At 40.6% G+C, this 57,671-nt stretch carries 56 protein-coding genes, 2 pseudogenes and 1 other annotated feature (1 of these 59 cut by a window edge); of the genes and pseudogenes, 18 read left to right on the top strand and 40 right to left on the bottom strand.

Features of this window, described 5'->3' with window-relative positions; genetic code table 11:
• The 10 genes from CKY02_RS07865 to CKY02_RS24455 all read right to left on the bottom strand — a co-directional run.
• Positions 1-1,032, bottom strand: the 5' portion of a protein-coding gene (locus tag CKY02_RS07865) for an MFS transporter (RefSeq protein ID WP_112894862.1). Its footprint begins 165 nt before the window's first position; 1,032 of the gene's 1,197 nt are visible here — the first part of the coding sequence; its start codon is at positions 1,030-1,032; the stop codon falls past the left edge of the window.
• Positions 1,008-1,820: a HesA/MoeB/ThiF family protein gene (locus tag CKY02_RS07860; RefSeq protein WP_238399170.1), complete on the bottom strand. Its 813-nt coding sequence runs from the start codon at positions 1,818-1,820 to the stop codon at positions 1,008-1,010. The genes CKY02_RS07865 and CKY02_RS07860 overlap by 25 nt, the downstream gene beginning before the upstream one ends.
• 73 nt (positions 1,821-1,893) lie before the next feature.
• Positions 1,894-2,091, bottom strand: coding sequence for a hypothetical protein (locus CKY02_RS25635; protein ID WP_240002024.1), 198 nt, complete (start codon positions 2,089-2,091; stop codon positions 1,894-1,896).
• Positions 2,092-2,375: 284 nt separating this feature from the next.
• On the bottom strand, positions 2,376-3,482 hold the full coding sequence (locus CKY02_RS07855; protein WP_112894861.1) for a lipase family protein: 1,107 nt from the start codon (positions 3,480-3,482) through the stop codon (positions 2,376-2,378).
• A 466-nt stretch (positions 3,483-3,948) separates the two neighbouring features.
• Complete coding sequence (locus CKY02_RS07850) at positions 3,949-5,028, bottom strand: lipase family protein (RefSeq protein ID WP_112894860.1); 1,080 nt, start codon at positions 5,026-5,028, stop codon at positions 3,949-3,951.
• A 356-nt stretch (positions 5,029-5,384) separates the two neighbouring features.
• Positions 5,385-6,503, bottom strand: a complete 1,119-nt coding sequence (locus tag CKY02_RS07845) for a lipase family protein (protein ID WP_112894859.1) — start codon at positions 6,501-6,503, stop codon at positions 5,385-5,387.
• 9 nt (positions 6,504-6,512) lie between these two features.
• The gene (locus CKY02_RS23710) at positions 6,513-6,767 is read right to left on the bottom strand and encodes a hypothetical protein (RefSeq protein WP_146747410.1); all 255 of its coding nucleotides are present in this window, start codon (positions 6,765-6,767) and stop codon (positions 6,513-6,515) included.
• A 330-nt stretch (positions 6,768-7,097) separates the two neighbouring features.
• Positions 7,098-8,222, bottom strand: coding sequence for a lipase family protein (locus CKY02_RS07835; RefSeq protein WP_112894857.1), 1,125 nt, complete (start codon positions 8,220-8,222; stop codon positions 7,098-7,100).
• Between the two features lie 493 nt (positions 8,223-8,715).
• A complete protein-coding gene (gene sseA / locus CKY02_RS07830; protein ID WP_112894856.1) occupies positions 8,716-9,552 on the bottom strand; it encodes a 3-mercaptopyruvate sulfurtransferase in 837 nt (278 codons plus the stop codon).
• A gap of 83 nt (positions 9,553-9,635) precedes the next feature.
• A complete protein-coding gene (locus CKY02_RS24455; protein WP_167405280.1) occupies positions 9,636-9,797 on the bottom strand; it encodes a hypothetical protein in 162 nt (53 codons plus the stop codon).
• A gap of 156 nt (positions 9,798-9,953) precedes the next feature.
• Here CKY02_RS24455 and dinG point away from each other — a divergent pair, with 156 nt between their 5' ends.
• A complete protein-coding gene (gene dinG, locus CKY02_RS07825) occupies positions 9,954-12,101 on the top strand; it encodes an ATP-dependent DNA helicase DinG (protein WP_112894855.1) in 2,148 nt (715 codons plus the stop codon).
• 221 nt (positions 12,102-12,322) lie between these two features.
• Here dinG and CKY02_RS07820 read toward each other — a convergent pair whose 3' ends face one another.
• From CKY02_RS07820 to rhtA, 3 genes and pseudogenes are all read right to left on the bottom strand, one after another.
• Entirely contained in the window at positions 12,323-12,634 is a 312-nt protein-coding gene (locus tag CKY02_RS07820; RefSeq protein WP_193493086.1) for an addiction module antidote protein, read from the bottom strand.
• A 2-nt stretch (positions 12,635-12,636) separates the two neighbouring features.
• Positions 12,637-12,901, bottom strand: a pseudogene (locus tag CKY02_RS07815) (type II toxin-antitoxin system RelE/ParE family toxin).
• A gap of 393 nt (positions 12,902-13,294) precedes the next feature.
• The gene (rhtA, locus tag CKY02_RS07810; RefSeq protein WP_112894854.1) at positions 13,295-14,188 is read right to left on the bottom strand and encodes a threonine/homoserine exporter RhtA; all 894 of its coding nucleotides are present in this window, start codon (positions 14,186-14,188) and stop codon (positions 13,295-13,297) included.
• Between the two features lie 364 nt (positions 14,189-14,552).
• On the opposite strand from rhtA, the gene CKY02_RS26230 reads away from it, so the two are divergent.
• On the top strand, positions 14,553-14,684 hold the full coding sequence (locus tag CKY02_RS26230) for a hypothetical protein (protein WP_275658208.1): 132 nt from the start codon (positions 14,553-14,555) through the stop codon (positions 14,682-14,684).
• 58 nt (positions 14,685-14,742) lie between these two features.
• Entirely contained in the window at positions 14,743-15,306 is a 564-nt protein-coding gene (locus tag CKY02_RS07805; RefSeq protein WP_112894853.1) for an LOG family protein, read from the top strand.
• A 217-nt stretch (positions 15,307-15,523) separates the two neighbouring features.
• On the opposite strand, the gene CKY02_RS07800 is transcribed toward CKY02_RS07805, so the two are convergent.
• On the bottom strand, positions 15,524-15,934 hold the full coding sequence (locus tag CKY02_RS07800; protein WP_112894852.1) for a toxin: 411 nt from the start codon (positions 15,932-15,934) through the stop codon (positions 15,524-15,526).
• A 1,235-nt stretch (positions 15,935-17,169) separates the two neighbouring features.
• Between CKY02_RS07800 and CKY02_RS07795 the strand changes: the two genes are divergently transcribed.
• Positions 17,170-18,765, top strand: a complete 1,596-nt coding sequence (locus CKY02_RS07795) for an ABC-F family ATPase (protein WP_112894851.1) — start codon at positions 17,170-17,172, stop codon at positions 18,763-18,765.
• A 98-nt stretch (positions 18,766-18,863) separates the two neighbouring features.
• On the opposite strand, the gene moeB is transcribed toward CKY02_RS07795, so the two are convergent.
• From moeB to CKY02_RS24450, 5 genes are all read right to left on the bottom strand, one after another.
• Positions 18,864-19,616, bottom strand: coding sequence for a molybdopterin-synthase adenylyltransferase MoeB (moeB, locus tag CKY02_RS07790; RefSeq protein ID WP_112894850.1), 753 nt, complete (start codon positions 19,614-19,616; stop codon positions 18,864-18,866).
• A complete protein-coding gene (gene moeA / locus CKY02_RS07785; protein WP_112894849.1) occupies positions 19,616-20,857 on the bottom strand; it encodes a molybdopterin molybdotransferase MoeA in 1,242 nt (413 codons plus the stop codon). The genes moeB and moeA overlap by 1 nt, the downstream gene beginning before the upstream one ends.
• A 46-nt stretch (positions 20,858-20,903) precedes the next feature.
• Positions 20,904-21,137, bottom strand: a complete 234-nt coding sequence (locus CKY02_RS23700; RefSeq protein ID WP_146747409.1) for a hypothetical protein — start codon at positions 21,135-21,137, stop codon at positions 20,904-20,906.
• 65 nt (positions 21,138-21,202) lie between these two features.
• A complete protein-coding gene (locus CKY02_RS07780) occupies positions 21,203-21,949 on the bottom strand; it encodes an SDR family NAD(P)-dependent oxidoreductase (RefSeq protein ID WP_112894848.1) in 747 nt (248 codons plus the stop codon).
• 197 nt (positions 21,950-22,146) lie between these two features.
• Positions 22,147-22,287: a hypothetical protein gene (locus tag CKY02_RS24450; RefSeq protein WP_162120427.1), complete on the bottom strand. Its 141-nt coding sequence runs from the start codon at positions 22,285-22,287 to the stop codon at positions 22,147-22,149.
• Positions 22,288-22,441: 154 nt separating this feature from the next.
• On the opposite strand from CKY02_RS24450, the gene CKY02_RS07775 reads away from it, so the two are divergent.
• The 4 genes from CKY02_RS07775 (at position 22,442) to yeiB (ending at position 25,749) form a co-directional block, all read left to right on the top strand.
• Positions 22,442-23,629, top strand: coding sequence for a YbfB/YjiJ family MFS transporter (locus CKY02_RS07775; protein ID WP_112894880.1), 1,188 nt, complete (start codon positions 22,442-22,444; stop codon positions 23,627-23,629).
• 44 nt (positions 23,630-23,673) lie between these two features.
• Positions 23,674-23,838: a hypothetical protein gene (locus CKY02_RS24445; RefSeq protein WP_167405278.1), complete on the top strand. Its 165-nt coding sequence runs from the start codon at positions 23,674-23,676 to the stop codon at positions 23,836-23,838.
• Positions 23,839-23,919: 81 nt separating this feature from the next.
• Positions 23,920-24,579 carry a GTP cyclohydrolase I FolE gene (folE, locus tag CKY02_RS07770; protein WP_112894847.1) on the top strand — a complete coding sequence of 220 codons (660 nt, stop codon included), beginning with the start codon at positions 23,920-23,922 and terminating at the stop codon, positions 24,577-24,579.
• A 21-nt stretch (positions 24,580-24,600) separates the two neighbouring features.
• On the top strand, positions 24,601-25,749 hold the full coding sequence (yeiB, locus tag CKY02_RS07765) for a DUF418 domain-containing protein YeiB (RefSeq protein ID WP_112894846.1): 1,149 nt from the start codon (positions 24,601-24,603) through the stop codon (positions 25,747-25,749).
• Here the strand turns inward: yeiB and sanA are convergent.
• The 6 genes from sanA to metG all read right to left on the bottom strand — a co-directional run bounded on the left by sanA (position 25,721) and on the right by metG (position 32,825).
• Entirely contained in the window at positions 25,721-26,461 is a 741-nt protein-coding gene (sanA, locus tag CKY02_RS07760; RefSeq protein WP_112894845.1) for an outer membrane permeability protein SanA, read from the bottom strand. The genes yeiB and sanA overlap by 29 nt on opposite strands.
• Positions 26,462-26,602: 141 nt before the next feature.
• Positions 26,603-28,300 (bottom strand): NAD-dependent malic enzyme, encoded by a 1,698-nt coding sequence (locus CKY02_RS07755; RefSeq protein ID WP_112894844.1) that lies wholly within the window; start codon positions 28,298-28,300, stop codon positions 26,603-26,605.
• Positions 28,301-28,512: 212 nt separating this feature from the next.
• Positions 28,513-29,397 (bottom strand): cytidine deaminase, encoded by an 885-nt coding sequence (gene cdd / locus CKY02_RS07750; protein WP_112894843.1) that lies wholly within the window; start codon positions 29,395-29,397, stop codon positions 28,513-28,515.
• 141 nt (positions 29,398-29,538) lie between these two features.
• Positions 29,539-30,234 (bottom strand): CidB/LrgB family autolysis modulator, encoded by a 696-nt coding sequence (locus CKY02_RS07745; protein WP_112894842.1) that lies wholly within the window; start codon positions 30,232-30,234, stop codon positions 29,539-29,541.
• A 2-nt stretch (positions 30,235-30,236) separates the two neighbouring features.
• Positions 30,237-30,665, bottom strand: coding sequence for a CidA/LrgA family protein (locus tag CKY02_RS07740; RefSeq protein ID WP_112894841.1), 429 nt, complete (start codon positions 30,663-30,665; stop codon positions 30,237-30,239).
• A 132-nt stretch (positions 30,666-30,797) separates the two neighbouring features.
• On the bottom strand, positions 30,798-32,825 hold the full coding sequence (gene metG / locus CKY02_RS07735) for a methionine--tRNA ligase (protein ID WP_112894840.1): 2,028 nt from the start codon (positions 32,823-32,825) through the stop codon (positions 30,798-30,800).
• 261 nt (positions 32,826-33,086) lie between these two features.
• Between metG and apbC the strand changes: the two genes are divergently transcribed.
• Positions 33,087-34,199 carry an iron-sulfur cluster carrier protein ApbC gene (gene apbC, locus CKY02_RS07730; protein WP_112876117.1) on the top strand — a complete coding sequence of 371 codons (1,113 nt, stop codon included), beginning with the start codon at positions 33,087-33,089 and terminating at the stop codon, positions 34,197-34,199.
• Positions 34,200-34,454: 255 nt separating this feature from the next.
• Positions 34,455-35,096: a uridine kinase gene (udk, locus tag CKY02_RS07725; protein WP_036777923.1), complete on the top strand. Its 642-nt coding sequence runs from the start codon at positions 34,455-34,457 to the stop codon at positions 35,094-35,096.
• Between the two features lie 15 nt (positions 35,097-35,111).
• Here udk and CKY02_RS26225 read toward each other — a convergent pair whose 3' ends face one another.
• Positions 35,112-35,240 carry a hypothetical protein gene (locus CKY02_RS26225; RefSeq protein WP_275658207.1) on the bottom strand — a complete coding sequence of 43 codons (129 nt, stop codon included), beginning with the start codon at positions 35,238-35,240 and terminating at the stop codon, positions 35,112-35,114.
• A 36-nt stretch (positions 35,241-35,276) separates the two neighbouring features.
• Between CKY02_RS26225 and dcd the strand changes: the two genes are divergently transcribed.
• Both dcd and asmA read left to right on the top strand, forming a co-directional pair.
• Entirely contained in the window at positions 35,277-35,858 is a 582-nt protein-coding gene (gene dcd / locus CKY02_RS07720) for a dCTP deaminase (protein ID WP_112894839.1), read from the top strand.
• Positions 35,859-35,916: 58 nt separating this feature from the next.
• The gene (gene asmA / locus CKY02_RS07715) at positions 35,917-37,749 is read left to right on the top strand and encodes an outer membrane assembly protein AsmA (RefSeq protein ID WP_112894838.1); all 1,833 of its coding nucleotides are present in this window, start codon (positions 35,917-35,919) and stop codon (positions 37,747-37,749) included.
• A gap of 402 nt (positions 37,750-38,151) precedes the next feature.
• Here asmA and CKY02_RS07710 read toward each other — a convergent pair whose 3' ends face one another.
• Positions 38,152-39,723, bottom strand: coding sequence for a TerC family protein (locus tag CKY02_RS07710; protein WP_112894837.1), 1,572 nt, complete (start codon positions 39,721-39,723; stop codon positions 38,152-38,154).
• 251 nt (positions 39,724-39,974) lie between these two features.
• Here CKY02_RS07710 and gndA point away from each other — a divergent pair, with 251 nt between their 5' ends.
• The gene (gene gndA, locus CKY02_RS07705; RefSeq protein WP_112894836.1) at positions 39,975-41,381 is read left to right on the top strand and encodes an NADP-dependent phosphogluconate dehydrogenase; all 1,407 of its coding nucleotides are present in this window, start codon (positions 39,975-39,977) and stop codon (positions 41,379-41,381) included.
• 182 nt (positions 41,382-41,563) lie between these two features.
• On the opposite strand, the gene CKY02_RS07700 is transcribed toward gndA, so the two are convergent.
• The 3 genes from CKY02_RS07700 to CKY02_RS07690 all read right to left on the bottom strand — a co-directional run bounded on the left by CKY02_RS07700 (position 41,564) and on the right by CKY02_RS07690 (position 44,894).
• Entirely contained in the window at positions 41,564-42,193 is a 630-nt protein-coding gene (locus CKY02_RS07700; protein ID WP_112894835.1) for a beta/gamma crystallin domain-containing protein, read from the bottom strand.
• Between the two features lie 1,095 nt (positions 42,194-43,288).
• Entirely contained in the window at positions 43,289-43,909 is a 621-nt protein-coding gene (locus CKY02_RS07695) for a beta/gamma crystallin domain-containing protein (protein ID WP_112894834.1), read from the bottom strand.
• A 493-nt stretch (positions 43,910-44,402) separates the two neighbouring features.
• A complete protein-coding gene (locus CKY02_RS07690; RefSeq protein ID WP_112894833.1) occupies positions 44,403-44,894 on the bottom strand; it encodes a YbaK/prolyl-tRNA synthetase associated domain-containing protein in 492 nt (163 codons plus the stop codon).
• 420 nt (positions 44,895-45,314) lie between these two features.
• On the opposite strand from CKY02_RS07690, the gene yiaY reads away from it, so the two are divergent.
• Both yiaY and CKY02_RS23685 read left to right on the top strand, forming a co-directional pair.
• A complete protein-coding gene (yiaY, locus tag CKY02_RS07685; RefSeq protein ID WP_112894832.1) occupies positions 45,315-46,466 on the top strand; it encodes an L-threonine dehydrogenase in 1,152 nt (383 codons plus the stop codon).
• Positions 46,467-46,750: 284 nt separating this feature from the next.
• On the top strand, positions 46,751-46,933 hold the full coding sequence (locus CKY02_RS23685; protein ID WP_146747408.1) for a hypothetical protein: 183 nt from the start codon (positions 46,751-46,753) through the stop codon (positions 46,931-46,933).
• On the opposite strand, the gene hisIE is transcribed toward CKY02_RS23685, so the two are convergent.
• The 9 genes and pseudogenes from hisIE to hisL form a co-directional block, all read right to left on the bottom strand.
• Positions 46,934-47,539, bottom strand: coding sequence for a bifunctional phosphoribosyl-AMP cyclohydrolase/phosphoribosyl-ATP diphosphatase HisIE (gene hisIE, locus CKY02_RS07680; RefSeq protein WP_112894831.1), 606 nt, complete (start codon positions 47,537-47,539; stop codon positions 46,934-46,936).
• Entirely contained in the window at positions 47,533-48,309 is a 777-nt protein-coding gene (gene hisF / locus CKY02_RS07675; protein ID WP_112894830.1) for an imidazole glycerol phosphate synthase subunit HisF, read from the bottom strand. Before hisF ends, hisIE begins: the two co-directional genes overlap by 7 nt.
• A complete protein-coding gene (gene hisA, locus CKY02_RS07670; RefSeq protein ID WP_112894829.1) occupies positions 48,291-49,028 on the bottom strand; it encodes a 1-(5-phosphoribosyl)-5-[(5-phosphoribosylamino)methylideneamino]imidazole-4-carboxamide isomerase in 738 nt (245 codons plus the stop codon). Before hisA ends, hisF begins: the two co-directional genes overlap by 19 nt.
• Positions 49,029-49,033: 5 nt before the next feature.
• Entirely contained in the window at positions 49,034-49,639 is a 606-nt protein-coding gene (hisH, locus tag CKY02_RS07665) for an imidazole glycerol phosphate synthase subunit HisH (RefSeq protein WP_112894828.1), read from the bottom strand.
• Positions 49,639-50,706 carry a bifunctional histidinol-phosphatase/imidazoleglycerol-phosphate dehydratase HisB gene (hisB, locus tag CKY02_RS07660; RefSeq protein ID WP_112894827.1) on the bottom strand — a complete coding sequence of 356 codons (1,068 nt, stop codon included), beginning with the start codon at positions 50,704-50,706 and terminating at the stop codon, positions 49,639-49,641. Before hisB ends, hisH begins: the two co-directional genes overlap by 1 nt.
• Positions 50,706-51,809: a histidinol-phosphate transaminase gene (hisC, locus tag CKY02_RS07655; protein WP_167405281.1), complete on the bottom strand. Its 1,104-nt coding sequence runs from the start codon at positions 51,807-51,809 to the stop codon at positions 50,706-50,708. The genes hisB and hisC overlap by 1 nt, the downstream gene beginning before the upstream one ends.
• Positions 51,810-53,129, bottom strand: a pseudogene (gene hisD, locus CKY02_RS07650) (histidinol dehydrogenase); the annotation flags it as partial.
• 6 nt (positions 53,130-53,135) lie between these two features.
• Positions 53,136-54,035, bottom strand: a complete 900-nt coding sequence (hisG, locus tag CKY02_RS07645) for an ATP phosphoribosyltransferase (RefSeq protein WP_112894826.1) — start codon at positions 54,033-54,035, stop codon at positions 53,136-53,138.
• Between the two features lie 26 nt (positions 54,036-54,061).
• Positions 54,062-54,185, bottom strand: a sequence feature (His leader region).
• Positions 54,161-54,208: a his operon leader peptide gene (hisL, locus tag CKY02_RS26675; protein ID WP_109791964.1), complete on the bottom strand. Its 48-nt coding sequence runs from the start codon at positions 54,206-54,208 to the stop codon at positions 54,161-54,163. (Overlaps the previous feature by 25 nt.)
• A 278-nt stretch (positions 54,209-54,486) precedes the next feature.
• Between hisL and CKY02_RS07635 the strand changes: the two genes are divergently transcribed.
• Entirely contained in the window at positions 54,487-55,314 is an 828-nt protein-coding gene (locus tag CKY02_RS07635; RefSeq protein WP_112894825.1) for an SDR family oxidoreductase, read from the top strand.
• 6 nt (positions 55,315-55,320) lie between these two features.
• Here the strand turns inward: CKY02_RS07635 and CKY02_RS07630 are convergent, their stop codons facing one another.
• Positions 55,321-55,941, bottom strand: coding sequence for a glutathione S-transferase family protein (locus CKY02_RS07630; protein ID WP_112894824.1), 621 nt, complete (start codon positions 55,939-55,941; stop codon positions 55,321-55,323).
• 301 nt (positions 55,942-56,242) lie between these two features.
• On the opposite strand from CKY02_RS07630, the gene CKY02_RS07625 reads away from it, so the two are divergent.
• Positions 56,243-57,448, top strand: coding sequence for a serine hydrolase (locus CKY02_RS07625; protein WP_167405277.1), 1,206 nt, complete (start codon positions 56,243-56,245; stop codon positions 57,446-57,448).
• A 21-nt stretch (positions 57,449-57,469) separates the two neighbouring features.
• The gene (locus CKY02_RS25305) at positions 57,470-57,640 is read left to right on the top strand and encodes a hypothetical protein (protein ID WP_162120418.1); all 171 of its coding nucleotides are present in this window, start codon (positions 57,470-57,472) and stop codon (positions 57,638-57,640) included.
• Positions 57,641-57,671: the final 31 nt, after the last annotated feature.

The following is a 57,671-nucleotide window of genomic DNA, read 5'->3' as shown; positions in this document are numbered from 1 at the left end:
TCTTGTAATTGTAGATATGAATGAGTCAAATGTTGATCTTAATTCTGACGGTATTATTTGGTGGTAGTTGGATCTTAATGATGTTGTCATTACTTGGTTTGCTCCAAACATAATAATCGTTGATATGGTGGTTATATGGTTCTTTTCATATACACCATAAATGCACGTTAAGCTACATGCTAATAGGATTACTATACTATAAAGATGGTTTTTGTTGTTGTCTTCATTTTTTGAGATTATCCATCCTGATATTGATTGAGATAATAAAATTGCAGAAAATACAATCCCGAAAAAGATACTGACACCAAGCTCTTCTATGATGTAATTTATTAATGGTTGCCAATATTGGAGGATGATTTGAAAATATAGCAGAGAGGATGATAGAGAAATAGATGTTATGAGAAGATAACTTTGATTATCTTTCAACATTGCTATTGATGTTTTTATTTCTTTAAGGAATGATAAGTTTTGTTGTCTATTTTTACTAATTGATTTTGGTAGGAACCATGAAAAGCTTACAGATAGAATAATGCATCCAGAGCCTGCTATTAGCCATACTAATCTGTCATCAAAATCAGTTATTAGAGATCCTATTATTGAGAATATAGCCATGAATAGAAATTGTAATTTATTGCTTTCTCCTAATATTTTGTGGGTGTCATTATCATTTAATGAATTATCTATTAGGTATGAATAGAAAACCCCTCCTAATATAGTTAAGGATATTGAGTTAAATATTTCTGCGATATAAAATAAATATTTTGAATCTGCAATGCCCGTTATTATTAGCCATACACCACCAAAAGTGGTCGATAAAATAATAGCGAATTTCCTACCAAACTTGTCAGCTAGATATGATGATGGAATATCAAATAAAAAATATATAAATGATTGAATAGTCTTCATCAATCCAATATCAACTAGAGTAAGACCATGATTTAAGAGAAATATTGCAGATGTTGCACCCACTAACATCCGCATGGAATTAAATATAACATTATAATATATTATAATTTTTGTTTTTGAGAGCATACGTCACACTTATCATTTTTATGTATTGATTGTTCTTCGATTTTTATGCTTAGTGAGTGTATTCCGATTCTTTTATTAGTACTGAGAATGTTACCAAAGCTTCCAAGGTATTTCATGATATCCCCAAAAGCATAAGATGCTGCGACACCATTAACTCCAGGGAATGTTGCTGCTTTAAAGTCTTTGTTTACATTTTCTATATGCTCTAAAATGTCATCTTTTGGGTGATATTCTGGCATAATGTTTTGACATTTTATGCAGGATGTTTTATTTGGTATATAAAATGGTCCAATAACGGAGATATCATTAATATAACCAATGTTTATATATGCTTGTCGTTCTTTAACACAGAATTCATTAATCCAGTTAATTAATTCAAACGGGTGATCGGCTGAAACTATGAACAAATCAGAACGAGGTATTTTATATAAATCATTAATTGATGATATGGACATATTAATTGTTTCTATATTTGTTTCAGAATTCCTTTTATTTAATTCTCTCTCTAAAACTTCTGTTTTTTTTCTCCCTATATCATTTTGTGAAAAAAGAACTTGTCTTGTTAAGTTGCTTATCTCTATTGTGTCATCATCAATAAGTGTAATTTTTCCTACCCCTGATGTAGACAGCAGATATGATATATGGTTTCCAATCCCACCACATCCAATTATAGTAACTGTTGATTTCTTTATTCTATCTTGAACTAAACTAGGTATTGCCCCTGCATATCTATAAAATAAATAGTTCCTGCTATATCTGTCATTTTGATTGTATTCATTAAAATCCATCAGAGCATGGTTTTCATCTAAGAATGAGATTATTTCTTTTATTTCATTATCACATATCTCGGGTAAATTTGATTTAATTGTTTCTGTGATTTTTTTTTTCGTGAGTCGGCAACTTCAAAAGGCTAGAAACCTTAACTAAATTCTTCCATTTTAAATAATTTTCTATAATTTGTTGTTTCGAACCAACTCCAAAAATCCCACCTGATTTATATTTCCCTACTTGAATATAATTTGCTATTTTCTTCATGATGTCCTCTGTTTCTTTATTCATAATCTTGTCTCTTTTGTGGCGGGGTATTTAACATACCCCGCTGAATTTTTTTAGTTAGATCCACTACTAATCATCTCGATTCCTCCTATTTGGTTGGGTAATAATGAATTTTATTACCATTGTGTTATTTTTTTGTCAAGAAAATATTTCATTTGTGTGATAATGGTTACGATAAACGATTTTGGCAGAGGAATGACTCATCAGTAATAAGGTAGGTCAGTAAATGGAACCTCTAACTAAGGTTCCATTTTGGCTAAGTTATAAAAAGAGTCAATACGATGAAATTAACAGGTATTATCTTCATCTTGAATGATAGATGAGAGGAAGTTTCTAATATTGCGAGATTGACCATCGTTAATCACAACAATGTCGTAATCAGTTGGTGGATTAGCACGATCATTAACTACAATAAAACTCATGCCGTACTCTTTGGGATAAGCATCAATATGTTGAAGTACGATTTTTTCAATTAAACCTGTAGAAGGTTTTAAATCAGGTGCGGTAAAAGGTAAATCTGGCGTAATTTGAGTGTAATTCTTATCCTTCACGACTGAAATAAAACCATTAACGATTAGAGTTGATATTGGATAGAGAGCCTTAATCTCTTCTAATCCTTTTACACTCCAAGCTAGGGTAACGATATCTTTACGATTATGGACCCGGAGAAAATGACTTTCATAGCTAGATAGTAATGTTCCATTAAAAACAGATTCACTATAGGATACAAAAACATCATTACCGGCAGTTGGGGCAGCAAAGGAGGAAACATGAATACGAATATTATTATTTCTTTTATCAATATAACGTCTCTTTAAATACAGGCCAAGCGTAGAGGCCATCACACCGCCTAAACTATGTCCTGTAAGAGTAATATTATGTATTCCTTCTTCCAGAGCAATTTTATCAATTACCTCAATCAATGATTTTCCATAACCAGCAGGGTTATTGCTCTTTATTTGGTTGACAATATAGTCTAAAGTTATATGGGTTCCTTTTGAAATTTTAGCACCTTTGGGGGCTTTTGGATCCCAAATTGACCAGTTTTCAGTTGTGCCTACATTGAAATTCTCATCAAACCAGTTAACAGTGGACCATGAACCACGAATAACGATTCGATAATCATTTGGATTTTTGAGATCTTTTACAATGAATAAAACGTGATCATCTTTTTTATCTGTAACGCTTGTTTTCTTATTAACGCTACCGACACGAAAAACAGCAGGTCCCCAAATGATAGAGAATCTATTTGCTGTCGCTTTACTACTTGCTAATGATTTTTGAATATTTTCTGAAACGAGAGCCGGTTCTGGTTGATAGGTTATTATACTCCCCGAGTTAATAATAAAGCCTAACGCGAGATTTATTTTTTGATCTTCAAGAGAAATTGTCATTTTTGTTTCCAATTTTTAATATAATGAATGCTGATCTGATGTGTTAGCTTAAACATCAATGATCAATACCTTGGGTTTTTATTTAAACAACAGAATCAAAGTTAATAATAATCTTTAAATCTGTTAAATGAGAGTATATAATTTTTTGAAGTTATTTTATTTAACAAAATAAATTATCTATTATGAATTTTAAAATAAGCGATAAAAATTATACCATGCTTTTGTAAGGTTATATTAGCTATTGAGAGTGATAATTGTGATATCTATTATCTATGGAAAATAATTTATATTGGTATCTACAAAAATGAGTGATAGTGAATGGCTGTAATTAGTGATAGATAAGAAAAATAATTTATTTACGCTATTTAATTATCATTTGTTGAAATGAATGGAACCCTTAATATAAGATACCATTACTGATGAATCAAAAAATATATTACAATATGGTAAGGTTAGTAATATTGCTCTAATCTTTAATTAGAGAACTGAAACAGTCATGAATATGTTTGGATAAATTATTGTCAACCACAACAATATCGCAATCAGTCGGTATCGTTGAATTGCCATGAATTTCTTTGTAAGTCATTTGATAATGTTTTGGATATGCCTTGATATGTTGAAATCCTATACTATCAAGTAAGTTTTGATGTTTATTTAACTTCTCTGAAAAAGAGCACTCTGGGGAGAGTTGGGTATAGTTTATATGGTGGGTTTTGTGGATATAAATCTCAACTCCAATTGTTAGTATTGGATAGAGTTTCTCAATTTTCCTCAAATCATTTTTAGCCCATGCTAATGGAACGATATCATTGATATTATGAATTCTCAGAAAATTACTTTCATAAACGTTAGGGCTTAATGTTCCTTTAAAAACAGAGTCAGAATAGGAGGCGAAAATATCATTGCCGGCAGTTGGGCCTGCGAAGGAGCAAGTGTGAATACGTATATTGTTGTTGTTGATGTAGCGCCTTTTAAGATATAAGCCAATAGTAGAGGCTAGTAAACCACCCAAACTATGCCCCGTGACGGTAATATTCAGTATCTTATCTTTCCCTTCTTCTGTGGTAATTTCATCGAGTTTATCGATGAGTGATACGTTGTTCTCATTAAGAGGCTTACCTTGAATAAGGGATTTTAATGCTAAGTCTGTTCCATGGGAGATCTTAGCATCTTTAAATTCTTGAGGAATATTTGTGTCCCACTTCGACCAGTCTACAGTTTTAGATACATGAAGATCTTCATCAATTTCGTTAATCTTAGACCAGGTTCCCCGAATGATAAGGCGATAGTCACTTGTACTATCGATATTTTTCACAATCATGACAACGTGATCATATTTTTTGTCATGATGTTTTTCATTAATACGGAACACAGCCGGTCCCCAAATAATAGAGAATTTATCTGCTGTTGCCTTACTGTTTTTAAGTGATTGTTTAATATCACATTCAATGATTTTTATTTTGTCTGATTTGTCAGATATTTCTCCAGAATTAATAATAAGGCTTAACGCGAGATTTAATTTTTGCTCTTCAAGAGATATAGTCATTTTTACCCCTCCCATTTTTTCATATGGTAAATGTTGATCTGATGCTTTGGCTCAAACATCAAGGTTTAATTTTTTGGGTCTTCCGTTTAAATAAAAATATAGTTAAGTTTAAAGTTAATAATGAATTTTGAATTTGTCAAATATGTGCAAAGGGTTTTTAATGTTATTTTATTTGACAACACGTAAATTATTTATTATGAAATTAAAGGTAAGTGATAAAAATGACATGCTAAATAATTCTATAAAAATATCATTACATCTTTGAAAGGTTATTTATAACGCTGCTTATGGAAAGTCATTTATTGCAATGAATGGAACCTTTAATAAAGGCTCCACTTATATTATACATAATAAGATTATGTAATATTGATTTTATCTTTGGTTAGAAATTTGAAGAGATCGACAATACTTTCGGATAGGCTATCATTAACTACAACAATATCGTAATCAGTCGGTATATTTGAATTATCATCAATGGTGATAAAACTCATATCATACTCTTTGGCATAGGCATGAGTATGTTGATTGCCAATATTAACCAGTAAATCATCAAACGACACTATTGGTGATATTGGAATCTGTGAATGAATAGGGAAATCTGGGGAAATTTGAGTGTAATTCTTATTAAAAACAGAGAGGATAAGAGCATTAATTGTTACAGTTAACACTGGATAGATAGCTTTAACTTTCTCCAAACCTTTTATATGCCAGGCTAGGGGAACCACATCCAGGCTATTATGAATTCTTAGAAAATTACTTTTATAACCGGCTACTGATATGTCATTGAAAATAGATTCAGAGTAGGATGCGAAAACATCGTTACCAGCAGTTGGTCCTGCAAAAGCACAAACATTAATCCGAATATTATTATTTCCTTTATCAAGATATCGTCTCTTTAGATATAAACCAATGGTAGAAGATAGTACGCCTCCCAAACTGTGTCCTGTAATAGTAATGTTTTGTATTCCTTCTTTTAGGGCTATTTTATCAATCGCATCAGTGAGAGATTCTCCATAACCCGGAGAATTATTGCTTTTCATTTGGTCAATGATATAGCCTAATGCCATGTCGGTTCCATAGGCTATCTTGGCATTTTCAGGTGATCTTGAATCCCATCGTGCCCAATCTTGAGTTTCACAGACAATAATATCTTCATTAAGCCAGTTAATATCGGACCATGATCCCCGAATAACAACGCGATAGTCATTTGGATCATGGCGATTTTGCACAATGAATAAAACATGATCGTCTTTTTTATCTATAACGCTTTTTTTCCTACCAACGTCACCAACACGAAACACCGCGGGTCCCCAAATGATAGTGAATTTATTTGCTGTTGCTTTACTGCTTTCCAATGATCTTTGGATATTTTCCGAAACAATGCCCGGTTCTGGTTTGCTAGTTTTTATACCTCCAGAGTTAATAATGAAGCTTAGGGCGAGATTTGTTTTTTGAACTTCACGAGAAATAGTCATTTTTACTCCCTATTTGTTCATGTAATAAGTATTAATGCGAGCTATCTGTTTATATCCGTCATCTTTAAAGTTGCCTCTTTGTTGGCTGCACTCGCTCACCCCGGTCACATAGTTACCTATGCTCCCGGGGATTCTCTCCCTTGCCGTCGCGATCCATCTTGAAATCCATAGGGTATAAATATCAATATTTAATTCTTTTACTATTCCTATATTGGATAAAACATAATTTAACTTAAAGTTAATAATAACTTTTAAATCTGTCAAATATATATATGGATTTTTTATTTTATGCTAGAATATAAATTATTTATTTTGAAATTAAAAGCAAACGTTCTAAATTATATATTGAATAATTACGGTTAAATATTATTGCTATCTTTTAGGATTATCTTAATTATTCAATGTTGGTAATATATAAATAACTTTTTAATTATTTCTGTGAATGGTGTTATTGGGGATGATTGTAAATCATTGATATTTTAATCATATATGGCGGTTATTTTATTATTATATTTAAGTCAATTTTGTTTAATGGAGCCTTTATAATAAAAGCTCCATTGATTTTAGATAAAATAGAGAAAAAGTGTAATCGATTTATGCAATGTTCATGTTATCCTCAGGCAGAGGTATCGATAAAAAATAAGCGACAATATCTTGAGATAAATTACTATTAATAACCACAATATCATCAATAGGTGGTTGAGTGCCGTCATTAACTTCCACTAAATTCATGCCATATTGATTGGCATAGGCCTTAATATGTTGGAAAACAACTTGTTTATTGAGGTCCAGTTCTGCAATAGGTGCTGTAAAAGGTAAATCTGGCGTGAGTTTGGTGTAACCCTTATCTTGTACGAGAAGAACAATCTTTTTAAATCTGTTAATTAATTTCTCATCTAATTTAATTAATGGTTCATAGATAGTTGGAATTTTTTCTAATCCATCCAGGTTCCAGATGAGGGAAATAACATCTTTACGATTATATATCCTTAAAAAATGGCTTTTATAGCGGGTTGTTGAAGTGTCATTAAAAACAGATTTAATATAAGATGAAAAAATATCATTACCGGTATTTGGGTTGGCAAAAGAGCAAACATGAATACGAATATTATTGTTCCCTTTATTAAGGTATAAACGTTTTAAATACAATCCAAGGGTAGAAGCGAGAATACCACCCAAACTGTGACCGGTGATGGTAATATTGTGTATGCCTTTTTCCGAAGCAATTTTATTAATTGCCTCAATGAGTGATTCTCCATAACCAGGAATATTGTTACTTTTTACTTGATTAACAATATAGTTTAATGCTACATGGGTTCCATAAGAGATCTTAGCATCTTCAAACTCTTCAGGGATATTTTGATCCCAAAGTGACCAGTTTACTGTTTCATGTACAGCAAAATTTTCAACTTGCCAGTTAACATCAGACCATGATCCTCGGATAACGATGCGATAATCATGGGGAATCTTGCGATTTTTTACAATGAATAAAACGTGGTCGTCCTTATTATCCTTGGTGTTTTTTCCGTTATCAACGCGAAAAATGGCAGGCCCCCAAATAATAGAAAATCTGTTGGCTGTCACTCTGCTCTTTTCCAATGATGTTTGAATATCTTCTGCAACCATAGTTGGTTCTGGTTTTTCATTTATTATACTCCCTGCACCACTGATAAAGCTGAGCGCGAGATTTATTCTTTGATCTTTAAGCGAAATAGTCATTTTTACTCTCCATTTTTATAATATAAATTTTGATATTATGCTCTGGTAAAAGTATCAATATTCAACTTTTTATAACCCATTGCATAGGGGTGTTTTATTTTTATTTCTTTGTGGTAAAGCGTGGAATAGGGTAATATTCCAGATAAAAATCAATGGGTTTTAAACCAATCTTGGTGCTGGTCTCCTTATGTATTTCCTCTAAAGATAATCCCTGTTGGAATAATATCTTAATCTTATTTCTAAATAAAAAACAGAGTTGAATTTTAAGTTGATAATAATAATATTTAAATTTGCAAATATGTTCGTTTGATTATTTCATATAACTATGATTGATAGATAATAATCTTTATTGAGAAATTAATAGATAGGGTTATGAAATATAACGATATGGAACTTATTTGATTGGATGCTATTTGATTACTGAAAAATATATCTATTTGTTTATGTTAAAATAATTAAAGGGCATAAAGTGAATATGCCCTATGATATTTAATTATTTCTCAAGTGGCAGGCTATTGTCTGCCCCCCATTCAGCCCATGATCCATCATATAAATAAACATCTTTCTTGCCGATGATATCTAAACCCAATACTAAAACGGCAGCAGTCATACCCGATCCACAACTGGTGATAACCGGTTTGTTTAAATCGATGCCTTGCTTATGGAAAATATCGGTAATTTCAGTTCCTGATTTAAAGTGACCATTCTCTATCAACATCGTCCACGGAACGTTTTTACTGCCAGGAATATGGCCCATTCTTAATCCGGGGCGTGGTTCTGGTGCTTTAGCTTGAAAGCGGTCTGTTGCTCTGGCATCGACAATTTGGGTTTGTTGATCATTTAGCGCATCCAGCATTTGTTCCAGTGATTTTACTTTGTCGGCATCAAAATCGGCACTAAAGATTTGAGGATTACGTTTCACTTCACCTGATTCTGTTGGCAATCCTGCCTGTTGCCAGCCTTGTAAACCGCCATCAAGAATACGGACGTTGTGGCTACCGAATATCTTAAATGTCCACCATGCACGAGGGGCAGAGAACATATTGCCTTGGTCATAAATCACGACTAAATGATTTTTACTGATCCCCATTGCGCCAACAGCCTGACTAAAAGTTTGCGGGTCGGGCAGCATGTGAGGTAATCCACTTTGATGATTGGCAATTTTGTCTAAATCAAAAAATTGGGTGCCGGGAATATGGGTATCCAGCCAAAGTTTATGACAATCAATCTGTTGAGGTGGTGGTGGGGCGGTTGCATCAAGGATGACGAGATTCTTATCATCAAGATGATCTTTTAGCCATTGTGGAGTGACAAAGTATGCGTTATTCATGGGGTCCCTCACTTGATACGAAGATGAATTAGATACAAGGATAAAATAGCCCTATTGGGATAGGCACTACGTGTTACAGCCCGTTATTGTTGTTGTGCCGGCGCTGTGGTGGTTTCTGGTTGTTGGCTGGTTGGTGATTCTATCGGTGTGGTTGAACGGGTATACATATTAAGGCCCGCCAAGAATACGCCGCCAATTGAACCAAATGCAAAGATAGCGATGAAAATGATAAGGAGCTTTTTCATTATTGTTCTCAGGTGTTGTAGAAAATAGGCAGTATATAGCGTTCTGAATAGCTGACAAGGTGCTCACTAATTTAATGATTATTGCCTCGACATGAAGCTGATTTCATTTCTGCTCTGTGGGACAATAGCGCTTCGATTTCATAGCAGTAGAATCCAATGGCACTTTCCAATTCAATAAAAAATCAGATAAGTCAGTGGTATAAGGCATTACCTCAACATATTAATGGTTTTATTTCTCGTGCTCCGCAGCGGCAGATGATTGCCGAAGTTGCAAAAACGCTGGCGGATCAGGAAGGTCGTCATTTGGTTATTGAGGCACCAACGGGAATCGGTAAAACCCTTTCTTATCTGCTACCTGGGATTGCTATCAGCAGAGCGGAAAGTAAGCCATTGGTCGTGAGTACGGCGAATGTCGCTTTACAAGATCAGATTTACAGTAAAGACCTTCCTCTGTTGCGTAAAATTATTCCCGATCTGAAATTCACCGGTGCTTTTGGTCGTGGTCGTTATGTTTGCCCACGCAATCTTGACGCTATCTGTGCAACCGAGAGTGAGCAGATCGATCTTATGTTTTTGGTTGAGGACAAAACAGAGCTTGCCAGTAGTGAAGAGAGGGAATTGTGTCGTCGGTTGCGTAGTGATTACACAACTTTTGCCTGGGATGGGTTGCGTGATCACCATAAATTGGCTTTGTCCGATGCTTTGTGGGGGAAAGTGAGTACGGATAAAGCAAATTGTTTGGGACGTAACTGTCAGTATTACCATCGTTGCCCATTTTTTATTGCTCGCCGTGAGATAGAAAATGTCGATGTGGTGGTCGCTAACCATGCGTTAGTGATGGCGGCATTGGAGAGTGAATCGGTACTCCCTGATGCTAAAAATTTGTTATTGGTACTCGACGAAGGACACCATATACCGGATGTTGCCAGGGATTCTCTGGAAGTGGAGGGGGAAATCACTCTGTTTCAACTTAATGGTCAATTAGATACTTTTGTTCGTCATGTTGAGCAATATCTGGTGCAATTCCATCCGGCAAAGCCACCACGCTTAGCTAATGCTAGTCGCCTTAATGAACACAGTGAAAAACTACGGGAATGCTTTAGAGAGCTCGCAATTATCACTCAGGCGTTTTTACCTGAAAAGAATGAAGTCGATGAGTATTTGTTTGAGATGGGTAAATTACCGGATAACTTGCTACTTTGCTGCCAGCAGCTATTTAAATTGACCGACGGTTTACGGGGTTTGGCGGAAGCGATACTGAATGATTTGACTGAGCGGACGGCTAAACAGGATATTGTCAGATTGCATCGGTCTATTTTGCATACCAGTCGTACGCTTGGATATTTTGAAAATATGACTAAGCTGTGGCGTTTAGCAGCGTTGGAAGAGTCATCCAGTGCGCCGGTATCAAAATGGCTTAGACGCCGTGATGAGAAAAATCAGTCACACCTCTATTTTCATTGTGCCGGTATCAGAGTCAGCGAACAGCTTAATCAACTGCTTTGGCGTAGCATTCCTCATGTGGTTGTGACATCGGCAACGCTTCGTTCTCTGAATAGTTTTTCCCGTATTCAGGAGTTGACTGGGTTGACTGAAAAAGCAGGCGACCGTTTTGTCGCATTGTCATCACCTTTTGATCATGTACGGCAGGGCAAACTGGTTATTCCCAAAATGTCATGGGAGCCGACACTGCACAATGAAACCGCTCATTTGCAAGAGATGGCGTGTTATTTCAGAGCTCAATTGCTGAGGCGGCAACATAAAGGCATGTTGGTTTTGTTCAGCAGTCAGAGGGCGATGGATATCTTTCTCTCTTATGTAACGGATTTACGTCTGATGTTACTTGTGCAAGGGGATCAGCCACGTTATCGGTTAGTGGAAACACATTGTCAGCGTATCAATGAAGGGCAGTGTAGTGTTTTGATTGGATTGCAATCTTTTGCGGAAGGGCTGGATTTAAAGGGGGATTATCTGTCCCAAGTTCACATTCAAAAAATCTCATTTCCGCCAGTGAATAATCCAGTCATTATTACTGAAAGCGAGTGGTTGAAATCACTTAAGCGTTATCCTTTTGAAGTGCAGAGTTTACCAAGTGCTTCTTTTAGCCTGATTCAGCAAGTAGGAAGACTTATCCGTAGCCATGAATGTTATGGTGATGTGGTGATTTATGACAGGCGCTTACTGAGCAAAAGGTATGGCCCAAGATTGTTGCAGGCTCTGCCCATTTTCCCTATTGAGCAGCCGGAAGTTCTTTCAGAGACAGAAATTGGGGACATGAATACTCTTTTGCAAGGAAGGCAATAATGAAGGCAAATTAGGCATCACTCAGTCCGATGTAATTGAAAGTCTCACCATTTTTCTTATACCCGTATTCTAGTTTTTGTGGACGATGCAATCAGCCACCTTTGATGCTGTGCCATGACAGTCTGGCGGGATGTAGAAGATGGCGATTACAGGGAAGAGCAGCCTTAAGTTTCTGCTTATATTATCGCCATCCAGACTTTATCATTCTTATTAATCAAAGACTAAGCTATCGCAGCAATATGCGAGAATTGGAATCCTGTTGCTGCAACTACGCTACGCAGAGTTTTGAGTGTCGGATTGCCTTTCGGCGACAGTGTGCGATACAGCGTCTCACGAGAAATGCCTGCTTTGTCAGCAATTTGAGCTATTCCTCCACGCGCCTCTACTACGTGGCGCAATGCCATTAGAAACGCTTCCTGCTCGCCTTCTTCATCCATATCAACAAAAGCCTGATGCAGATAGTGTTGCGCAAATTCAGGGTCTTCGCGGAGAAGCTGCACCATCGCATCATCATGTAAACGTGCTTTGGTCATAATCACCTCTTTAAGTAATCTTTCAGGCATGCAATAGCCTGATCTATATCAGCATCTTGGGTGCGTTTATCGCCTCCAAGTAACAGCAAAACAATCTCATTACCAACCTGGCCGTAGTAAACCCTGTAGCCCGGCCCTTGATCTATACGAAGTTCCCAGACACCTTACTCTGCATGGTTTATGATCACCAAAATTTCCTGTGACCATCCGGTTAACCCGCGACGAAATTTTTGATTTCGCTATCGGGTCACGAATCCCCGGGAGCATAGTTATCTATGCTCCCGGGGATTCACTCCCTTGCCGCCGCGATGCATCTTGAAATCCATAGGGTATATAAAGTAGTGTGGATGTCTCTGTTTTGACTAATTTGGCAGTCTCCATAATAATTTCCCCTGGATGTTAATAATGAGTTTTTCATTGATGAGATGAATGTAACTCGATATTAGTCTTAAATCATATAGTTTATTCCTATTAAATCAATAGTTAATTTTTATAGGAAAATATCCACCATAAAATTTTTAGATTAATATTGAAAAATATAATAATTTATTAGGTAAATCTGTTGAGTAATTTTGTCATGAATGAGTTTTTTATTTATAAAAAAACCGGAGAATGGCTTTATCCCTCCGATTTTTATTTTATTTCGATTAAATAAAATGATTAATCGACTTCGGTGATTTTAGGTTTTCTTTTTATTGTTGATGTAGAGCCGATGGAGGCAAAAATAATACAGAACAGCGCCAGCCATTGCGTTATAGTTAAATGTTCATTCAGAAACGCAATACCAGATAGCGCACCCAGTGCGGGTTCAAGGCTCATTAGAGTACCAAATGTTTGTGCAGGTAAACGGGTTAGAGCAATCATTTCCAGTGTATATGGGAATGCAGTAGACAGAATTGCAATTGCCAGTGCCAGAGGGAGAATTGACATATCAAATAAGAGTTCTGGCCCCGTTTGTATCAAACCGACAGGGAAAAATATCATAGCAGCGATAAATGAACCAATAGACACCGTTGCTGCTCCATGACCTGCACCGGCGCGTTGGCCGAAAATAATATACAGTGCCCAGCAAACACCTGCGCTGAGCGCATAAATAATCCCTATAGGATCTAAACTATCAGTATTATTATTGCCAATGGGTAGTAGGAAAGCTAAGCCGGCGATAACCAATGCCACCCAAAGAAAATCTATTGGTCGGCGTGATGAGAACATAGCTACAGCCAATGGGCCGGTGAATTCGAGAGCCACGGCAATACCTAAAGGAATAGTTGCCAGTGCCATATAGAATGTATAATTCATCGCGCCAAGAGCAATACCATATGTCAGCAGTGGCATGATGGATTTTCGGCTAAAACGCAAGCGCCAAGGTTTAAAAATAATAAACAGAATGATAGTTCCAAGACCTAGGCGCAGTGCGGTAACACCCGGTGCACCGATGACCGGAAACAGCGTTTTGGCAAGAGAAGCACCACCCTGAATTGATGTCATGGCAAGCAGTAACAGTATTACAGGTATTAATGGAAAGGTACTCTTTTGGAGCTTGGAAGGAGACATCCGGGCAAAACCTCAAATTAAAATCAAGTGATCTGACCGATAATCTTCGCAGTGAAATGCAGATAACTCAATAGGTTTAGAGAATATAATTTTAGCGAAATATTTTTCATTTATTAGGCCATATTATATGGTTATAGTGAAATTAAATTTCATTATTGGTATATAATTCTGGTATAAATTTACATTGTATTTTAATATGTTGATAATTTAGGGATGACAAGTGATGAAGGTATTTACTACAATCTGGTTAATGCTTGATTTTATATCATAATAATTAAGAATAAGTTATGATTAATGCTAATATATTGAATGCGAAAGAAACCGTCTTTATTTTGTTTTTCTTGGTATCAGTTTTATAAGTGAGTTGTATGATTGTGATACTAACGTATATACCTTATGGATTTCAAGATGCATCGCGGCGGCAAGGGAGCGAATCCCCGGGAGCATAGATAGCTATGTGACCGGGGTGAGTGCAGCCAACAAAGAGGCAACTTGAAGGATGACAGGTATAATCCTATTTTTCATGTGAAGGTAAAGTAACAGGAGCTGAGATAATGAAAAGTATTGCTGTTTATTGTGGTTCAAGTCTGGGTATATCTGAAATCTATAAAGAAAATGTCATTATCTTCGCAAAGGAATTGGTTAAACGTAATCTTACACTGATTTATGGTGGCGCCAGTGTGGGCATTATGGGAACTGTTGCTAATACGGTTTTGGCAGAGGGTGGAAAAGTCATTGGTGTTATTCCGACATTATTGGAGTCGCGGGAGATATCACATAAAAATCTGACAGAATTATACGTTGTTGAAACTATGCATCAGCGTAAAAACAAAATGATTGAGTTAGCTGATGGTTTTGTTGCTTTACCTGGGGGTTTTGGCACATTGGAAGAGTTCAGTGAGGTATTTACCTGGAGTCAGATTGGGTTACATACGAAACCTTGCGGTATTCTTAATATTAATAACTTTTATGATCCGCTAATTGCGATGATTAATAAAATGGCTGATGAACAATTCTTGCATGAAAAATATCGTTATATGGCAATAATTGAACAAGATCCTGCTATCTTACTCGATCGTTTTAATACTTATCGGGCACCCTCTGTAAAAACATATTAAAATCCATTTTATGGTGAAAAAGCGATAGCATTAATGGAGATACGATCCACTTTAATGAAAGAGAGGATGATATAGAAATGAGGAAAATAATCAGCATCCACCTTTGATTAAGGTAGGAAAGATATTAATTCTCGAAATAAATAAACCATTCCTGTTGTATAGATATTAATTAAAATATCTTCTCACAGGAATGGTTGTTAATACTAGTGATTAAGTATTAGCTTACAATCATATATTCTACTACTGGATTATTACCGCCATCTGCTGTATAGGATAAATGTAAATCATCACCTAAATAATCGGTTGAGATTGAGTAGCTGCTGCTGCCAATCAAAGGGTTATTCCATGTAATATAGATACTATAGATTTCGCCTTTACTATCTACAAATACATAGGTACAGCGCCCTGCAACACCACCTAATAGGCTGTTTGAATCACTTCTCCAAATCGCTTTTCCAGGCGTGTTATCATTGCTTCTATTAATGACTTGAGGAGGAAGAGTGGTCCACTCACCTTGATCCAGACGAATAGAATCCTGAATAAGTTTAAGTTTATATACTGATTTGTTCGTTACTTTTGCAATAACGCTGATTGGTGCTTTTAAGGAGATTGCTTCGATCTCTGACATAGTATTACCTCTTGTGATTGATTTTAAAAATATAATTAATAAATTCCAAGATTTTAATTCAACCTGTTATGGTTATATAAAATAACTTGGGGCGTAACCAACTTTCTTAGCTATATTTGATAGCTTATTTTTACTTCTTATTAGAATTCCATTTCTTTATGTTTCCTAAAAATCAATTTTTATATCTGAGTCTTTTTATTTATCGTTATCACCATTTTATTACCATTTTTGATAATTTTAATCTTTTAAAAGACTAAAATTAAAAGCAAACTATCTATTCATTGGTGTAGATAAAAAGATTTATTTTGTCTCGATGTTTTTTAAGATACCTTTTCTCTCGGATAAAAGTCAATTTTTTTGCTCTTTGTGTTTTATTATAAAATAACAACCGGTTAATTATATTTTCGTACTTAAAAACGCAGATATAAATGATAAAATATGTCTATGTTTTTAATAACTAATATATAAAACAACTATAATGACAAACAAAAATAGATTGCTAGGTCTATGATGAATGAATAATAATTTTATTGTTTTTTGAACATTAATTCATCATTATCTTGATGAGATGTTAATATGTTGTAATATTGAATGAGTATAACTTAGCAATAGATTGTATTTATTTTGAATGGCTATAAACGCATTAATTTGATAAGTCTTTCTTATTGCTAAGAAGTTTATTGATTTATTGATTTATTGATTTATTGATTGACAAATATTTGGATAATGAGATGAAATTATATTCACTATAGGAACTATTACATCCTTGATGAAAATATCATAAAAAAATTAAATTGTTATAAATGTAATGTCATTGGTTATTAATATGTTTATTTTCGGTGTGTCATTATTGATTTTTCTTAATTTTCTTCTTCGTGTTTGATTTGAGAGCACATTCCGCATCAAATTAAATCACAGTATCGTTTTGTCATTCAGAGTACCAATAGAAAGCTTGTTGCTATTTTATTAAAAGTAAAAAATCAAAGCAGTCTATTTTTAGATATTAGTCGCCAGATCTTGCAAGCAAGCCTTTAAGCTGGCGGAATGCCCTGGGACTCCAGGGCTTCTCACGAGTCTGGAGTCTGTTTTAGCGAATGAATTTTCGGTACGATATAAATTAATTAGCTCGAATAACGCTCAAAACTCTCCGCGATCTCTTAACACTATTGTGGCATAATGCGCCGCTACCGATTTTTCCGATTTTCCTTTTGTTTCTAAATGTAAGAGCGAATGCAGTGTTAAGTACAAACAACATCACCATGCAATTTGGCAGTAAGCCCCTGTTTGAAAACATTTCTGTCAAGTTTGGCAACGGTAACCGTTATGGTCTGATTGGCGCTAATGGTTCCGGTAAATCTACTTTTATGAAAATTCTGGGAGGTGATCTGACACCCTCTGTCGGTAATGTCAGCACCGATCCCAATGAGCGTATTGGTAAACTGCGTCAGGATCAGTTTGCTTTTGAAGAGTTCACGGTGTTGGATACCGTGATTATGGGGCACACGGAACTGTGGCAGGTAAAGCAGGAGCGTGACCGCATCTATGCAATGGCAGAAATGAGTGAAGAGGATGGCTATCGCGTTGCGGATCTGGAAGTCGCTTATGGCGAGATGGATGGTTATAGTGCCGAAGCGCGAGCCGGAGAGTTGTTGCTAGGCGTGGGTATTCCAGTAGAACAGCATTACGGTTTGATGAGCGAAGTGGCACCAGGCTGGAAATTGCGGGTATTGCTGGCTCAAGCGCTGTTTTCTAATCCTGATGTTCTGTTATTGGATGAACCGACGAACAACCTGGATATCGATACGATTCGTTGGTTAGAGCAAATACTGAATGAACGAAATAGCACCATGATCATTATTTCCCATGATCGTCACTTCCTGAATACAGTTTGTACTCATATGGCTGATCTCGATTACGGTGAGTTGCGTCTGTTCCCCGGTAATTATGATGAATATATGGTTGCCGCCACTCAGGCCCGTGAACGTCTGCTAGCTGATAATGCGAAGAAAAAAGCACAGATTGCGGAGTTACAATCTTTTGTCAGCCGTTTTAGCGCTAATGCTTCTAAATCAAAACAGGCGACTTCCCGTGCTCGTCAGATTGATAAAATCCAGTTGGAAGAAGTTAAAGCATCCAGCCGTCAGAATCCTTATATTCGTTTTGAGCAGGATAAGAAATTATTCCGTAATGCTCTGGAAATAGAAGGTTTAACTAAAGGTTATGACAATGGTCCTCTGTTTAAAAATCTTAATCTCTTGCTGGAAGTTGGTGAAAAACTCGCTGTTATTGGTGCTAACGGTATTGGTAAAACAACTTTCTTGAAAACGCTCGTTAGTGAAACAGAGCCAACCAGTGGCACAGTTAAATGGTCTGAAAATAGTAGCATTGGTTACTATGCTCAGGATCATGCCAGTGATTTTGACTGTGATCTGACGGTTTTTGACTGGATGAGTCAATGGAAGAGAGAAGGGGATGATGAACAAGCTGTTCGTAGCGTATTAGGCCGTTTGTTGTTCAGCCAAGATGACATTAAGAAAAAAGTCAAAGTATTATCGGGTGGCGAAAAAGGGCGGATGCTATTTGGTAAGTTGATGATGCAACAGCCAAATATTCTGATAATGGATGAACCAACAAACCACTTGGATATGGAATCCATTGAATCCCTGAACCTTGCGCTTGAATTGTATAAAGGTACTTTGATATTTGTTTCTCATGATCGGGAGTTTGTTAGCTCATTGGCAAGCCGAGTTATGGAAATTAAATCTGATAAAGTCATTGATTTCAAAGGTACTTATGATGAGTATTTGAGAAGCCAAGGAATTGTTGAGTAATAATCTTGTGGCATAAATCGCCCTGGTTGAGATAACCGGGGCGTGTTATTTCTATCGCGTGTTATTTCTATCGCGTGTTATTTCTATCGGTAAATAGATTAGCTGTTGCACACCTCGCAATTGGGATCTTTAAGTAATTTAATATCACGAAATTGCATCGTCATTGCATCAAACAGTAAAACCTTTCCGCTGCTGACTTTGCCGTATCCAGTAAGGAGTTTGATGGTTTCCATTGCCTGTAATGTACCGATGGTGCCGACCAATGGCGCCATAACTCCCGCTTCTACGCACGTCAAATTGTTTTCGCCAAACAGTCTGCTCAGGCAACGGTAGCAGGGGGCATTTGGCTGATAAGTAAATGTAGTGAGTTGTCCTTCCATGCGAATAGCGGCACCGGAAACCAGAGGCGTTTTCCTTGCCAGACACAGGCGGTTCAGTTGTTCGCGGATTGCCACATTATCAGTACAATCCAAGACAACATCATTCTGGTTGATGAGTTTATCTAGCGCTTGATCTTCTAGTAATCCATTAACGGTTTTAATCGTGACATGTGGGTTTATTACCCGGAGCGTCAACTGGGCTGAATGCACCTTAGCCATGCCGATACGTTCATCTCGATGCAGGATCTGCCGTTGCAGGTTCGAGAGAGAAACAGTATCAAAATCCAGTAGTGTTATTGTTCCCACACCTGCTGCGGTCAAATACTGGGATGCTGCGCAACCTAAACCACCAGCACCGACTATCAGGATCGCCGAAGATTTCAATTTTTCCTGACCGTCAAAATCAAACCCGCGTAGAACAATCTGACGGTTATAGCGTAGGGTTTCTGTGTCTGTTAGTTCAATGGTCATTATTCATTTTTCAGTAAGTGATTGAACAATTCGATTTCAACATTTTCACCAATTTCTACCCGCCCACGTTCACGTTCCAGAACAATGAAGCAGTTCCCCTGACTGAATGAACTAAATATATGAGAGCCTTGATGCCCTGTCGTACAGACTTCTAATTGACCTTGTTCATTCACCGAAGCAATACCTCGTTGGAAATCCATTCTTCCCGGCGTCTTTTTCAATGGTGTGGTGACCTTGGCGCGCATACGCATAGGGGGTTGCCATGCCGTAAAACCGGATAGACGAGCAATTAAAGGTTGAACTAATTGATAGAAAGTGACAACGGCTGAAACTGGATTACCGGGCAAACCACAGAACCAGGCGTTTTTTAGTTTGCCAAAAGCGAAAGGTTTACCCGGTTTAATTGCCAGTTTCCAGAAACAGATTTCGCCTAATTCATCCAGTATCTGTTTGGTGTAGTCTGCTTCACCCACAGAAACACCACCACTGCTGATAACTAAATCAGCTTGTTGATCTGCTTCACCAAAAACATGGCGTAAGGCTTGGGGATTGTCTGCAATAACCCCTAAATCAATAACGTCGCAATCCAGTTTCTCCAGCATTAGTCGAACGGCAAGACGGTTGGTATCATAAATTTGGCCTTCCTTAAGTGGGTGACCGATAGCTTGTAGCTCATCACCGGTCGAGAAAATGGCGACTTTTAATTTGCGAACTACTTCAACGTCGGTGATGCCTAAAGATGCAATTAGCGGTAACTGAGCGGTGGATAATTTGCTGCCTGCCGGTAGTACCACCGCACCTTCAGTAATATCTTCGCCGGCCAGACGGATATTCTGGCCTTGCTTGGCTGGCTGAGTGAAGACGATGCTATCATCAGTAATCTCTGCGTGTTCTTGCATAATGACCGTATCAGCACCTGTGGGAATAGGCGCGCCAGTCATAATACGGATACAAGTTGCAACCGGCCATTCTCCTTGAAAAGGTGCGCCTGCCAGTGCTTTTCCTACCAGAGGCAGTGGCTTACAGCTATTTAAATCCGTATAGTGTACGGCATAACCATCCATTGCTGAGTTAGCAAAAGGCGGCACATTGATAGGAGAAATAATATTTGTTGCAGTAATGCGTCCTGATGTTTGCGGGAGGTTGACGGTTTCTGTATCAGTCAGTGGTGTAACTTGCGTCAGAAGTTTTTCCAACGCCTGCTGCAAAGAGATCAATCCAGAGGTGTGACAGTGATCCATAATGATGCTCCCAGATAAGGTTTTTCATTAGGCATTATGGCAGAGATCATCCTATGTGTGAGTGATATTTGATTTTGATCGTATGTTCCATACACGCGGCGATATTGGTGTCGGTTATCCAAAATGCCGCAACAGGTAATAAGCATATGTACCTGTTATCTTTCAAGTTGCCTCTTTGTTGGCTGCGCTCACTCACCCCGGTTACATAGTTCGCTATGCTCCCGGGGATTTGCTCCCTTGCCGTCGCGATGCATCTTGAAATCCATAGGGTATAGAACATCACGATTAACCTGGCGTCAGGGAATTATGCTGTTGTCATAGCCAGGTTAGAAAGCGGACAAGAGATTATAAGGTTTGACCACTGTCAACTGTTATGATTTGTCCTGTCATCGATTCTGCTTTTAACAACATTAAGGTTATTTCTGCGACATCTTCTGGCGTTGAAATTCTTTCTAAGGGCAAATAAGTGCAAAGCGTATGCATTTTCTCTTCTCTCCCTTTCCACCATCTTGTTTCAACGGCACCTGGCGCTACGCAGTTAACCCTGACCGATGGAGCCAGTGCCCGAGCTAAGGATCTTGTCAGTCCGTGAACCGCTGATTTGGAAGCGGCATAGGGGATACAAGAACCCAGGCCTGTTTCGCCGGCGATACTACCGACATTCACGATAGCACTCCCCGTTCTTGCTTTAAGATAAGGTGCGGCATACCGGCAACAATGAAATGTGCCTTTCACATTAACATCAATAATGGTATCCCAAATATCGCTAGATATGGCATCAAGATCTTCAAATTGAAGTTGTCTGGTTGTCGCCGCGTTATTTACCAGATAGTCGATCCCGCTAAACTTTTCCACGACGGTGTTTATCATTGCCTGCACAGCTGATTCGTCGGCAACATCCGCTTTTATCGCGATAGCTTGCCCTCCATCCTTGATAATGGCTTCTGTTGTTTCCAGCGCTTCAAGTTCACTTTGTGAATAGATCACTGCGACCGCAGCACCTTGTTTCGCCAGCATAATACTGATAGCCCGTCCTATACCGGTTCCACCACCGGTTACAATGGCTGTCTTACCTTGAAATGCTTTATACATAACAATGCTCCTTAATTAATATTTGTACATGACATGATGAATCATATCTCTTATAGACAGGTTTGTTAGTACCATTTTGGTATTATTGTGTGGAAGCCTGACTAATTCAGCTAATGTTGTGTTGTAAAACTCGATTTAACCTTAATAGACGTAACTTGGAAGAGGTAAAGTAAATAAGTGGAGCAGAGTACGAAAATTCATATATACCCGTCATCTTTCAAGTTGCCTCTTTGTTGGCTGCACTCACTCACCCCGGTCACATAGTTACCTATGCTCCCGGGGATTCGCTCCTTTGCCGCCGCGATGCATCTTGAAATCCATAGGGTATACGTTGACATTCCAGATACTGTAATTAATTGCTTACTGATTTTTTATTTATGGGCAGAAATAATTTACGTTTTTCTGGGAATTTTGTTAATTAAAAGTGTGTATTGTATTTGATTTCTGTTTTGGATTGTGAGAAATAAATTAAAAAAATAATATCTTATGGCTATGAACAATTCAATGTCTCCTCAACAAAGTCACCACTACCTAGCTTTTCATATCGCAATGAGTGGATTTTTGACGCTGGTCGTCGCTATGGGAATTGGGCGTACTGCTTTCACTCCTCAAGTACCTTTAATGATTGCGGAATTCCAGTTTAGTCTGACTGGGGCCGGTATTGTTGCGGCTTTTAACTATTTGGGATATCTGGCCGGCTCCTATGATGCAATGCGGGCGCGCCGTTTGATTGAATATCGGCTTTGGGCCGGATTATGGGGAGCAGTGATTATCACATTGCTCTCCGCACTATTGTATGGGGCGATATTGCACAGTATCGCCCGTTTTTTTATTGGTTGGGCGAGTGGTTGGACATTGGTGTTAGTAACATCATGGGCCAATGAACAGTTGGCTAAATTGAATCGTCCTGCGTTGAGTGCTGCCATATTTGCGGGGCCGGGAGTCGGGATATTCGTTACTGGTATCCTTGCTATCGGTATTCAAGCATGGCAAGTGAGTGCTTCCGAAGCATGGATGTTGTATGGCATTTTGGCGCTGATTTGCAGTATCTATATTAGTCGGCATTTGCCCCGTAGTGGTGAGTTACACCGTTCACAGGCTGAGGTGAAGAAACTGACTTTGACACCTGCAATTAAGCGGCTGGTATGGGGCTACAGCTTAGCGGGCTTTGGTTATATTTTACCTGCGACTTTTCTTTCACAAATGGCAAGTGATCGTTTCCCTGGCAGCTTGTTTGCACAGTTTGTCTGGCCAATATTTGGTGGTGCCGCGGTTATCGGCATCGGTTTTGCTATTCTGACCCGTCATATGCTGACAACGCAAATCCGGCTTGCGATCACTTTATGGATTCAGGCTATGGGCATTCTTATCGCTGAGATCATTCCGGGAATAGGTGGTCTGGCATTAAGCTCTTTGTTGGTTGGTGGTGGTTTTATGTGTGTGGTGCAAATGGGGTTTCAGTATGGGCGTGAATTAGCACCAGAACATAGCCGTTATATGGCTGGGTTATTAACCACCGGATATGCTGTCGGGCAGCTTATTGGGCCGATGCTGTCAGCGGTTTCTACCGCAATAACCGGGAGATTGGAGCCAGCATTATATGTTGCATTGATTACCTTGGTCATTGCCGGGTTATTGGTTTGTAACAGGAATGAACCGACCAGTGAAGTGCGTGTGTAAAAAATTCATATAATTATGAAAAGCAATCACTGGATAATCACCACGTGCTCATTTACAGTGTGTGCAATAGTTATCTGTTAGTTGTGATTGTTTCAGTGATGTATACCCAATGTATTTCAAGATGCATCGCGACGGCAAGGGAGCGAATCCCCGGGAGCATAGCGAACTATGTGACCGGGGTGAGTGCAGCCAACAAAGAGGCAACTTGAAAGATAACGGGTATATTTATGACTTGAACATCCATTTTACTACCCGCCAGATGATGGAAAGTAATGTCTTTGGAGAAAATAATGTCATCCTTAAGTAAAGAAGCTGAGCTTGTGCATTCGGCGCTGGAAGCTCGTGGTCTTGAAACGCCCTTGCGTGGTCAGGCATTGGCGCCGGAAGTGCGCAAAGCGCGGATTGAGGAGCATATGACGGAAGTTATGAAACTGTTGAATCTTGATTTGCGTGATGACAGTTTGGCAGAAACCCCAGGTCGTATTGCGAAAATGTATGTCGATGAGATTTTTTCAGGATTGGACTACAGCAATTTCCCGAAAATCACATTGATAGAGAATAAAATGAAAGTGGACGAAATGGTGACCGTTCGTGATATCACACTCACCAGCACCTGCGAACACCATTTTGTGACCATTGATGGCAAGGCGACGGTTGCCTATATTCCAAAAGATAAAGTGATTGGGTTGTCTAAAATTAACCGTATTGTGCAATTTTTTTCTCAACGTCCACAGGTTCAGGAGCGCCTGACCCAGCAGATCTTGATTGCATTACAGACACTCCTTGGCACCAATAATGTTGCCGTATCGATTGATGCGGTTCATTACTGTGTGAAAGCGCGGGGCATCCGTGATGCAACCAGTACCACGACAACAACCTCCTTGGGGGGATTATTTAAATCTAGTCAAAATACCCGTCAAGAGTTTTTACGCACAATTCGCCATGTGTAATTTTTACACTGGGATATAAAAATGGCCTGCCAGAGAATTGACTCACTGGATAGTATTCGTGGCTTGGCAATACTGGGGATATTGCTACTCAATATCTCCGGTTTTGCTTTGCCATCCGCTGCTTATTTGAATCCGGCATATAATGGTTCAGCTTCTTTAACTGATTTGATTGTCTGGTCTGTACTTAGCGTCCTTGTTCAGGGAAAGTTCCTGTGTATTTTGGCCTTCTTATTTGGTGCGGCATTAGAGCTACTATTACCAAGGGGCAAAATCTGGAATTATCCACGATTAACCATACTTGCTCTAATTGGAATGGGACATGGCATCCTACTCTGGGATGGCGATATTTTGCTCTCTTATAGTTTGGCAGGTTTTTTCAGCTTTCAATTGATTAGCCAAAATAGCGCCAGTAACCGGTTATTTATGAAAGGCGCTATTTTTTATCTGATCGGATTAATGCTATTGTTTATTCTCGGCTTTTTTTCCAGCGGCGAATCTAATAATGTTTCTTGGCAATCGACGGAATTCCAGATGTTATACGAAACATATTGGAAAACGTCTGGTGGATGGCTGGCGGCAAAAGAGCGTTTCAATCAGATCATGTTGATGATGGTCATGCTGTTTGTTCAGTATGGTTGGCAGCTTATCGGTATTATGTCATGTGGTGCTGGATTAATGCGTAATGGTTGGCTAAAAGGGGAATTTTCAGTGAGCCATTATCGAAATGTGGCGCTAATACTGATACCGCTCAGTGTTGCTGTTCAGATATTCTCCGTGGTGCTCCAATATACCCATAATTGGGATTATTTTTGGTCAGGTATTGTCGGTTATATCCTTGCTGAGTTGGTAACGCCATTTCAGGCACTGGGGTATATGGCTTTAATATATGGTTTCTGGCCGATCATTTCATGCTGGAGAATTAATTACTGGCTCAATCAGGTTGGGCGAATGGCGATGAGTAATTACTTGCTACAAACCTTAATCTGCACCTTGCTGTTTTATAACCTTGGTTTTTTTGGTCAATTTAGCCGTTTGGAATTGCTTGCATTTATTCTTCCCATTTGGGCGGTGAATATTCTTTTTTCATGCTGGTGGTTACGTCGTCACCCGCAAGGTCCAGTAGAACAGCGGTGGCGTGAGATTACGGCGATGTTGGCTCGGTCGGCTTAAACTGGGTTTTATCCATTGACCGTAATTCTTCAGGAGTTACGGCGGGGTAATCAGCCATACCTTTTGGTACCTTATACGGAGCAGGAATAGGGATCAACGGACCCAAGAAACGAGGTTCACGTTTCAGAATATAAAGATCAGTCAGGGCACCAAGGCGGGCAATGATTTCACGTAATCGAACGGTAATCATATTCTTGGGTGTGGAAACCGCATAACACTGAGCATCAATTCCCATATGCATAGCGATAAACAGGGCTCGTTCGCAATGAAATCGTTGGGTAATAATCGTGAAATCATTAGTGTTAAAAACTTTCCGGGTTCTGACTATTGAGTCAAGTGTTCTGAAACCAGCAAAATCCAGTACGATATTTGCAGCAGGAATACCCGCTTTTACCAAATCTCTGCGCATGGTTACCGGTTCGTTATAACTTTGCTGAGCATTGTCACCACTCAGTAACAAATATTTGATTTTGTCGCTGTTATAAGCATTAATCGCTCCCTGAATACGGTACATATAGTACTGATTTGGCGCGCCAGAGAGGTAATATTTAGCAGTACCAAGTACTATACCCACTTCACGTTCAGGAAGTTGTTTGAGATCATCAAAGACATAGGGGGCTGTTTTCCAACTAATCCAGCGGTCAAGTGCAATAGCTGTCAGTATCAGCATCCCTATGATGAATAACAGACTAGTTATCAGGCGCTTCCACATGCTTTTGCCTTATACACATTAATGACTGAATTTGTTAAAGGCTACTTTACCTGAAATTTCGAAGCAAGTTTTCTCTGTAAGAAAAAAGCTTGATAGTAAAAGAGAACTAACAAGCTTTTTACGTATTTTTAATGATAAAAATCAGAATGAAGTACGTTTGTACACGCGGTACTCAGGTTTCCAGAAGTTGCGTTCAATCGCTTCATCCAGTGCTCCATCTGAGGTCACAGTGGCAACGCCCTGTATTTGTGCTTCTTTGGCGACTTGTTTGGCAATTTTGCGTGATACTTCCTGAATATCATCGATAAGTGGCAGTAACGGACCTTGACCCTCTTGGGCTAAGGGTGAGCAATCCGCCAATGTTCGGCTTGCTACCATCAACATACCATCAGTAACCAGTTTGGCCCCCGATGCAATGACACCCAAGCCAATGCCGGGGAAGATATAGGCATTGTTACATTGCGCTATTGGATACTCCTGATCTTTATATTTTACCGGATTAAATGGACTACCTGTTGCAACCAAGGCGGCACCATCCGTCCAGTTGATGATATCTTCGGGACGGGCTTCAACACGGGAAGTTGGATTCGATAATGGCATGACGATTGGACGTTCACAATGTTTATGCATCTCACGGATGATCTCTTCTGTAAACAAACCTGCCTGACCTGAAACACCAATCAATACTGTCGGTTTAGCATTACGGACAACATCGAGCAGCGAGATTGAATCGCTGTTTACATCCCATTTAGCCAATGAGTCGCTTTTCTGCACCAGCTTGTTCTGGAAATCCAATAGATTTGGCAGCTTGTCTGTCAATAAACCGAAACGGTCAACCATGAAAATACGGGCACGAGCCTGTTCTTCGCTTAAACCTTCTGATTTCATTTGGGAGACGATCTGTTCTGCAATGCCGCAACCAGCGGAACCTGCGCCGAGGAAGGTGACCGTTTGATCTTTCAATTGACGGCCCGCCGCGCGACTGGCGGCAATTAAGCTACCTAACGTAACGGCGGCAGTTCCCTGAATATCATCATTAAAGCAACAAATCTCATGGCGATAGCGATTAAGAAGAGGCATAGCATTTTTTTGTGCGAAATCTTCAAATTGCAGCAATACATTTGGCCAGCGGCGTTTAACAGCCTGAATAAATTCGTCTATGAATTCATCATACTCTTCACCCGTGATACGCGGGTGACGCCAGCCCATATATAACGGGTCATTCAGGCGTTGCGGGTTGTTGGTGCCTACATCCAGGACGACTGGCAGTGTATAAGCCGGGCTGATACCACCGCAGGAGGTATACAAGGAGAGCTTACCGATAGGAATACCCATTCCGCCAATGCCTTGGTCGCCCAAACCGAGGATACGTTCACCATCGGTAACAACGATGACTTTTACATTTTGTTTGGTTGCATTTTGCAGCATGTCATCAATATGTGCTTTGTTTGGATATGAGATGAACAGGCCACGGGCACGGCGGTAAATATCGGAAAAATGCTCACAAGCTTCACCGACGGTTGGGGTATAGATGATCGGCATCATTTCGTTCAAATGCGCATCCAGCAGGCGGTAGAACAGGGTTTCGTTAGTGTCCTGAATATTTCGCAGGTAAATGTGCTTATCTGCATCATTTTTGAAATCAAGATACTGCCGATAGGCACGTTCAGCTTGTTCTTCGATGGTTTCGACCGCTTCCGGTAATAAACCGTAAAGATTAAAGTTGCTGCGTTCTTCCTTAGTAAAAGCGCTGCCTTTATTCAGCAGGGGGAATTCCAACAGAATTGGGCCGGCATAGGGAATGTATAGTGGACGTTTACTTTCGTGTTCCAGTTCCATGAATCTTACTCTTTGAACTAAATGGATAAAAGGTCGCTACAGATCCTAAGAGATAGGAAAAATATGTACAGTAAATGTTACTTAATTAGAGGTATTATGAGTAAAAATGAGAGATAACATCCAGAGTTAGCTAATAAAATGTTACGGTAATTATTTTTTACAGCGGAAAACCCTCTATCTGCATAGAGGGAAAAATGAATTTTCCACTGAACTCAGAAAGTGTAGTAATCAAATTTGCTGCAACCGAGCGCAGCAAGTATAGATTGAGTCGCACTCCGTTGGGATAAATCACTGTGTTTTCCCTCAACTAACACCGCTCTTTCGATAGCCAGGCAATCACCACCAGAAATGTTCATCAGAATCAGCGCTGCTTGTAATGGGGGCAAGCTTGGGTTAAATGCGGCATTTTCTGCATAACGCCCAGGATAAATTCTTCCATCTTTTCCCAGAAGTGCGGTACCACTGTAGGAATTACTGTATGGGGCATAGCTCTGGTTTGCTGCATCTAATGCCGTTAGTACTAATTTATCCGTCGTTTCTAGTTTATAGCCATGGTTGACCGGATCCATCAACAACGTTGTGATGCCCAGATCATTTGGACCAAAAGAATCTGGCAGATAGTGATCTAATGTTGAAGGTGCCTGCTTTGGCAGATGAATCTCTAATTGGGTGCCACTATTAAGTTCATTCATAAATTGACGGCAGTGGCCGCACGGAGAGTAATTCACAGTAATAGATGCCAGTCTTTTCTCGCCCAATAACCAGGCGTGGGTAATCGCACATTGTTCAGCATGAATCGTTTGCTGTAGTGGTACACCAGCAAATTCCATATTAGCGCCAAAATAGAGGTTTCCGCTTTCACCGCGGGCAATTGCACCAACATTAAAATGTGATATTGGTGTCAGGGAACATGCCGCTGCGAGTGGCAACAGGGCGACAGCCAAGGTGTTATCGTCAAAACCGCAGGCTTTCTTAATAGATTTAGCCTGTTCAGCAGTGAGCATGGCAGGAAAGTCATCGTTTCCTGCGTAAGGTAAAAGTGCATCCTGTAGTTTAGATGGCAGCTGTACCCATATAGGGTGAAAACGAGCTTGCATAGCGTGATCTCCGAATTAACTTAAGATCATTCTAAGTTGTCTGATGAGATTTGTAATGTGATAAATATCATATAGATGATGAGAATTATGTAATTGAAGTTGGCAATCGAGCGATTATTATCAAATTTCCTAACAGATATACTAGCTAAATAGGTATAGCAGCACCGGGAATACAAAAGGGGCTGTTAGTGAAGTAATGATACCGCAGGTCATCAATGCCAATGAGCTGTATGCGCCTTCAACGAAATTGACCTCTGCACAGCGGGCGGTACCCAAAGCATGTGATGCCGTTCCCATTGCTAAGCCGCGGGATGCTTTGGTTTTTACCTGTAAAAGATCAAACAGGTTATGACCAAATATTGCGCCGAGAATGCCGACAAAAATGACACAAGCAGCACTGATTGCAGGAATACCGCCAATGGCGTCTGCTACTGCCATTGCTATTGGTGTTGTGACAGATTTAGGCAGTATCGAAGCGGCCATTTCAGGCGTGGCACCCATCCACAAGGCAATAGCAGTGCCTGTCACCATAGCAACAATACTACCGATAAAACAGATGCTAATAATGGACTTCCATTGGGCTCGGATCTGGTGTATCTGCTCATATAGAGGAAATGCCAGCGCAACTACGGCGGGCTGGAGTAGATCATTTAGAATTTGGCTGCCGGCAAAATAGTGTTCATAAGGCGTGTGGGTTATTAACAATATTGGAATAAGGACGGCGATAGAAACCAATAAGGGGTTCAGAATGGGAATTTTGCATCGTAGTGAAAGTTTTCTTGCGGTGTAGAATACAATCAATGTTAATGGCAGTGACCACCAAATGTGACTTAACATTTTTATTTCTCTTGTTTCTGTTGTTTACTCTTAATTCCTGATGCGGAGCCTATAATTGGACGTTCATGATGAACATAGTGGGAACTGTAAGCAACGATAATCATAACAATTGCAGTACTGATCAGGCATGAAAAAACAATCGGAATTATCTGTTGGCTGAGTTGATCGTAATAATTCATTACGCCTACGCCAATAGGCAGAAACAGCAAAGTCATATTTTTTAGTAACAGGCTACAGCCTGGTTTTGCCCAATGAGCAGGAATCAGCTGGAAAGCTAATAAAACGAACAAGATCAACATACCGATAATACTGCCGGGAATAATGATGGGTAGTAGGGAAGAAATGGCATTACCTGTCAGCAAACATAAATAAATCAGAACAAATGCTCGCAGGTACTGCCAACCAACAATCAGTACTTCACGAAACGACATAACAAAATTCCTAATTCCGGTGAGGTATTCATCATACAATTAACCTTGGGAAGGTGCCATAGCTCACATTTAAAAAAACGGGGACCATTGCTGATCCCCGTGAGTAAAAATATCAGTGAAATAAATTAACGGTTATTTCACTTGCATACCGGGTTGGGCGCCGCTGTCTGGGCTGAGCAAGAAGATATCTTTTCCACCAGGTCCGGCCGCCATAACCATCCCTTCTGAAATACCAAAGCGCATTTTGCGTGGCGCCAGATTGGCTACCATAATGGTTAAACGGCCTTCCAGCGCTTTTGGATCAGGATAACTGGAGCGGATACCAGAAAATACCTGACGGGTTTCGCCGCCCAGATCCAGCATCAGTTTCAGCAACTTATCTGAGCCTTCGACAAAATCAGCCTGTTTAATAAGGGCGACGCGCATATCAACTTTGGCAAAATCATCAAAGGTGATCGTGTCCTGAATCGGATCTTCTGCCAGTGGACCGCTGACTTTTTGTGGTGTGTTGATGCTCTCTTTCGATGCCGCGACCATAGCGTCCACTTTATCCATATCAATGCGATTGAACAGGGCCTTAAAGGCAGAAACTTGATGATCCAGCAGCGGCTGTTCAATACCATGCCAGGTGAATTCTGTATTTAAGAAAGCTTCCGCGCGTTCTGCCAGACTTGGTAAAACGGGTTTCAGGAAAGTCATCAAAACGCGGAACAGGTTGATGCCCATTGAACAGATAGCTTGAAGATCGGCATCACGGCCTGCTTCTTTTGCCACCACCCACGGCGCTTGCTCATCCACATAACGGTTTGCCAAATCAGCCAGTGCCATGATTTCACGGATTGCTTTGCTGAATTCGCGGTTACTAAACTCTTCTGCAATCACCTTTGCCCCATCAATAAACTGTTGGTAAAGCACCGGATCAGCCAGTTTATCCGCCAGCTTGCCGTTAAAGCGTTTATTAATGAAGCCTGCATTACGGGAGGCTAGGTTAACAACTTTATTAACGATATCGCTGTTAACACGCTGAACAAAATCTTCCAGATTCAGATCGATATCATCAATGCGAGCAGAGAGTTTGGCTGCATAGTAATAACGCAAACAGTCTGCATCTAGATGATCCAAATAAGTGCTGGCTTTAATGAAAGTACCACGGGATTTGGACATCTTCGCACCGTTGACGGTGACATAGCCGTGAACAAACACGTTGGTTGGTTTACGGTAACCGCTGCCTTCCAGCATGGCAGGCCAGAACAGGCTGTGGAAATAAACAATGTCTTTACCGATAAAATGATAAAGATCAGCGGTGGAATCTTTTGCCCAGAACTCATCAAAGCTTAGATTTCCGCGTTTATCACACAGGTTTTGGAAAGAACCCATATAGCCAATAGGAGCATCCAGCCAGACATAGAAATATTTGCCCGGTGCATCAGGAATTTCAAAACCGAAATAGGGGGCGTCACGGGTGATATCCCACTGTTGTAAACCGGATTCAAACCATTCCTGCATTTTGTTAGCAACTTGTTCCTGCAATGCGCCGGAGCGGGTCCAGGCTTGTAACATGTTACTGAATGCGGGCAGATCGAAGAAGAAGTGTTCTGTTTCACGCATTTCTGGCGTCGCGCCGGAGACAGCGGAACGTGGGTTGAGTAGCTCAGTTGGGCTGTAGGTTGATCCGCAAACTTCACAGTTATCGCCATACTGATCTTCTGCCTTGCATTTCGGGCAGCTACCTTTCACAAAGCGATCCGGCAGAAACATATTTTTCTCAGGATCATATAACTGAGAAATAGTACGATTTTTAATATGACCGTTTTTTTTCAGTTCGAGATAGATTTTGGTTGATAACGTTTGGTTCTCTTCGCTATGCGTAGAGTGATAGTTATCATAGCTCACTGAAAAGCCAGTAAAATCCTGATGATGCTCTTGGTTCACCGTTGTGATCATCTCTTCAGGAGCAATACCCATTTGCTGAGCTTTCAGCATGATTGGTGTTCCATGAGCGTCATCGGCACAGATAAAGTGAACCTCTTTGCCGCGCATTCGCTGAAAACGGACCCAAATATCTGCTTGGATATGTTCCAGCATGTGACCGAGATGGATTGGACCGTTAGCATATGGCAACGCGCACGTTACCAATAATTTTTTTGCGACTTGAGACATAGTAAGGATCTGACTTCCAATAAGTGAAAAAGGAAGTTTGATGTTAACCGATCAAAAAAATTGTCGCTAGGGTAAGGTTTAATATTAGTGAGTTTTATCCAGTGCGTCTTGAAACCTAAATACTTCAGAGGCTGTCAATGGATAAAAATTGGATCAGTGAGCGGAAAGCGGGTTTTTGTCGCTAATTTTATCCGAACGCATTGGGTTCTGTTATGATGGAGAGATGGTTTTTAGCTAATGATAATCATTAAAGGAGCCGGGATGAACTCACAATCCCCCGAGCAGACCAATCCTGACCTGCTGAAATCTCAGGTAACAAAAATACTTACTACTTTTACACACCTGACACTAGAACGTGATTTGACAACATTGAAGGCCCTACATCATTGCACGATGCTTGATGGTGTCTTGCACATTGAATTACTGATGCCGTTTGTCTGGCAAAGCGGTTTTAAGGCATTAAAAGCAGCGACAACGGAAAAATTACAGGCGGTAACTGGTGCAAAATCGGTGGCGTGGAAATTGATCCATGATATCAGCACATTACGTCGCGCTAATGATTTGCCGGGAATTAATGGTGTCCGCAATATTTTGGCTGTCAGCTCGGGTAAAGGTGGGGTGGGTAAATCCAGCACTGCCGTAAACCTGGCGCTGGCATTGGCTCAGGAGGGGGCAAAAGTCGGTATTCTGGATGCAGATATCTACGGTCCTTCTGTTCCGAGTATGTTGGGAACCACCAAAGAGCGCCCAACTTCCCCGGACGGGCAGCATATGGCGCCGATTATGACTCATGGCCTTGCCACTAACTCGATTGGTTATTTAGTAACAGATGACAATGCAATGGTATGGCGCGGCCCAATGGCGAGTAAAGCATTGATGCAGATGTTACAGGATACATTATGGCCGGATCTTGATTATCTGGTTATCGATATGCCACCAGGAACCGGTGATATTCAGCTCACTTTGTCACAAAACATCCCGGTAACGGGGGCGCTAGTGGTAACAACGCCTCAGGATATTGCCTTAATTGACGCAATGAAAGGTATCGTCATGTTCCAGAAAGTGAAGGTGCCTGTATTGGGTATTATTGAAAACATGAGTACGCATATTTGTGGTAACTGTGGTCACCTGGAACCTATTTTTGGTACCGGTGGGGCGGAAAAATTGGTGGCTAAATATCACTGTAAATTATTGGGACAAATCCCGCTGCATATTTCACTGCGTGAAGATCTTGATCGTGGTCAGCCAACCGTTATCAGTAATCCTGATAGTGAATTTACCGATATTTATCGCGAAATTGCCGCGAATATTTCAGCACAGATGTATTGGCAAGGTGAGAAGATACCAACAGAAATTTCGTTCCGTGCTGTTTAATGCAAGTATTTGATTGATGATAACGGGTGGTGGATGTTTTCATTGCCCGTTTTTTGCATGGGGAGATTTTGTGTGGGGAGAAGTATGCTTGTTCGATTTCCTTCGTTACATGGTTTTTATGCGAAACGCTTCGAAAAAAGTGAGACTTCTCTTGTTTACACTGGAACAGATAGCATTAACTCCCTATAATCTCGCCAAACAAAGCACTCATAAGTGCTTTGTTCCCATTTTTTCTAGAATCAGGTTATCTTTATTATGGCTGACGAAGCATATCAGTGCACAATTGTAGGAATTTCTGGTGCATCTGCCTCAGGTAAAAGTCTCATTGCTAATACACTTTATCGTGAATTACGCGCTCAGGTTGGTGATCACAATATCGGTATTATACCAGAGGATTGCTATTATAAAGATCAGAGCAATCTATCAATGGAAGAGCGTTATAAGACTAATTATGACCATCCAAGCTCAATGGATCACAATCTGCTCTTTTCTCACCTACAAGCGCTGAAAATGGGTGAATCAATTGAATTACCACAATACGATTATGTTGCTCATACTCGTAAACCAGAAGCGATTCATTTTGCACCGAAAAGGGTTATTATTCTGGAAGGTATTCTATTATTGACCGATAAGCGCTTGCGCCAGGAGATGGACTTCTCTATTTTTGTTGATACGCCACTGGATATTTGCCTTATGCGTCGTATTAAGCGGGATGTGCATGAACGGGGGCGTTCTCTGGATTCGGTTATTGAGCAATATCATAAAACCGTGCGTCCAATGTTCCTGCAATTTATTGAACCATCAAAGCAATATGCAGATATTATTGTGCCGCGCGGGGGTAAAAACCGAGTAGCAATTGATATATTGAAAGCCAAAATTGGTCAGTTCTGCGAATAATATACCCTATGGATTTCAAGATGCGTCGCGACGGCAAGGGAGCGAATCCCCGGGAGCATAGCGAACTATGTGACTGGGAGTGAGTGCAGCCAACAAAGAGGCAACTTGAAAGATAACGGATATAAAACTTTGCTTGTCAGTCATTGAATTGATAAGCAGCATCGTATTGGAGAGGAAATAATGCGACTCTGTGACCGCGACATTATTAAATGGCTTGATGAAGGTAAATTGGTCATTGCTCCACGTCCGCCGATTGAACGTATTAACGGGGCGACTGCGGATGTGCGCCTTGGGAATCAGTTTCGTGTTTTCTGTGGTCATACTGCGGCATATATTGATTTGAGTGGCCCGAAAGATGAGGTCGGTGCTGCGCTTGATCGTGTGATGAGTGATGAAATAATTCTGTCTGACGATGAGGTTTTTTTCCTCCATCCTGGCGAGTTGGCATTGGCCGTTACGCTGGAATCTGTCACATTGCCGGACGATTTGGTGGGCTGGCTTGATGGCCGTTCTTCTCTTGCTCGTCTTGGGTTGATGGTACACGTGACAGCACACCGGATTGATCCGGGCTGGCATGGTCAGATTGTTCTTGAATTCTATAACTCTGGTAAATTGCCTCTGGCGTTACGTCCGGGTATGGTCATCGGTGCTTTGAGTTTTGAGCCATTGTCTGGTTCCGCTGACCGTCCGTATAACCGTCGTCAAGATGCGAAATATAAAAACCAACAGGGTGCGGTGAGTAGCCGTATTGATGAAGATTAACATTTTTATCGGCTATTGAGTTGCATTGACTGTTTTGACAAAAAAAGCTGAGGAAGTCATGAAGAGATTGCTGACGACACTGATTATTTTGCTGGTTGTGATTATTACCGGTCTGGCAGCATTAGTCATGTTAGTAAACCCAAATGACTTTCGGGCTTATATGGTCAAGCAGGTGCAAAAGAAGAGTGGCTACCAACTCGTCTTGCAAGATGGTATGCGCTGGCATGTCTGGCCAAAATTGAGCATCATTACCGGGCGTATGTCATTAACGGCCCCAGGAGCGGCTCAACCAACAGTGACGGCAGAAAATATGCGTCTTGATGTGGAGTTGTGGCCGCTTCTTTCTCATCAGCTTGCAGTTAAAGAGGTGATGCTGAAAGGGGCGATATTGAGAGTAACCCCGGAGAGCCAGTCGCAGAAAAAAGAGAATACCCCTATTGCACCAACAGGGAGTACAGCCAACTCTGTTGCGAAGGGTGAGGGTTGGAAGCTTGATATCGCCAGAATTAAGATCGCGGATAGTTTGCTTATTTGGCAGCGAGATGATCATGAGCAGTTAAATGTCCGCGATATTAATCTACTAATGGAGCGAGATAACCAAAACCATATCAGCGTGGAGTTAAGTAGCAAAGTCAGTAAGAATCAGCAAGACTTGGCTTTTAATCTTAATGCGGATGTCGATATTACTAATTATCCATATCGTGTTGCGGGTAATATTGACTCCTTTGATTACCAACTCCAGGGCGCAGGTATACCTACGGGAGGAATTAGTGGTTCAGGAAAAGTACATGCTGTTTATCAAAAAGAGACGACAGATGGGCCGCAAACAATTTCTTTACAGACGCTAAGTTTCACCGCTAATGAGAGTGAACTGCATGGCAGTATAAAAGCAATGTTGGGGGCTCATGCGGATTATCGGATCGATTTATCTTCCCAAAAACTGAATTTAGATAATCTGATGGGATGGGACTTGCTTCCTAAAGAGGATTCAGAAGTTAAACGTTATTACCGGATAGAGAATAGTTCAGCTAAACCGGTAATCGCCGTTTCAAGCTCTGCCCCGCCTGATTATAGCACTGCATTTCTAAATGACTTTAACGCCAATGTGACTATTAATGCGGACAAATTTGTTTATCGAGGAATGGAGATCGATAATCTGATATTGAAAGCGACAAATAATAGTGGTACTGCTGAAATTTCTACTCTGAATGGCAAATTATTTGGTGGTGATTTCTCTATTCCGGTTATTTTAGATGCAACGGGTAATCAACTTAAGTTACACGCAAAACCTTTACTGCGGAATATAGAACTGGAACCAGTACTCAAAGCCTTTTCCTTACCACCGGCATTTAGTGGTAAATTCGATCTGAATGGGGATCTTTCTGGTAAAGGATATGATGGTTATGCGATTTCGCATATTTGGCAGGGTGATCTTAATTTCAGTTTAGTTAATGCCAAAATGTATGGATTAAATATCCCCCAATTAATCCAGCAATCTGTTGCTCGTGCAACGGATAAAGTGAATATCCCTGATAATATGGATAATTTCACCCGCGCTAAAAAGCTTGATGTTAAAGCGGTACTGAATCGAGGTGATATAAAAATCAGTCGACTGCATGCGGTATCCGATTTGCTGAATATTGATGGGCAGGGTAAGACTAATCTGCTTAAACAACATATTGATATCGCTTTAAAAGTACAGATAACACAAGGATGGGGCAAGGATAATGAATTGGTTAATCGTCTGCGAAAAATGAAAGTGCCTCTGAGGGTTTACGGTAATTGGAGTAATCTGCAATACAATTTGGATATTGAGCAATTGCTAAATAATGAGTTGGAGAACAAGGTAAAACAGGCTATTAACGATTGGGTTGAACGTAGCAGTAATTAAGCGAGGGTTATATTCATATATACCCTATGGATTTCAAGATGGATCGCGACGGCAAGGGAGCGAATCTCCGGAAGCATAGATAACTATATGACCGGGGTGAGTGAGTGCAGCCAACAAAGAGGCAACTTGAAGGATAACGGGTATATATGAAATTTGTTGAATTGAGAAGCTATGGCTTTTTTGCTATGAATACAAAGTTATTTCATGTTGTTAGATAAATCATTAACAGTATCCGCATATAGTAGTTCAGAATATAGTACTTCCGCATATAGTACTTCCTCATATAGTATTGATAGCAAAGGCCCAAAAAATCCCGGTGCAGTTTAAACTGACCGGGTTTTATTTTGTTTCAGAGGAAAAACTCAGTGATGGCAGATACGATGAATGATCAATAACACTGGGTTATTCTCTATTTTCTTCCTCTGACACCAGAGGGGTAATTTTTACCTTATTAATTCGATGACTGGTCACTTCCAACGGTTCAAACAGGTAATTATCAATCTGTAATTGCTCACCTTGTCGTGGAATATGTTGTGAATGTTCCATTAACAAACCTGCTAAGGTTTGATATTCACGTTTTTCATCCAGTTGCAAAGGGACATAAAGGATCAAATCATCCAGCGGCATATAACCATTGGCGATCCAACCACCATGTTCAGTCGCTTGAATATCATGGCGGGCATCAGTTTCTTCGCCATCTACCGGTAAATTACCCGCGATAGTTTCCATTACGTCGGTCAAAGTCACCACACCTTCCACAGAACCAAATTCATCGACAACAAACGCGAAGTGAGTTTGTGCCTGGCGGAACTGCTCCAATGCCTGGAGTAGTGAAAGCTGTTCAGGGAAAATCAGAGGCTGTTTTATCAGCGAATGTAAATCAAAAGGCTGTTGGTTGAGTTGTTGATTCAGTAAATCAATAACATGGACAACACCTAATGGTTCGTCACTGATATCTTCATCTGTTACCACAATGCGTGTGTGAGGATTTTTACTCAGTATTTGCGTCAGATTTTCGGTTGGTGCATGAATATCAAGGTACTCCACGTCGTGACGGGAAGTCATGATACTGTTAACGTTACGCTGCGCCATGCCCAGAACCCTGGCAATCATTTGACGTTCTTGTGGATCAAACACTTCCTGATTATCAGAAATCAGATTGGATGTATGATTATCCAATTCTGCATTTTCATGCTTACCACTCAGGATACGTAAAACGGCTTCCGCTGTTCTTTCACGTAGTGAACGGGAAGCAGTAAGAAATCTGCGGCGGTTAAATTGAGCAAATTGGTTTAAGGCTTCAATCATAATAGAGAAGCCGATAGCGGCGTACAAGTAACCTTTGGGGATGTGATAACCAAAACCTTCGGCTATCAGACTGAAACCGATCATCAACAAGAAGCTCAGACAGAGAATAACGATAGTCGGGTGAGCATTGACGAAAGTGGTCAACGGTTTACTTGCCAGTATCATCAGGAACATCGCAATGGTGACTGCCACGATCATGATACCGATGTTGTCTACCATACCAACAGCAGTCACCACTGAATCCAATGAAAATACAGCATCAAGGACAATGATTTGAACGACAACCGTCCAAAATTTGGATGTTTTGCGTTGTTGTCCTGAGTGGGCATCTTTACCTTCCAGCCGTTCATTGAGCTCCATTGTCGCTTTGAACAGTAAGAAAAGACCACCTATCAGCATAATTAGGTCACGAGCACTAAATGGATGTTCCCAAAGCGTAATTAATGGATGAGTTAGCGTTATCAACCAAGAAAGACTAAAAAGCAGTACGATACGCATCAGTAACGCACAACTTAGACCCGTAATTCTTGCTTTGTCTCTTTGTTTTTCAGGAAGTTTATCTGCCAGAATGGCAATAAAGACCAAGTTGTCAATTCCGAGGACAATTTCTAGAACGATAAGAGTAACCAGCCCAGCCCATATCGTCGGATCAGCGATCCATTCCATACAGTTTGTTTTACCTTTTAATATGACGGCTCATGCCGAATAATGAATAATGGGCATTGACTCATCAAATTTCAATAGTTGATTTTTCATCTGAGGAAGTTTTTTCCAAAAAATGGGGTGTAGCGGTATCGATGGCACCAATAACTATCCATTAGGACTCGTCCTGAGTTAACATGTGATCACATTAACAAATTGCACACTAATTATTATTGTTATTGGTGAGCAGAATTATCATCAGACAGGAGTTATTCATGTCCAAGCAGCAGATTGGTGTTGTCGGTATGGCGGTGATGGGGCGTAACCTGGCACTAAATATTGAGAGCCGGGGTTATTCCGTATCTATATTTAACCGTTCAAGTGATAAGACTGACGAAGTGATCGCCGAAAATCCGGGGAAGAAATTAGTTCCAAGTTACACTGTCGAAGAATTTGTCGATTCACTGGAAAAACCGCGCCGTATTCTGCTCATGGTTAAGGCTGGCGAAGCAACCGATAAAACTATTGCTTCACTGACCCCACATCTGGATAAAGGTGATATTTTGATTGATGGGGGTAATACCTATTTTCAGGATACTATCCGTCGTAATCGCGAGCTTTCTGCTCAGGGTTTTAATTTTATCGGTACCGGGGTTTCCGGTGGTGAAGAGGGGGCATTGAAAGGTCCATCTATTATGCCTGGCGGCCAGAAAGAGGCGTATAAATTGGTGGCGCCAATTCTGCAAGAGATTGCGGCTAAAGCTGAAGGTGAACCTTGTGTGGCCTATATTGGTCCGGATGGTGCCGGCCATTATGTGAAAATGGTTCACAATGGCATTGAATACGGTGATATGCAGCTCATTGCTGAAGCCTATTCCTTACTGAAAAATGCCCTAAATCTGAGCAATGAAGAACTATCTGAGATTTTCACTGACTGGAATAACGGCGAATTAAGCAGTTATTTGATTGAAATCACGGCTGATATTTTCCATAAGAAAGATGAAGCAGGCCAATATTTGGTTGATGTGATTTTGGATGAAGCAGCAAATAAAGGTACGGGTAAGTGGACCAGCCAGAGCTCTCTGGATTTAGGGATTCCAGTGACGTTGATCACAGAATCGGTATTTGCACGTTATATCTCTTCTCTAAAAGATCAGCGAGTGGCCGCGGCTCAAGTTTTGAGCGGGCCGGATGTACAACCATTTAAAGGTGATAAGGCCGAATTTATTGAGAAAGTCCGCCGTGCGCTTTATTTGGGTAAAATCGTCTCTTATGCCCAGGGTTTTCAGCAATTGAAAGCGGCGTCCGATGAGTACCAGTGGGATCTTAATTACGGTGAGATTGCCGGGATTTTCCGGGCGGGTTGTATTATTCGTGCTCAATTCCTGCAAAAAATTACTGACGCATATAACGAAAATGCGGATATTGCTAACCTGTTGTTGGCGCCTTACTTTAAGAAAATTGCTGATGAATATCAGCAGGCACTGCGTGATGTCGTCTCGTACGGGGTGCGGAATGGTATCCCAACGCCTACTTTCTCGGCTGCTATTTCTTACTACGATAGTTATCGTTCAGCTGTATTGCCTGCTAATTTAATTCAGGCCCAGCGTGATTATTTTGGTGCTCATACTTATAAGCGTACTGATAAAGAAGGTGTTTTCCATACTGAATGGATGGAGTAAGCCCGGTTATCACCGATTGACCAGGAAAGTGGATAAATTTACATCAGATATGATGTGGTTTTAATTTCCGCGATCATCTGGAACACGTCGTTGCGGTTTTTTAACAAATATACCGCAACGGCGTAGTTTAAATTTCAGAATAAAATTTGTCTGAGAGTGATGATTGTCACATTAATCCCGAATTAAGCAATAGGATCAGTGCTAATAATGTGAAAATCAAAACGATTATTTCCTACATGAACCAGTTTCAAGTTTTTAGGGAAATTGAGACCTTCATAAATAGTTGCGATACCGATAGCATCATAAGAAAAATAAAATGATCCGTTACCAATATATTCTCCGGTGTTGACATCTCTGACATAAATTGAAGTGACTATCTCTTTCTGTACCAGTAGTTCGTTAACGACTGTATAATTATCATCTGTTGTTGCGTTAACGTCGATTGTTTCCTCTTCTTCTCCATTAAATATCTTAATGATCATAGAGAATTTTGTATCTGAATGAGTATCATCAATGATTCTTAGTGCAACCAGTTTTGTATCTTTCTGTATAATTCTGAATTTCGATAACCCTCTAATTTCTTTATCGATATCTGGATTGTCGACTACCCATTCATAATATTTACTCTCTGGATCATTATAGTGACGCCACGCATGGACTTTTGATAACTTTCCAATTTTTACTGAACGAAATTTATCGTTAAGATTGGAAGGGAGCGATATAATTTTATCGAGCTCTGGGTAATCATGTGACTTACCCTGATAGTTTTTCTCTTCGAAAAACGTGACGCCTGTAATTAATTCTTTTGTCATTTTTTCTATTCCTCAAAGTTAATGTAAGTAATATATAGGTTGCCAAAAAAATTTTCCGTTAATAAACCCGTATGTAATGTTTTTCTGGAAGTATATACCTGATTGTATTAATGTGAAATATATAGTATTTACTCGTTTATACTATTTGTGAAAATTGGATTTTTTCTGTGTAATATTTCCCACTGATAATTCATTTATTCCTCATCTTTAGATGCAATATATCCAGTCAATAGAAGAATAATATTCTATGGGTTAATGTTAAAATTAGCATAAAAATACATAAAGTAAAGTTGTTTAAAAAATACCGAATAATATTTTTATAATTATATTAGTATAGTCAAATTGACTGATTGAAATGTGAAAATTTGATATTTTTAGTGAATCTTGTATCTTAAATTTAGTATTCAATTTGATTGTGAATATTTTTCATGCTTGGTGTTTTGAATAGATACTATGAGATTGTTTTTTACCCGTCATCTTTCAAGTTGCCTCTTTGTTGGCTGCGCTCACTCACCCCGGTCACATAGTTTGCTATGCTCCCGGGGATTCACTCCCTTGCCGCCGCGATGCATCTTGAAATCAATAGGGTATTTATTAATAATATTATGAAAATACCTAAAATAAGATATTTAATAATGGAATGGTTGGGTTTTTATATAATTTTTAAAATTAATCATTAGAGAAATATTTATCTCAAAAGAAATAGCTTGTGAAAATTATTTCTTGTGGATCTTAATTTAATGTTTTTTTAAAGGTTAAGTGACTATTTGATTTTTTGATTATAAATTTTTATAGAAAAAGGATAAATAACAATGAATGGCTAGCTAATGGTTAAGGATTTGTTGGCTGCACTCTCTCACCCTGATCACATCGTTCGCTATGCTCCCGGGGATTCGCGCCCTTGCCGTCGCGATAATCTTGAAATCCATAGGGTATATCATGATAAATAAAAAATTATTTATAACCACGAAATTTTTGCTGATTTATGAATACACCGTTGCGGTTTTTGATGATATTCCGCAACGGTGTTGCTTAAATTTTCAGAACGTAGCCTGTCTGAAAACGACGGTTAATTATTGTTACATTATGACCGGATTAGTGAGAAAAATCAGTACTGATAATATGAATATCAAAACGATTGCCACCTACATTAACTATTCTGAGATTTTTAGGGAAATTAGCTTTCTCATCAATAGTAACAACACCATTTGCATCACGATAGAAATAGAATGATCCGTTATTGATATATACTCCAGTACTGGTATTTCTTATTGCAATGGCAGTGACTAACTCGGTCTCAAATGGCAATATACCAACCAGTGCATAATCATCATCAGTTGTTGTTTCAACTGGACCCACGCAATGTGTATTCGTGAACATTGAGAATTTAATACCTGAATGAGTATCATCAATAAGTCTTAATGCAACCAAGCAGGTATCTTTTGGTGCCACTTTAAACTTAGATAATCCTCTAATTTCTCTATCAATATCTGGGTGATCGTATTCCCATTCACGATAGCGTTGACCTGGTTCACAATTACTCTGATGACGCCATGCATAAACTTTTGATAGCGTTCCAATTCTTACTGAGCGGAATCTATCGTTAAGATCATAAGGCAATGGAATAATGATGTCGTTTTCTGGATAATGGTGCGCTTCACCCAGAAAGTATTTTCTATCGAAAAAAGTTGCACCTGTAACTAGCTTATTAGTCATATTTTTCTATTCCTTAAACTTTATTTTAAAAAAACGTCATCTTTCTTATTGAAAGAGATATGAGAATACAATGAGTGTGGGTTTTTGTATTTAATAAAATATAATGAATAGGCATATTAAATTGTTGTCAATACAACATTAATATAATTGACATGTCATTTTATACCGATATTTGAAATAAAGGTTCTGAAATTAAAAATAATTGAAAATTCCTATCAAGAAACAGTTTTATTTTGGTAGGGAATTATCCCCTAATGTAATTGATAATTTTTTGTATATGGCTCAATAGTGAATAATTAGATATTCATGGTATTTGATAATTATACCTCTTTGTTTAATGTTTATATAATGTAGCAATAATAATGACTTTATCTAATGATATAAACTTATTGGGGCGGGATAGTTACTATTTTAAATGAATATGTTTAAAATATTATCTTAAATAGCCTATTTTTATAGGCTATTTGGCAAATATCATTTTTCGCGATGGTATTTATTCTACCCGACGAAAACTCACCAATTCAGGTTGTGCAATTCGATGGTAATCTTGGGTGTTAAGAATCACTGAGCGTTCAAGGCTACCGGCATTAAAAGCCAGTTCATCAAAACGTTCAAATAATAAAGGGTCTGCAACCAGTTTCAGATCTGGATGAAAACTAAAAGGTGGAATAGCACCAAATACACATTGAGTCAGTTCAAAAACTTCTTTAGGACTTGCCAGTGAGGCGCGGTTGCCACCGATCTGTTTTGCCAGTGAAGAGAGGTCTGCTTGTTGATCCGCAGGCAGTACAGCGAGTACATATTGGCGGAATCCTTCCCCTTTAACATGGCAAACTAATCCTTTTGCCCCTTGTCCAAGTTGTGTACCACGGATTTTTGCAACTTCTTCAGAATGTCCGGCGGTTGAATGTTCCATCACCCGATAGCTGGCATGATGATTATCCAGTAATGTGGTCAGGCGGTTAAATATTTCGTTAGAGGACAAAATAAACTCCTAAGTAATAACTTTGTGAATTGATATATTAATCTTCTCGATTATTGTATTTATTATATTGCCAATGGCATATATTACCAAGAGGGAAAATTATCGAATATCTATTTTAATAAACATTATCTAACTCTACCGAGATATATACCCTATGGATTTCAAGATGCATCGCGGCGGCAAGGGAGCGAATCCCCGGGAGCATAGATAACTATGTGACCGGGGTGAGTGAGTGCAGCCAACAAAGAGGCAACTTGAAAGATGACGGGTATATTTATATTTTTTGAATTGTGTGGTTTAAATAGAGCTATTATTTATGTTTGTCGTAATATAATGATTTTTAGTTCCATTAGGTGATTTTTCAAATTTTACTTTTTATATATTTTCATTCTAGAACTATTTTAATATAAGGAATTATCAATGATAACTACAACTTTTTTTATGACATCGGTAAATATGTTTGGTGCCGGTTGTTTGGTTGAAGCGGTAAATGCAATGAAAGGTGATGGTTACAAGCGAGCATTGATTGTGACGGATCATGTTTTAAATGAAATTGGAATAGTGGCAAAAGTTCAATCTTTATTATCTGATGTTGATATTGAGAGTACGGTCTATGATGGTACCAATCCGAATCCGACGACAGTTAACGTTGAGGAAGGTTTGGATATTCTGCGTCAGCATAATAGCGATTGCGTTATTTCTTTAGGGGGTGGTTCGCCACATGATTGTGCAAAAGCGATTGTGTTGGTCGCTGCTAATGGAGGAGATATTCGGGATTATGTAGGTATTGGTCGTTCATCTAAACCGCATTTGCCATTAATCTCAGTTAATACTACTGCGGGTACTGCGTCAGAAATGTCACGTTTCTGTGTCATTACCGATACTGAGAGCCATATTAAAATGGCCATTGCTGATAAGAAAATAACACCTGTTTTGTCTGTGAACGATCCAGAATTGATGGTGGGCATGCCGAAAGGGTTAACCGCCGCAACTGGAATGGATGCAATGACTCATGCGGTTGAAGCTTATGTTTCTGTCGCGGCTAACCCAATAACGGATGCTTGTGCACTGAAAGCAATCTCGATGATTAGTCACTCTTTACGCCAGGCAGTCGCAGATGGGAATAATATAGAAGCACGTGAAAACATGGCCTATGCACAATTCTTGGCGGGGATGGCGTTTAATAGTGCATTACTGGGATATGTTCACGCCATGTCTCACCAATTGGGTGGTACTTATGATTTACCACACGGTGTATGTAATGCGGTTTTATTACCACACGTTCAAGAGTTCAACGCTAAAGCAGTTTCGGGTCGTTTGAAAGATATTGCCGCTGCGATGGGGGTAGATGTAAGCGCTATGAATGATCAACAAGGGGCTGCGGCATGTATTGCTGAAATTCGTAAATTGTTAAAAGATATTGGTATTCCGTCGGGTTTAGCGGAACTGAATGTCAAACTAGAAGATTTACCAGAATTAGCAACTAATGCCTTGAAAGATATATGTTGTTTGACTAATCCCACTCAAGCTACCCATGAAGAAATTGTTTCGATCTTTAAAGCTGCCATGTGATTTATAAACGTTCATTTCGTGTAGATACCTATGCCTAATTGGGCGGGGAGCCGTCACTAAAAGGCGACGTAGACGTCTACGTCGCCTGATAATCGTTTTTCGTGTGACTGGCTTTTGCCTTTTCATCTACCGGAAAAGGGCCGTAGATCGCGGTTACAGAGGGAAGCGATATGTACATTACCCTATGGATTTCAAGATGCATCGCGGCGGCAAGGGAGCGAATCCCCGGGAGCATAGATAACTATGTGACCGGGGTGAGTGAGTGAAGCCAACAAAGAGGCAACTTGAAAGATAACGGGTATATTACCCTATGGATTTCAAGATGCATCGCGACGGCAAGGGAGCGAATCCCCGGGAGCATAGCAAACTATGTGACCGGGGTGAGTGAGTGCGGCCAACAAAGAGGCAACTTGAAAGATAACGGGTATAGAATTGTATGTATCCGCTGTACCTATTTCCTTGGGTAATTATCTTTCTTTTAATCGACGAATGACGGAACTCAGATCCAGCTCTTGATCCTGTAGTAAAACCATCAGGTGATACATCAGGTCTGCTGCTTCATTTGTTAGCTCTTCTCTATTATTAACTGTCGCGGCTAAAGCAGTTTCTACCCCTTCTTCACCCACTTTCTGAGCGATTCGTTTAGTACCGCTGGCATATAATTTTGCGGTGTATGAGTGGTCAGGGTCGGCCGTTTTGCGACTTGTCAGCAATTTTTCAAGCTGATAGAGAAATCCCCATTCAGTTTGTGCCGGAGCAAAGCAACTGTATGTACCAAAGTGGCAGGTAGGGCCGATTGGGTCTGCGAGTGCCAACAGGGTATCATTGTCACAATCAGGATAGATATTGACCAAATTAAGAAAATGGCCGGAGCTTTCACCTTTGGTCCACAGACGTTGTTTACTGCGGGAAAAAAAAGTGATTTTGCCTGAACTGATAGTAATATTCAGTGCTTCTTTATTCATGTAGCCCATCATGAGGACATCGCCGGATATAGCATGTTGCACAATAACCGGCATCATATAAGCGACTTTTTCCCAATCCAGTTTTTCGATTTGTTGTGCGGTTAGCAAGTTCTTATCTCCACGCCTTGTTGTGAAAGGTACTGTTTTAATTCACCGATATTAATAATGTGTTTATGGAATACAGATGCAGCGAGTGCACCATCGACATTTGCCTGTTTAAAGGCATCAAGAAAGTGTTCTGGTGCACCTGCACCGCCAGAGGCAATGAGAGGAACTTGACAAACGTCACGCACCTGTTTTAGTTGAGTCAGATCGTAGCCATTGCGGACACCATCCTGATTCATCATATTGAGTACGATTTCACCTGCACCACGTCGTTGCGCTTCTTTTACCCAATTGAGGGTTTGCCATTGAGTGGCCTTTGTGCGTTTTTCGTCACCGGTAAACTGATACACCTGATAGCGACCAGTACTTTCATCAAACCAGGTGTCAATCCCTACAACAATGCATTGAACACCATAACGATTGGCCAAACGAGTAATTAAGGTTGGATCGGCCAACGCAGGAGAGTTGATAGAGATTTTATCTGCCCCAAATGAGAGGATTTGCCCTGCATCCTCGACGGTTTTAATGCCACCGGCAACGCAAAAAGGAATATCGATCACTTCCGCAACTTTGGCGACCCAACTTTTATCGACGACTCGTCCATCAGATGAGGCGGTGATGTCGTAGAAAACCAGTTCATCTGCACCTTCTTTCGCATAACGTTGGGCGAGTGGCACGATATCGCCGATAATTTCGTGATGACGAAATTGAATGCCTTTAACCACTTGTCCGTCACGAACATCAAGGCAAGGAATTATGCGTTTTGCCAGCATTGAATCGCCTCAGTTAGGGTAAATTTCTCATCAAGTAATGCACGACCAATAATAACCCCGGCTACACCACTGGTAGGCAGAGAGGCGATATCATTTAACGTGCCGATGCCACCCGAAGCCTGAAACGCGATTTGTGGATAGCATTGGCAAATTGCCCGATATAATTCGATATTTGAGCCAATTAGAGTGCCATCGCGGGAGATATCTGTACACAGGACATATTTCAATCCGCAAGGCAGATATTGCTCAATAACCTGTTCCAGAGTGACAGTGGAATTTTCGCGCCAGCCATTAATGGCAATCTGTTTCATGCCTGCATCATTGATACGGACATCCAGCGCCAGCACAATATTTTCCGCACCATAACGTTTAAACCATTGGGTAACTAGTACTGGTTGTTTTATGGCGATAGAGCCAATCACGATCCGGTTGGCACCCGCGTCAAGCAATGTTTTCACATCTTCTTCCGTACGGATGCCGCCGCCAACCTGAACAGGTATAGAAACTGCTGCAAGTAATTTGCGCAGTAAAGGGATCTGGCGGGCGGATGGATTTTTAGCGCCGGTCAAATCGACCAGATGGAGCAATTTTGCTCCCTGTTGTTCATATTGTTGAAAGAGGGACAAAGGATCGTGTTGATAATTCCGTTGTTGGGCATAATCCCCTTGATGTAACCGTACTACTTTGCCATCTATCAAATCTAATGCGGGTATAATCATTGTGCCTACATCTCCAGAAAATTCTTTAATAGTCTGGCTCCGGCAGCACCGGAACGTTCAGGGTGAAACTGCACGCCAAAGAAGTTATCTTTGGCGATTGCGCTGCTGAAAATATTGCCATATTCAGTTTGCGCAATGGTGTAGGTATTCAGCGGGATCGCGTAGCTATGGACAAAATAAAAATAGGCATGGTCTTCAATACCACGGAATAGCGGGTGCCCGGCTTTTGGCAGAACTTGGTTCCAGCCCATGTGTGGTAATGGAAGCCCATGAGTAGCCATTTTTTGGACGGGGGAAGCAATAACTTCGAGTAGGGTGACATTATCACCTGCAACAATATCGCTTTCTTCGCTGGTGGTAGCGAATAGCTGCATGCCAAGGCAAATGCCTAATATAGGTTGGCTGAGTACTTTAATTAACGGTATAAGTTCCCGTTGTTTCAATTGATCCATTGCGGCACTGGCAGTGCCGACGCCAGGCAAAAGTAATTTATTTGCTGCCAGGATCGTTGCTGTTTCCTGACTGATTTCAGGTTGATAGCCTAATTTTCGGATGGCATAAGCTACCGATGACAAGTTGGCGCAGCCAGTATCAAGAATGACGACTTTCATCACAGAACCCCTTTGGAACTTGGCAATGTATCGCCTTCTACCCGAATTGCCTGACGTAGTGTTCGGCCAAAGGCTTTAAACAGGCTTTCTGCTCTGTGATGATCGTTGCTGCTTTTCGTTTTCAGATGCAGTGTACAGGCCATTGCATAAGAGAGTGAACGAAAGAAGTGCTCAATCATTTCAGTACTCAGATCACCCACCCGCTGGTGTTTGAATTCAGCTTTATATTCCAGATGAGGGCGACCGGAAATATCGAGAGCACAGCGGGCAAGGCATTCATCCATTGGCAACACAAAACCAAAGCGACAGATGCCCCGTTTATCTCCTAAAGCCAGTTTCAATGCTTCCCCTAATGCCAGACCGGTATCCTCAACGGTGTGGTGATCATCAATACAGAGATCGCCTTTAACCTGAACATGCATGCGGAAACCACCGTGGGTAGCAATCTGATCCAACATATGGTCAAAAAAACCGACACCGGTATTGATATCGCTGCCACCTTCATGATCAAGCCAAACGTCAATGTTGATGGATGTCTCTTTAGTGACACGTTGAACATGAGCGTGACGGTCTTGACGGGTTAGTCGTTCACTGATGGCGGACCAGCCAAGGTTTTTCGGATGGTAACGTAACCCCTGAATGCCCATATTTTTTGCCAGTTGCAGATCGGTTTCCCGGTCACCAATCACATAGCTGTTAGCGGTATCCATCATGCTTTCTGCCAGATATTTTTCCACTAGTTTTATTTTTGGCTTACGGCAATGACAGTTCTCTTCTGGTTTGTGAGGGCAGATTAAAACTTCATCAAAATGGATACCTTGAGAATTGAAAATCTGCATCATCAGGTTATGTGGTGGTTCAAATTGTTCTAATGGAAAACTATCTGTGCCAAGACCATCCTGATTAGTGATCATAATCAGTTTGAACCCCGATTTTTGCAGGGCAAGCAGAGCAGGAATAACCTCGGTTTCCAGTACCAGTTTATCCAGACGATCAACTTGAAAATCTGTTGGCGGTTCAGTGATCAGCGTACCATCCCGATCAATAAAAAGGAGTTTCTGGTTCATCAGTTTGCTGTCTCCTTTGGTTGTTCATTTACAGTGGAAAGGGCGCTGATGGCTTCAACCACTCGCTCACACTCTTTACGGCTGCCGATGGTGATCCGCAGGCAACCCTCTAAACCGGGCTGTTTGCGCTGGTCGCGTAGGATGATGCCCTGATGCCATAATGTTCTGAAAACAGTTTCTGCGTCATAGAATTTCACCAATATATAGTTGGTTTCACTGGGGAATACTTTTTCAACGATGGCTAATTTATTCAGCGCCTGTTGTAAGTCATTGCGGTTTTCCCTGATCTCAACGACACGTTTTTGCATAATTGCGATACCTTCTGCTGTCAGTGCCTGTGCTGCAATATCCGCGACAGGAGTGGAAAGCGGATAAGGTGCAATCACTTTTAACAACAGAGTGATGATATCCACAGATGCGAGAGTAAATCCACAGCGCAGACCGGCTAAAGCAAAAGCTTTCGAGAGGGTTCGCAAAATGACTAAATTTGGATAGTTTTTTAGCCAGCTTGCGGTACTATTTTCTGGGCAAAATTCAATATAGGCTTCATCGATAGTGACAATTGCACGGTTGGCGGTTAGTTCCAGAATTTTACGCAATGAATCAGGATTAATTGAGTTTCCTGTTGGGTTATTAGGGCTACAGATATAGATTAATTTTACCCGGTCGAGGTTATTTTCGATCGCTTCGATATCCAGTTGCCAATTTTCCAGTGCGGCAATTTTCTTTTGTTCGACACCAAAAGTTTCAGCGCTGACACTGTACATACCATAAGTCGGAGGGCAAAACAGCACCATATCTTGTCCGGGTTCACAAAATACGCGGATTAAAAGTTCAATGGATTCATCAGCACCACGACAGGCTAGTACTTGCTCAGGTTGTAAGCCGGCATAGGCGGCATAACGGCGGATAACCGAGGCTGGTTGGCAATCAGGATAACGGTTTAATGTTTGTTCAGTGCATTGGAAATCAGGGGCTAGTGGGTATTCATTGGCATTCAACCAAACATCACCTTTGCCGCCAAGGCGACGAGCAGACATATAAGGTGTTAATTTGCGGATATTTTCTCGTGCCAACAGATTGGCATCAAAAATGTTATTCATATTCACTCCTTGACCGGCAATATTCAGCGCCGCCACACGTAAAGTGACAGCGTTTTTATGAGCGGTCAGTTGTTCTGCTTGCGCTAGTGTTTCAATGGTCTGAGATAGGTTCAGCAGCCCTTGCGGCGTCAGTTGTTGAATTGTCATACGCTTTAGGAAATCCGCCAGACCAAGGCTGGAATAGGTTGAGGTGTAGCCATAAGTTGGTAATACGTGATTGGTTCCTGATGCGTAATCTCCCGCAGATTCCGGCGACCAGTCACCGAGGAAAATGGAACCGGCGCTAGTGATTTTTTCAACCAGTTGTTCTGGTTGACGAGTTTGAATAATCAGGTGCTCTGGGCCATAGCGGTTGCTGATTTCCACACACTGTCGCAGGCTTGTTGTCACAATAATTCGGCTGTGCGCTAATGCCTTGGTGGCAATTTGATTGCGGGAAAGCAGGGTAAGCTGTTTTTCGATTTCCGCTATCACTTTTCTGGCTAACGCTTCATCAGGTGTAACCAATATCACTTGTGAGTCAGGACCATGTTCTGCTTGTGAGAGTAAATCGGCAGCGACAAAGATGGGGTTTGCTCCCGCATCGGCGATAATAAGCAGTTCCGATGGGCCGGCAGGCATATCGATGGCGGTACCATCTACGCGCTGACTAACTTGCCTTTTGGCTTCGGTAACATAAGCGTTACCTGGACCAAAGATTTTATCTACTTTGGGTACGGATTCTGTTCCAAATGCCATAGCGGCAATGGCTTGAGCACCACCAATCTGGAATATTTCCGTAATTCCACACAGTGTGGCTGCATAGAGAATTTCATTGGCAATCGGTGGCGGGGAACAAAGTACAACTTTATGGCAACCCGCTATTTGAGCAGGTATTCCGAGCATCAAAACGGTAGAAAGTAATGGTGCGGAACCTCCGGGGATATAGAGCCCGACGGAATCAATAGGCCGGGTTACTTGTTGACAATAGACCCCAGGTTGGGTTTCTACTTCGATCTTTATAGGCTTCTGCGCTTCGTGGAAAACGCGAATATTATTCATTGCCTGTTTCATTGCCTGTTTAATGTCGTCATTCAGGCTGTTTTCCGCGGCGGCTACCTCTTCCGGCGAAATACGGATATTTTTAATAACCGTTTTGTCGAAACGGCGGCTGAATTCACGCAGAGTGTGATCGCCATGCTCTTTTACCGCATGCAGAATGTGTTCCACTGTATGGGAGATTTCTACGGAAGCTGAAATTGCAGGGCGTGTCAGTAAAGCGTTTTGCTGTTCATCATGGCATTCCTGCCAATGGATCAGGGTATCGAAACGGTCAGTCATTTTCGTTTACTCCATCATCTTTTCAATCGGCAAGACTAAAATGGAGCTGGCGCCAAGGGATTTAAGCTTCTCCATCGTTTCCCAAAACAGTGTTTCACTGCTTACCATATGCATGGCAACGCGGTTCTGATCCCCCGCCAGCGGTAAAATCGTTGGACGTTCCGCCCCTGGTAGCAGAGCAATCACTTCTTCAAGTTTTGCACTTGGTGCGTGCAACATGATGTATTTGGATTCACGGGCCTGGATTACCCCTTGAACGCGGGTCAACAGTTTCTCAATCAATTGCTGTTTATCGGCGGGCATTTCACCATCACGTTGAATAAGACAGGCCTTGGAACGGTAGATAATTTCTACTTCCCGCAGACCATTCGCTTCCAGTGTTGCGCCAGTTGAAACCAGATCACAGATGGCATCGGCTAACCCGGCGCGGGGAGCAACTTCAACTGAGCCATTTAGCAGACAGGATTTAAAGTGGATTTTTTTCTGATCGAGATAACGTTTTAGTAGGTGAGGGTAAGAGGTTGCGATACGGGCATTTTGTAAACATTCGACGCCAGTGTAGTTGTAGTCTAGAGGCGCGGCCAGTGAAAGGCGACAAGTACCGAAATCAAGGCGGCGTAAAGTGAAATAACGAGGATCTTCTCCTTGAGCGCGACGGCTTAATAGCGCTTCTTCCAGCACATTTTCACCGATAATACCCAGATCGACAACGCCATCCATAACCAGCCCTGGAATATCGTCATCGCGTACCCGCAAGATATCAATGGGCATATTTTCTGCGAATGCAATTAGGCGCTGTTGTTGCAGATTGATTTTAATGCCACAGCGAGCCAGTAATTCTCGTGAATCTTCGCTTAATCGGCCTGATTTCTGCATTGCGATACGTAAATGTGATTTATCTAACATTTTTATCCCCACTTAAAATCGGAAACATAAAAAAACCCTCGGAAGGATCCTTCCGAGGGTTTTTATCGCATTCATGCCACCGGAAGACCCGCTAAACGTCTTCCAGCACACAATCGCCTGAAAGACTAATCAGGATGATGATGATGGTAATGGCTAAATTGAATGCGGATCATAATGGTTTCTCTTTATTTATGATTGCGGACTGTTTACTGCCGGTTACTTTTATTCACTGACCAACAGAGGTTAAATTTTTTGCTTGCTATTCAACCTATACGATTTGATGGACTAAAAGCAATCTATTTTTTTAACAGTAAATTTATATTGTAATAATGTTTTGTTTTTACTTGAAATATTGTTTTCTATGGGAGAAATACAGTATCAATAATAACAGTGGCTTAATGTTCGGATTGTTTGCATAATCAAAGTAATATCAGGCATAGAAGGAGTGGTGATGAAAAAAGTTTCCATTATCGGTCTGGGTTGGTTGGGGATGCCATTAGCCAAAGCATTGAGTCGCAGTGGTATGCAGGTTGTTGGCAGCAAAACGACGCCAGATGGTGTAGAGGCAGCACGTATGTCTGGTATCGAATGTTATTTGTTACAACTGGAACCTCAGATCAATTGCGCACTTGATGATTTAGAACAACTGATGGTAGCTGATGTGCTGATCATCACTTTACCGGCAAGCCACACCGCGGGTGGCAGTTATAACTATGTTAGGGCAGTTCAGTTAATTGTCGATACTGCTCTTTCATACTCTGTGCCAAGGATTATTTTCACCAGTTCTACTTCTGTTTATGGTTTTGTTGCTGGCAATCTCAATGAAGATGCGCCTTTTTGCCCTGAAACACTTTCCGCTCAGGCATTGGTTGAATTAGAGAATTGGTTGCATAAACTGCCAAATATTTCCGTTGATATTTTACGTTTAGCTGGTTTGGTCGGCAGTGGCCGTCATGCCGGACGTTTTCTGGCGGGAAAAAAGGAAGTTAAAGGGGGTAATCAGCCGGTCAATTTAGTTCATCAGGATGATGTTATTTCAGCTATTAATTTGTTAATTCAGAGGACTGAAGGTGGGCATATTTATAATTTATGTGCGCCTGTTCACCCAACCAAAGCTGAATTTTACCCTAAGGCCAGTAATCAGCTTGATTTAGTTCCACCTGAGTTTTCCAGAAAAGAAACTCAGGTGAGAAGCAGAATTGTTGATGGCAGCCGTATTTGTCAGGAATTAGGATTTAAGTATCAATATCCTGATCCCAGATGGATGCCAATGAGCTGATTTTTTTCAACTTAACTCAATCATGACAATTTCTTTGAACGCTGGTCTTTCTGCCATTAATTGATACCAGCGTTCAATATTTGGCAGAGAGGGGCGTTTGATTGGAATATTAAGCCAAGGATAAATCATAGGCCCTAATGCAATATCCGCCATGCCAAATTTATCGCCGGAAAGATATTTCTGTTCTGCCAGAGTATTCTCAACCATTTTCATCAGTTTCTCGATTTCAGCCAGGGTCTGTTCTATTTGCTTTTGATCCCGCTCTGCTTCAGGTGTGCGAATAAAACCTATCACGAGTTGCTTGATATGAGCAAACAGATGTGACCCAACCCAATCCATCCATTTATCTGCATTAGCTCTTTCCTGTAAATCTTGCGGATAAAGCACATCTTTACCAAATTTCGCTGCAAGATAACGAACGATTGCGTTAGATTCCCACAGGACAAAATTATCTTCTTGCAAACAGGGGATTTGCCCATTTGGATTCATTTTCAGATATTGCGGGTCATCCAGTTTGCCAAATTTACCACCAATATCTACTTGATTATACGGTACACCGAGTTCTTTCAGACACCAGAGCACTTTTTTTACATTGGAAGAGTTTTTACGGCCCCAAATGGTTAGCATGAGCTTCTCCTTGAATCGGGATGATAAGAAAATCGTCTATTTGTTACCAATAACCTCTATCAGGTTAAATGAAAACCCATGATCGGCACAATCTTTACACTGTTTATGTTGGTTTCTTGTCGTACAACATTTTATATTAATATACCCGTCATCTTTCAAGTTGCCTCTTTGTTGGCTGTACTCACCCCGGTCACATAGTTTGCTATGCTCCCGGGGATTCGCTCCCTTGCCGCCGCGATGCATCTTGAAATCCATAAGGTATAAGAATTTGACATTTTTTCTTATTAAGTAAAGAGGAACGATGATGAAGAAAAGTCTGGCGATGACGATGAAATGTGTGATTGCGGTGCTGACAGTGGCATCAATGGTAAGTGCCCGTGTTTATGCATCGGATGAACTTGTTGTTCCACCCGTGGACGCTAGAGCTTATGTGTTAATGGATTATGACAGCGGTAAAATTCTGGCTGAGGGTAATCCCGATGAGCGGCTTGATCCAGCCAGTCTGACAAAAATTATGACCAGTTATGTTGTCGGTCAGGCGATAAAAGCAGGAAAAATTACGTCGGAAGATGTCGTTACTGTGGGAAAAGATGCTTGGGCGACGGGAAATCCCATACTGAAAGGTTCTTCGCTCATGTTTCTTAAACCCGGTGACAGGGTAAAAGTGATCGATCTGAATCGTGGCGTTGTTATTCAATCTGGTAATGATGCCAGCATCGCTTTGGCTGATTATGTGGCGGGCAGTCAGGATGTATTTGTTAGTCTGATGAACAATTATGCAAAAGCGCTTGGGTTGACTAACACCCATTTTCGTACGGTTCATGGATTGGATGCTGAAGGCCAATTCAGTACTGCTCGTGATATGGCGGTATTGAGTCAGGCGATGATCCGTGATGTTCCTGATGAGTATGCCCTGCATAAAGAGAAAACATTTACCTTCAATAAAATCCAACAGCTTAACCGTAACCGATTGTTATGGAATAAAAATATGAATGTCGATGGTGTGAAAACAGGATATACCAGCGGTGCCGGTTATAATCTGGTTGCTTCAGCGACAGAGGGATCTATGCGGCTGATTTCTGTGGTGTTAGGCGCACCAAGTGATCGGGTTCGTTTTGCTGAAAGTGAAAAATTACTTGCATGGGGATTCCGTTTTTATGAAACGGTAACACCTATTAAAGTTAGCGAGCCGTTTGTTTCAGAAAAGGTTTGGTATGGCAAGCGTTCAGATGTTGCTCTCGGCGTAGAAAAAGATGCGGCGATCACTATTCCTCGTGGGCAGTTAAAAAATCTGAAAGCCAGTTACACATTAAATCAGACGCCATTAACAGCGCCTTTGACGAAAAATCAGGTTGTTGGTGTGATTAACTTCCAATTAGGGGATAAGGTCATTGAACAACGTCCTTTGGTTGTTAAAGAGGCGGTAGAGGAAGGTAACTTTTTTAGCCGTATTTGGGATTTGATTGTGATGAAAGTTAGTGGTTGGTTTAAGGTGATTTTTGGTTGATTTGACGTCAATATAAGGTTTATGTGGCAGGTTGGGTGGATTTATATTCTTTCTGATTTAGGGCGCGGCATTTTGCCGCGCACGTTTTACACTTATTTTTTTCCATCTAGAGAGCAACGTTTGCTATTTTTTATAGCAGATCCGTTATATACCCTATGGATTTCAAGATGCATCGCGACGGCAAGGGAGTGAATCCCCGGGAGCATAGATAACTATGTGACCG

Origin of the sequence: Photorhabdus bodei (assembly GCF_003287735.1) — a bacterium.
In the GTDB taxonomy this organism is placed as follows: Bacteria; Pseudomonadota; Gammaproteobacteria; order Enterobacterales; family Enterobacteriaceae; genus Photorhabdus; species Photorhabdus kayaii.
The sequence above is the reverse complement of the archived record's forward strand: the minus strand, read 5'-3'. Positions and strand labels throughout refer to the sequence as shown.

Excerpts from the sequence above, each read along its gene's own strand:
- CKY02_RS07860 (WP_238399170.1), bottom strand. The coding sequence starts at position 1,820 with ATGGATTTTAATGAATACAATCAAAATGACAGATATAGCAGGAACTAT.
- CKY02_RS25635 (WP_240002024.1), bottom strand. The coding sequence starts at position 2,091 with ATGAATAAAGAAACAGAGGACATCATGAAGAAAATAGCAAATTATATT.
- CKY02_RS07855 (WP_112894861.1), bottom strand. The coding sequence starts at position 3,482 with ATGACAATTTCTCTTGAAGATCAAAAAATAAATCTCGCGTTAGGCTTT.
- CKY02_RS07850 (WP_112894860.1), bottom strand. The coding sequence starts at position 5,028 with ATGACTATATCTCTTGAAGAGCAAAAATTAAATCTCGCGTTAAGCCTT.
- CKY02_RS07845 (WP_112894859.1), bottom strand. The coding sequence starts at position 6,503 with ATGACTATTTCTCGTGAAGTTCAAAAAACAAATCTCGCCCTAAGCTTC.
- CKY02_RS07835 (WP_112894857.1), bottom strand. The coding sequence starts at position 8,222 with ATGACTATTTCGCTTAAAGATCAAAGAATAAATCTCGCGCTCAGCTTT.
- sseA (WP_112894856.1), bottom strand. The coding sequence starts at position 9,552 with ATGAATAACGCATACTTTGTCACTCCACAATGGCTAAAAGATCATCTT.
- CKY02_RS24455 (WP_167405280.1), bottom strand. The coding sequence starts at position 9,797 with ATGAAAAAGCTCCTTATCATTTTCATCGCTATCTTTGCATTTGGTTCA.
- dinG (WP_112894855.1), top strand. The coding sequence starts at position 9,954 with ATGGCACTTTCCAATTCAATAAAAAATCAGATAAGTCAGTGGTATAAG.
- CKY02_RS07820 (WP_193493086.1), bottom strand. The coding sequence starts at position 12,634 with ATGACCAAAGCACGTTTACATGATGATGCGATGGTGCAGCTTCTCCGC.
- rhtA (WP_112894854.1), bottom strand. The coding sequence starts at position 14,188 with ATGTCTCCTTCCAAGCTCCAAAAGAGTACCTTTCCATTAATACCTGTA.
- CKY02_RS07805 (WP_112894853.1), top strand. The coding sequence starts at position 14,743 with ATGAAAAGTATTGCTGTTTATTGTGGTTCAAGTCTGGGTATATCTGAA.
- CKY02_RS07800 (WP_112894852.1), bottom strand. The coding sequence starts at position 15,934 with ATGTCAGAGATCGAAGCAATCTCCTTAAAAGCACCAATCAGCGTTATT.
- moeB (WP_112894850.1), bottom strand. The coding sequence starts at position 19,616 with ATGACCATTGAACTAACAGACACAGAAACCCTACGCTATAACCGTCAG.
- moeA (WP_112894849.1), bottom strand. The coding sequence starts at position 20,857 with ATGGATCACTGTCACACCTCTGGATTGATCTCTTTGCAGCAGGCGTTG.
- CKY02_RS23700 (WP_146747409.1), bottom strand. The coding sequence starts at position 21,137 with ATGTTCTATACCCTATGGATTTCAAGATGCATCGCGACGGCAAGGGAG.
- CKY02_RS07780 (WP_112894848.1), bottom strand. The coding sequence starts at position 21,949 with ATGTATAAAGCATTTCAAGGTAAGACAGCCATTGTAACCGGTGGTGGA.
- CKY02_RS24450 (WP_162120427.1), bottom strand. The coding sequence starts at position 22,287 with ATGTCAACGTATACCCTATGGATTTCAAGATGCATCGCGGCGGCAAAG.
- CKY02_RS07775 (WP_112894880.1), top strand. The coding sequence starts at position 22,442 with ATGAACAATTCAATGTCTCCTCAACAAAGTCACCACTACCTAGCTTTT.
- folE (WP_112894847.1), top strand. The coding sequence starts at position 23,920 with ATGTCATCCTTAAGTAAAGAAGCTGAGCTTGTGCATTCGGCGCTGGAA.
- yeiB (WP_112894846.1), top strand. The coding sequence starts at position 24,601 with ATGGCCTGCCAGAGAATTGACTCACTGGATAGTATTCGTGGCTTGGCA.
- sanA (WP_112894845.1), bottom strand. The coding sequence starts at position 26,461 with ATGTGGAAGCGCCTGATAACTAGTCTGTTATTCATCATAGGGATGCTG.
- CKY02_RS07755 (WP_112894844.1), bottom strand. The coding sequence starts at position 28,300 with ATGGAACTGGAACACGAAAGTAAACGTCCACTATACATTCCCTATGCC.
- cdd (WP_112894843.1), bottom strand. The coding sequence starts at position 29,397 with ATGCAAGCTCGTTTTCACCCTATATGGGTACAGCTGCCATCTAAACTA.
- CKY02_RS07745 (WP_112894842.1), bottom strand. The coding sequence starts at position 30,234 with ATGTTAAGTCACATTTGGTGGTCACTGCCATTAACATTGATTGTATTC.
- CKY02_RS07740 (WP_112894841.1), bottom strand. The coding sequence starts at position 30,665 with ATGTCGTTTCGTGAAGTACTGATTGTTGGTTGGCAGTACCTGCGAGCA.
- metG (WP_112894840.1), bottom strand. The coding sequence starts at position 32,825 with ATGTCTCAAGTCGCAAAAAAATTATTGGTAACGTGCGCGTTGCCATAT.
- apbC (WP_112876117.1), top strand. The coding sequence starts at position 33,087 with ATGAACTCACAATCCCCCGAGCAGACCAATCCTGACCTGCTGAAATCT.
- udk (WP_036777923.1), top strand. The coding sequence starts at position 34,455 with ATGGCTGACGAAGCATATCAGTGCACAATTGTAGGAATTTCTGGTGCA.
- CKY02_RS26225 (WP_275658207.1), bottom strand. The coding sequence starts at position 35,240 with ATGACTGACAAGCAAAGTTTTATATCCGTTATCTTTCAAGTTGCCTCT.
- dcd (WP_112894839.1), top strand. The coding sequence starts at position 35,277 with ATGCGACTCTGTGACCGCGACATTATTAAATGGCTTGATGAAGGTAAA.
- asmA (WP_112894838.1), top strand. The coding sequence starts at position 35,917 with ATGAAGAGATTGCTGACGACACTGATTATTTTGCTGGTTGTGATTATT.
- CKY02_RS07710 (WP_112894837.1), bottom strand. The coding sequence starts at position 39,723 with ATGGAATGGATCGCTGATCCGACGATATGGGCTGGGCTGGTTACTCTT.
- gndA (WP_112894836.1), top strand. The coding sequence starts at position 39,975 with ATGTCCAAGCAGCAGATTGGTGTTGTCGGTATGGCGGTGATGGGGCGT.
- CKY02_RS07700 (WP_112894835.1), bottom strand. The coding sequence starts at position 42,193 with ATGACAAAAGAATTAATTACAGGCGTCACGTTTTTCGAAGAGAAAAAC.
- CKY02_RS07695 (WP_112894834.1), bottom strand. The coding sequence starts at position 43,909 with ATGACTAATAAGCTAGTTACAGGTGCAACTTTTTTCGATAGAAAATAC.
- yiaY (WP_112894832.1), top strand. The coding sequence starts at position 45,315 with ATGATAACTACAACTTTTTTTATGACATCGGTAAATATGTTTGGTGCC.
- hisF (WP_112894830.1), bottom strand. The coding sequence starts at position 48,309 with ATGCTGGCAAAACGCATAATTCCTTGCCTTGATGTTCGTGACGGACAA.
- hisA (WP_112894829.1), bottom strand. The coding sequence starts at position 49,028 with ATGATTATACCCGCATTAGATTTGATAGATGGCAAAGTAGTACGGTTA.
- hisH (WP_112894828.1), bottom strand. The coding sequence starts at position 49,639 with ATGAAAGTCGTCATTCTTGATACTGGCTGCGCCAACTTGTCATCGGTA.
- hisB (WP_112894827.1), bottom strand. The coding sequence starts at position 50,706 with ATGAACCAGAAACTCCTTTTTATTGATCGGGATGGTACGCTGATCACT.
- hisC (WP_167405281.1), bottom strand. The coding sequence starts at position 51,809 with ATGAATAACATTTTTGATGCCAATCTGTTGGCACGAGAAAATATCCGC.
- hisG (WP_112894826.1), bottom strand. The coding sequence starts at position 54,035 with ATGTTAGATAAATCACATTTACGTATCGCAATGCAGAAATCAGGCCGA.
- CKY02_RS07635 (WP_112894825.1), top strand. The coding sequence starts at position 54,487 with ATGAAAAAAGTTTCCATTATCGGTCTGGGTTGGTTGGGGATGCCATTA.
- CKY02_RS07630 (WP_112894824.1), bottom strand. The coding sequence starts at position 55,941 with ATGCTAACCATTTGGGGCCGTAAAAACTCTTCCAATGTAAAAAAAGTG.
- CKY02_RS07625 (WP_167405277.1), top strand. The coding sequence starts at position 56,243 with ATGATGAAGAAAAGTCTGGCGATGACGATGAAATGTGTGATTGCGGTG.
- CKY02_RS25305 (WP_162120418.1), top strand. The coding sequence starts at position 57,470 with ATGTGGCAGGTTGGGTGGATTTATATTCTTTCTGATTTAGGGCGCGGC.